General features: G+C 52.7%; 48 protein-coding genes, 4 tRNA genes, 2 pseudogenes and 1 other annotated feature (2 of these 55 cut by a window edge). Of the genes and pseudogenes, 24 read left to right on the top strand and 30 right to left on the bottom strand.

Features of this window, described 5'->3' with window-relative positions; all coding sequences use genetic code 11:
- The 3 genes from I6L58_RS21320 to I6L58_RS21310 all read left to right on the top strand — a co-directional run.
- Window positions 1–1,272, top strand: the 3' portion of a protein-coding gene (locus I6L58_RS21320; protein WP_058610140.1) for a serine hydrolase domain-containing protein. 27 nt of this gene lie to the left of the window's left edge; the window shows 1,272 of its 1,299 coding nt (coding positions 28–1,299); its start codon lies beyond the left edge, outside the window; its stop codon occupies window positions 1,270–1,272.
- Window positions 1,273–1,557: 285 nt separating this feature from the next.
- Window positions 1,558–2,871: an MFS transporter gene (gene tcuC, locus I6L58_RS21315; protein WP_088208174.1), complete on the top strand. Its 1,314-nt coding sequence runs from the start codon at window positions 1,558–1,560 to the stop codon at window positions 2,869–2,871.
- Window positions 2,868–3,656, top strand: a complete 789-nt coding sequence (locus I6L58_RS21310) for a substrate-binding domain-containing protein (RefSeq protein ID WP_088208173.1) — start codon at window positions 2,868–2,870, stop codon at window positions 3,654–3,656. The genes tcuC and I6L58_RS21310 overlap by 4 nt, the downstream gene beginning before the upstream one ends.
- Here I6L58_RS21310 and I6L58_RS21305 read toward each other — a convergent pair.
- Window positions 3,631–4,530, bottom strand: coding sequence for a LysR family transcriptional regulator (locus I6L58_RS21305; protein ID WP_058610137.1), 900 nt, complete (start codon window positions 4,528–4,530; stop codon window positions 3,631–3,633). The two genes, I6L58_RS21310 and I6L58_RS21305, sit on opposite strands and share 26 nt — an antisense overlap.
- A gap of 309 nt (window positions 4,531–4,839) precedes the next feature.
- Between I6L58_RS21305 and mtfA the strand changes: the two genes are divergently transcribed.
- On the top strand, window positions 4,840–5,637 hold the full coding sequence (gene mtfA / locus I6L58_RS21300; RefSeq protein ID WP_006176245.1) for a DgsA anti-repressor MtfA: 798 nt from the start codon (window positions 4,840–4,842) through the stop codon (window positions 5,635–5,637).
- A gap of 100 nt (window positions 5,638–5,737) precedes the next feature.
- A tRNA-Asn gene (locus I6L58_RS21295) sits at window positions 5,738–5,813 on the top strand.
- A gap of 53 nt (window positions 5,814–5,866) precedes the next feature.
- On the opposite strand, the pseudogene cbl reads toward I6L58_RS21295, so the two are convergent.
- Window positions 5,867–6,817, bottom strand: a pseudogene (gene cbl / locus I6L58_RS21290) (HTH-type transcriptional regulator Cbl).
- Window positions 6,818–6,913: 96 nt separating this feature from the next.
- Window positions 6,914–7,831, bottom strand: a complete 918-nt coding sequence (nac, locus tag I6L58_RS21285; protein ID WP_058610132.1) for a nitrogen assimilation transcriptional regulator NAC — start codon at window positions 7,829–7,831, stop codon at window positions 6,914–6,916.
- 321 nt (window positions 7,832–8,152) lie between these two features.
- Between nac and I6L58_RS21280 the strand changes: the two genes are divergently transcribed.
- Window positions 8,153–8,228 (top strand) — tRNA-Asn (locus I6L58_RS21280).
- Between the two features lie 111 nt (window positions 8,229–8,339).
- On the opposite strand, the gene ldtA is transcribed toward I6L58_RS21280, so the two are convergent.
- Both ldtA and I6L58_RS21270 read right to left on the bottom strand, forming a co-directional pair.
- Entirely contained in the window at window positions 8,340–9,254 is a 915-nt protein-coding gene (ldtA, locus tag I6L58_RS21275) for a L,D-transpeptidase (protein ID WP_088208171.1), read from the bottom strand.
- A 103-nt stretch (window positions 9,255–9,357) separates the two neighbouring features.
- A complete protein-coding gene (locus tag I6L58_RS21270) occupies window positions 9,358–12,045 on the bottom strand; it encodes a cation-transporting P-type ATPase (protein ID WP_088208170.1) in 2,688 nt (895 codons plus the stop codon).
- Window positions 12,046–12,607: 562 nt separating this feature from the next.
- Here I6L58_RS21270 and I6L58_RS21265 point away from each other — a divergent pair.
- Genes I6L58_RS21265 through I6L58_RS21255 form a run of 3 tightly spaced genes read left to right on the top strand, consistent with a single transcriptional unit; the run spans window position 12,608 to window position 17,717 of the window.
- Complete coding sequence (locus I6L58_RS21265) at window positions 12,608–13,693, top strand: efflux RND transporter periplasmic adaptor subunit (protein WP_176399419.1); 1,086 nt, start codon at window positions 12,608–12,610, stop codon at window positions 13,691–13,693.
- On the top strand, window positions 13,693–16,752 hold the full coding sequence (locus I6L58_RS21260) for an efflux RND transporter permease subunit (RefSeq protein WP_088208169.1): 3,060 nt from the start codon (window positions 13,693–13,695) through the stop codon (window positions 16,750–16,752). The genes I6L58_RS21265 and I6L58_RS21260 overlap by 1 nt, the downstream gene beginning before the upstream one ends.
- Window positions 16,753–16,793: 41 nt before the next feature.
- Entirely contained in the window at window positions 16,794–17,717 is a 924-nt protein-coding gene (locus tag I6L58_RS21255) for an acyltransferase (protein WP_172980135.1), read from the top strand.
- On the opposite strand, the gene pagP is transcribed toward I6L58_RS21255, so the two are convergent.
- Complete coding sequence (gene pagP, locus I6L58_RS21250) at window positions 17,714–18,289, bottom strand: lipid IV(A) palmitoyltransferase PagP (protein ID WP_088208168.1); 576 nt, start codon at window positions 18,287–18,289, stop codon at window positions 17,714–17,716. The two genes, I6L58_RS21255 and pagP, sit on opposite strands and share 4 nt — an antisense overlap.
- A 253-nt stretch (window positions 18,290–18,542) precedes the next feature.
- Here pagP and shiA point away from each other — a divergent pair, with 253 nt between their 5' ends.
- The 3 genes from shiA to I6L58_RS21235 all read left to right on the top strand — a co-directional run bounded on the left by shiA (window position 18,543) and on the right by I6L58_RS21235 (window position 23,205).
- Window positions 18,543–19,859 (top strand): shikimate transporter, encoded by a 1,317-nt coding sequence (shiA, locus tag I6L58_RS21245; RefSeq protein WP_088208167.1) that lies wholly within the window; start codon window positions 18,543–18,545, stop codon window positions 19,857–19,859.
- Window positions 19,860–19,959: 100 nt separating this feature from the next.
- On the top strand, window positions 19,960–21,414 hold the full coding sequence (locus I6L58_RS21240; protein WP_088208166.1) for an AMP nucleosidase: 1,455 nt from the start codon (window positions 19,960–19,962) through the stop codon (window positions 21,412–21,414).
- An 18-nt stretch (window positions 21,415–21,432) separates the two neighbouring features.
- Window positions 21,433–23,205 carry an aminopeptidase P family protein gene (locus I6L58_RS21235; RefSeq protein ID WP_088208165.1) on the top strand — a complete coding sequence of 591 codons (1,773 nt, stop codon included), beginning with the start codon at window positions 21,433–21,435 and terminating at the stop codon, window positions 23,203–23,205.
- Between the two features lie 94 nt (window positions 23,206–23,299).
- Here I6L58_RS21235 and I6L58_RS21230 read toward each other — a convergent pair.
- Window positions 23,300–23,375, bottom strand: a tRNA-Asn gene (locus I6L58_RS21230).
- 80 nt (window positions 23,376–23,455) lie between these two features.
- A pseudogene (gene emmdR, locus I6L58_RS21225) lies at window positions 23,456–24,963 on the bottom strand (multidrug efflux MATE transporter EmmdR).
- 162 nt (window positions 24,964–25,125) lie between these two features.
- Between emmdR and I6L58_RS21220 the strand changes: the two are divergent.
- A tRNA-Asn gene (locus I6L58_RS21220) sits at window positions 25,126–25,201 on the top strand.
- A gap of 155 nt (window positions 25,202–25,356) precedes the next feature.
- On the opposite strand, the gene I6L58_RS21215 is transcribed toward I6L58_RS21220, so the two are convergent.
- The 4 genes from I6L58_RS21215 to dacD all read right to left on the bottom strand — a co-directional run bounded on the left by I6L58_RS21215 (window position 25,357) and on the right by dacD (window position 28,771).
- Window positions 25,357–25,692, bottom strand: coding sequence for a DUF496 family protein (locus tag I6L58_RS21215; protein WP_006176265.1), 336 nt, complete (start codon window positions 25,690–25,692; stop codon window positions 25,357–25,359).
- 157 nt (window positions 25,693–25,849) lie between these two features.
- Window positions 25,850–26,908 (bottom strand): FUSC family protein, encoded by a 1,059-nt coding sequence (locus I6L58_RS21210; RefSeq protein ID WP_042320169.1) that lies wholly within the window; start codon window positions 26,906–26,908, stop codon window positions 25,850–25,852.
- 92 nt (window positions 26,909–27,000) lie between these two features.
- On the bottom strand, window positions 27,001–27,474 hold the full coding sequence (gene sbmC / locus I6L58_RS21205) for a DNA gyrase inhibitor SbmC (RefSeq protein ID WP_006176267.1): 474 nt from the start codon (window positions 27,472–27,474) through the stop codon (window positions 27,001–27,003).
- Between the two features lie 130 nt (window positions 27,475–27,604).
- Window positions 27,605–28,771 carry a serine-type D-Ala-D-Ala carboxypeptidase DacD gene (dacD, locus tag I6L58_RS21200; RefSeq protein ID WP_088208163.1) on the bottom strand — a complete coding sequence of 389 codons (1,167 nt, stop codon included), beginning with the start codon at window positions 28,769–28,771 and terminating at the stop codon, window positions 27,605–27,607.
- 197 nt (window positions 28,772–28,968) lie between these two features.
- Here dacD and sbcB point away from each other — a divergent pair, with 197 nt between their 5' ends.
- Window positions 28,969–30,405: an exodeoxyribonuclease I gene (gene sbcB / locus I6L58_RS21195; protein ID WP_390881698.1), complete on the top strand. Its 1,437-nt coding sequence runs from the start codon at window positions 28,969–28,971 to the stop codon at window positions 30,403–30,405.
- Window positions 30,406–30,467: 62 nt separating this feature from the next.
- On the opposite strand, the gene plaP is transcribed toward sbcB, so the two are convergent.
- From plaP to I6L58_RS21175, 4 genes are all read right to left on the bottom strand, one after another.
- Window positions 30,468–31,826 (bottom strand): putrescine/proton symporter PlaP, encoded by a 1,359-nt coding sequence (plaP, locus tag I6L58_RS21190; protein WP_042320177.1) that lies wholly within the window; start codon window positions 31,824–31,826, stop codon window positions 30,468–30,470.
- Window positions 31,816–31,878, bottom strand: a complete 63-nt coding sequence (gene yoeI, locus I6L58_RS23065; RefSeq protein WP_127463541.1) for a membrane protein YoeI — start codon at window positions 31,876–31,878, stop codon at window positions 31,816–31,818. The genes plaP and yoeI overlap by 11 nt, the downstream gene beginning before the upstream one ends.
- A 238-nt stretch (window positions 31,879–32,116) precedes the next feature.
- On the bottom strand, window positions 32,117–33,028 hold the full coding sequence (locus I6L58_RS21180) for a LysR family transcriptional regulator (RefSeq protein ID WP_088208161.1): 912 nt from the start codon (window positions 33,026–33,028) through the stop codon (window positions 32,117–32,119).
- A gap of 41 nt (window positions 33,029–33,069) precedes the next feature.
- Complete coding sequence (locus tag I6L58_RS21175) at window positions 33,070–33,894, bottom strand: SDR family oxidoreductase (RefSeq protein ID WP_058610117.1); 825 nt, start codon at window positions 33,892–33,894, stop codon at window positions 33,070–33,072.
- A 175-nt stretch (window positions 33,895–34,069) separates the two neighbouring features.
- Between I6L58_RS21175 and hisL the strand changes: the two genes are divergently transcribed.
- The 9 genes from hisL to hisIE all read left to right on the top strand — a co-directional run bounded on the left by hisL (window position 34,070) and on the right by hisIE (window position 41,276).
- Window positions 34,070–34,120, top strand: coding sequence for a his operon leader peptide (hisL, locus tag I6L58_RS21170; protein WP_001364200.1), 51 nt, complete (start codon window positions 34,070–34,072; stop codon window positions 34,118–34,120).
- Window positions 34,096–34,219 (top strand) — a sequence feature (His leader region). Its footprint overlaps the gene before it by 25 nt.
- Before the next feature lie 35 nt (window positions 34,220–34,254).
- Complete coding sequence (gene hisG / locus I6L58_RS21165) at window positions 34,255–35,154, top strand: ATP phosphoribosyltransferase (RefSeq protein WP_006176273.1); 900 nt, start codon at window positions 34,255–34,257, stop codon at window positions 35,152–35,154.
- A 5-nt stretch (window positions 35,155–35,159) separates the two neighbouring features.
- Window positions 35,160–36,464: a histidinol dehydrogenase gene (gene hisD / locus I6L58_RS21160; protein WP_088208160.1), complete on the top strand. Its 1,305-nt coding sequence runs from the start codon at window positions 35,160–35,162 to the stop codon at window positions 36,462–36,464.
- The gene (gene hisC, locus I6L58_RS21155; RefSeq protein ID WP_088208159.1) at window positions 36,461–37,522 is read left to right on the top strand and encodes a histidinol-phosphate transaminase; all 1,062 of its coding nucleotides are present in this window, start codon (window positions 36,461–36,463) and stop codon (window positions 37,520–37,522) included. Before hisD ends, hisC begins: the two co-directional genes overlap by 4 nt.
- Complete coding sequence (gene hisB, locus I6L58_RS21150; protein ID WP_088208158.1) at window positions 37,519–38,586, top strand: bifunctional histidinol-phosphatase/imidazoleglycerol-phosphate dehydratase HisB; 1,068 nt, start codon at window positions 37,519–37,521, stop codon at window positions 38,584–38,586. Before hisC ends, hisB begins: the two co-directional genes overlap by 4 nt.
- A complete protein-coding gene (hisH, locus tag I6L58_RS21145; protein WP_088208157.1) occupies window positions 38,586–39,176 on the top strand; it encodes an imidazole glycerol phosphate synthase subunit HisH in 591 nt (196 codons plus the stop codon). The genes hisB and hisH overlap by 1 nt, the downstream gene beginning before the upstream one ends.
- Window positions 39,176–39,913, top strand: coding sequence for a 1-(5-phosphoribosyl)-5-[(5-phosphoribosylamino)methylideneamino]imidazole-4-carboxamide isomerase (hisA, locus tag I6L58_RS21140; RefSeq protein WP_088208156.1), 738 nt, complete (start codon window positions 39,176–39,178; stop codon window positions 39,911–39,913). The genes hisH and hisA overlap by 1 nt, the downstream gene beginning before the upstream one ends.
- Window positions 39,895–40,671, top strand: coding sequence for an imidazole glycerol phosphate synthase subunit HisF (gene hisF, locus I6L58_RS21135; protein ID WP_088208155.1), 777 nt, complete (start codon window positions 39,895–39,897; stop codon window positions 40,669–40,671). The genes hisA and hisF overlap by 19 nt, the downstream gene beginning before the upstream one ends.
- The gene (hisIE, locus tag I6L58_RS21130) at window positions 40,665–41,276 is read left to right on the top strand and encodes a bifunctional phosphoribosyl-AMP cyclohydrolase/phosphoribosyl-ATP diphosphatase HisIE (protein WP_088208154.1); all 612 of its coding nucleotides are present in this window, start codon (window positions 40,665–40,667) and stop codon (window positions 41,274–41,276) included. The genes hisF and hisIE overlap by 7 nt, the downstream gene beginning before the upstream one ends.
- Before the next feature lie 38 nt (window positions 41,277–41,314).
- Here the strand turns inward: hisIE and wzzB are convergent, their stop codons facing one another.
- Window positions 41,315–42,295, bottom strand: a complete 981-nt coding sequence (wzzB, locus tag I6L58_RS21125) for an LPS O-antigen chain length determinant protein WzzB (RefSeq protein ID WP_088208153.1) — start codon at window positions 42,293–42,295, stop codon at window positions 41,315–41,317.
- A gap of 190 nt (window positions 42,296–42,485) precedes the next feature.
- Between wzzB and I6L58_RS21120 the strand changes: the two genes are divergently transcribed.
- The gene (locus tag I6L58_RS21120; protein ID WP_088208152.1) at window positions 42,486–43,490 is read left to right on the top strand and encodes an NAD-dependent epimerase; all 1,005 of its coding nucleotides are present in this window, start codon (window positions 42,486–42,488) and stop codon (window positions 43,488–43,490) included.
- A gap of 53 nt (window positions 43,491–43,543) precedes the next feature.
- Here I6L58_RS21120 and ugd read toward each other — a convergent pair whose 3' ends face one another.
- The 13 genes from ugd to I6L58_RS21055 all read right to left on the bottom strand — a co-directional run.
- Window positions 43,544–44,710, bottom strand: a complete 1,167-nt coding sequence (ugd, locus tag I6L58_RS21115; protein WP_088208151.1) for a UDP-glucose 6-dehydrogenase — start codon at window positions 44,708–44,710, stop codon at window positions 43,544–43,546.
- A gap of 253 nt (window positions 44,711–44,963) precedes the next feature.
- Window positions 44,964–46,370, bottom strand: coding sequence for an NADP-dependent phosphogluconate dehydrogenase (gene gndA, locus I6L58_RS21110; RefSeq protein ID WP_088208150.1), 1,407 nt, complete (start codon window positions 46,368–46,370; stop codon window positions 44,964–44,966).
- A gap of 130 nt (window positions 46,371–46,500) precedes the next feature.
- Window positions 46,501–47,049, bottom strand: a complete 549-nt coding sequence (gene rfbC / locus I6L58_RS21105; protein ID WP_088208149.1) for a dTDP-4-dehydrorhamnose 3,5-epimerase — start codon at window positions 47,047–47,049, stop codon at window positions 46,501–46,503.
- Between the two features lie 10 nt (window positions 47,050–47,059).
- The gene (gene rfbD / locus I6L58_RS21100; RefSeq protein WP_088208400.1) at window positions 47,060–47,950 is read right to left on the bottom strand and encodes a dTDP-4-dehydrorhamnose reductase; all 891 of its coding nucleotides are present in this window, start codon (window positions 47,948–47,950) and stop codon (window positions 47,060–47,062) included.
- Window positions 47,951–47,962: 12 nt separating this feature from the next.
- Window positions 47,963–48,829, bottom strand: coding sequence for a glucose-1-phosphate thymidylyltransferase RfbA (gene rfbA / locus I6L58_RS21095; RefSeq protein ID WP_088208148.1), 867 nt, complete (start codon window positions 48,827–48,829; stop codon window positions 47,963–47,965).
- Between the two features lie 15 nt (window positions 48,830–48,844).
- Entirely contained in the window at window positions 48,845–49,909 is a 1,065-nt protein-coding gene (gene rfbB, locus I6L58_RS21090; protein ID WP_088208147.1) for a dTDP-glucose 4,6-dehydratase, read from the bottom strand.
- 79 nt (window positions 49,910–49,988) lie between these two features.
- Complete coding sequence (locus tag I6L58_RS21085) at window positions 49,989–51,020, bottom strand: glycosyltransferase (RefSeq protein ID WP_088208146.1); 1,032 nt, start codon at window positions 51,018–51,020, stop codon at window positions 49,989–49,991.
- 38 nt (window positions 51,021–51,058) lie between these two features.
- A complete protein-coding gene (gene wbaP, locus I6L58_RS21080; protein WP_088208145.1) occupies window positions 51,059–52,495 on the bottom strand; it encodes an undecaprenyl-phosphate galactose phosphotransferase WbaP in 1,437 nt (478 codons plus the stop codon).
- 43 nt (window positions 52,496–52,538) lie between these two features.
- A complete protein-coding gene (locus I6L58_RS21075; RefSeq protein ID WP_176399418.1) occupies window positions 52,539–53,720 on the bottom strand; it encodes a glycosyltransferase family 4 protein in 1,182 nt (393 codons plus the stop codon).
- Complete coding sequence (locus I6L58_RS21070) at window positions 53,698–54,897, bottom strand: glycosyltransferase (RefSeq protein WP_088208143.1); 1,200 nt, start codon at window positions 54,895–54,897, stop codon at window positions 53,698–53,700. The genes I6L58_RS21075 and I6L58_RS21070 overlap by 23 nt, the downstream gene beginning before the upstream one ends.
- A gap of 10 nt (window positions 54,898–54,907) precedes the next feature.
- Window positions 54,908–56,401, bottom strand: a complete 1,494-nt coding sequence (gene murJ, locus I6L58_RS21065; RefSeq protein ID WP_088208142.1) for a murein biosynthesis integral membrane protein MurJ — start codon at window positions 56,399–56,401, stop codon at window positions 54,908–54,910.
- Complete coding sequence (locus tag I6L58_RS21060) at window positions 56,398–57,564, bottom strand: glycosyltransferase family 4 protein (protein WP_088208141.1); 1,167 nt, start codon at window positions 57,562–57,564, stop codon at window positions 56,398–56,400. Before I6L58_RS21060 ends, murJ begins: the two co-directional genes overlap by 4 nt.
- Window positions 57,557–57,671, bottom strand: the 3' portion of a protein-coding gene (locus I6L58_RS21055) for a glycosyltransferase (protein ID WP_088208140.1). It continues 1,022 nt past the right edge of the window; only the last 115 of its 1,137 coding nucleotides appear in the window; its start codon lies off the right edge, out of view; the stop codon is at window positions 57,557–57,559. The genes I6L58_RS21060 and I6L58_RS21055 overlap by 8 nt, the downstream gene beginning before the upstream one ends.

Below are 57,671 nucleotides of genomic sequence, written 5' to 3'. Positions count from 1 at the left end.
CTGCTCGCGGGCCTTGTCTTCACCAGCCTGCTCTCTCCTGTCGCCATGGCGGCCTGTGAAGGCACCGACCTGGAGACCTGTCCGGCTCCGTTTGATGCAAAACTGCCCGACACGCACAGCATGCTCACCTGGAGCCAAAGCGATCGCGTTGTCGGCTTTCGCAATGACTACCGCAACTACGCGGGCGACGTGTTCCGTCATGGTAATGCCACCCCGTTGCTGGCCGCAGAAAAACCGCTGAAAGACGCCAGCTACCAGGTTAATGGCAAAACCTACAATCTTCAGGATTACCTTAAGCGCCAGAACGTCAGCGGTATGCTGGTGCTGAAAGACGGCAAAGTCGCGTGGAAGTATCTGGGTGAAGGCAATACCGACTCCACGCTCTGGACGTCTCGTTCTGTAGGGAAATCGGTCGTTTCGGCGCTGGTAGGCGTGGCGATTAAAGAAGGCAAGATCCACTCGCTCGACGATCTTGTTACGCAGTACGAACCGGATTTAAAAGGCACCGCCTGGGACGGCGTGACGTTAAAACAGCTGATCACCCATACCTCCGGCGTGGCGTGGAACGAGGATTACACCAACCCGAAATCGGATTTCGCCCAGCTCACCGAGTGCGAAGCCAAACCTGGCACCTATGACTGCGTGCGCAAACTGGTCTCCGGTTTACATCGTGAACACCCTGCCGGGGAAAACTGGTCTTACTCATCCGGCGGCGCATGGCTGCTGGGGGATGTCCTTGAGCGCGCCACCGGCATGACGCTGGCGGCGTACCTCGAGAAAAGCATCTGGCAGCCATACGGCATGGCGAGCGACGGCGTGTGGCACGCCTACAGTAAGGGCCAGCACGACGTCGGCGCGCATGGCTTTAACGCCACGCTGGAAGACTGGGGTCGCTTCGGGGAGTTTATCCTGCACAACGGCACCCTGCCAGACGGCAAACAGATCCTGCCAGACAACTGGGTTCAGCACTCGTCCGACTGGACGCACGCGAAAGGCTCGGTATCTGACGCCCATCCAGACGGCCTTTACGGCTACCAATGGTGGAACAATGAGGTTCCCGCCAATGCCCAACACGTCAGCCCTGCGGTTCAGGATTCACTGAAAGGCTCTCTGTGGGCGCTGGGGATCTTCGGTCAGATGATCATGGTGAACCCAACGGAGAATCTGGTGATCGTTCAATGGTCAACCTGGCCGCAGGCGGAACCGTCGTTCAGCGCGCAGCCGCTTGAGGCATCCCTGATGTTCAGTGCGATTGCCAACGCATTGCGATAAGTTATGGTAAAAAGCCAGGCATCGCCTGGCTTTTGTCTTCTTTGCTACCCATGTCGCCTCTGCGCGATGTCACAAAACAGCATTATCAGGGGCGCGCCCAAATTGGTGAATAAAAAATCAATTAATTGTTAAGTTGTTGTTACAGCAATCCCTCCCGATCGGCTCTTCACCATTGATGCGTTAAATGCATCAGTCCTTGTATTAATTGCGCTTATAAATTTGGGGTAGTTGATCCAGTTTTCAGAAACAGACGAGCAAAACGTCAACAATAAACTGGAGATAACCATGTTTTCCTCAACCTCACCTGCAACCCTTCGCACGAAAGCAGGCGCGATATTTCGCGTTACGTCCGGCAACTTTCTCGAGCAATTCGACTTCTTTCTCTTCGGCTTTTATGCGACCTACATCGCGCATACCTTTTTCCCGGCGAGCAGTGAATTTGCTTCCCTGATGATGACGTTCGCCGTCTTCGGCGCAGGTTTTTTAATGCGTCCCATCGGGGCAATCGTACTGGGTGCCTATATCGACAAGGTTGGACGCAGAAAAGGATTGATCGTGACTCTGTCGATTATGGCGGCGGGAACCTTCCTGATTGTGCTTATTCCGTCTTATCACAGCATAGGTCTGTGGGCACCGTTACTGGTGCTGTCAGGCCGACTATTGCAGGGGTTTTCTGCCGGAGCGGAGCTGGGTGGCGTGTCGGTCTATCTGGCTGAAATTGCCACACCCGGCCGCAAAGGTTTCTACACCAGCTGGCAGTCCGGCAGCCAGCAGGTCGCGATTATGGTTGCGGCAGCCATGGGGTTTGCCCTGAACGCGCTAATGGCAGAGAGCGCCATTCGTGAATGGGGCTGGCGTATTCCGTTCCTGGTCGGCTGTTTAATCGTCCCCTTTATCTTTTTCCTGCGCCGCAAGCTGGAGGAGACAGAGGAGTTCAGCGCGCGCCGCCATCATCTGGAGATGCATCAGGTCTTTAGAACCCTGCTCGGTAACTGGCAGGTGGTCATTGCCGGCATGCTGATGGTGGCGATGACCACTACGGCCTTTTATCTGATCACCGTTTACGCGCCGACTTTCGGGAAAAAAGTACTGATGCTCAGCGCCTCGGACAGCCTGCTGGTCACGCTTCTGGTCGCAATTTCTAACTTTATCTGGCTGCCGGTGGGCGGTGCGCTGTCGGACCGCTTTGGGCGTAAACCGGTGCTTATCGCCATGACGCTGCTGGCACTGGCGACAAGCTACCCGGCGCTGACGCTGCTGGCGCAAGCACCGAGCTTCTCAATGATGCTAAGCGTCCTGCTGTGGCTCTCTTTCCTCTATGGCCTTTACAATGGTGCGATGATCCCGGCACTCACGGAGATCATGCCTTCTGAAGTTCGGGTGGCGGGGTTCTCTCTGGCCTACAGTCTGGCAACGGCGGTATTTGGGGGATTCACCCCGGTGATGTCTACCGCGCTGATTGAATATACCGGGGATAAAGCCTCTCCCGGATACTGGATGGGTTTCGCCGCAGTGTGTGCCCTGCTGGCCACACTCTACCTGTATCGTCGTCGTGCAGTGACGCTGCAAAATACCGTGAAATCAGAGGGGGCGGCATGAGACTGATCCCTCGGCTGACCACCAGCGCGTTGATAATGACCGCCCTGAGCTTCTGCGCCTCCGCAAAAGAGGTGACGGTCATGATCTCAGGCGGTTTTAAAGCCGCCCTTGAAAAGCTGGCACCGGAATATGAACGCCAGACCGGCGATAACATTGTGCTCGTTCCCGGCCCGTCTATGGGGACGACTCCGCAGGCAATTCCTAACCGACTTGCGCGCGGGGAAAAAGCCGACGTGGTAATCATGGTGGGCGATGCGCTGGCAACGCTCGAAAAGGACAACCTGACTCAGCCTGGCTCACGCACGGAACTTGCTGACTCCCCTGTCGGTATGGTGGTAAAAAAAGGCGATGACGTCCCGGATATCGGTAATGAGGCGAAACTTCGCCACACGCTGCTTCAGGCCGGATCTATCGCCTACTCCGACAGCGCCAGCGGCAGATACGTCAGCCAGAAGCTGTTCAAAACGCTGGGGATTGAAAAAGAGGTGATGGGTAAAGCAACGAAGGTTGAGCGCATCCCCGTCGCCGAAGAAGTGGCGAAAGGGAAATACGCGGTGGGTTTCCAGCAGGTCAGCGAACTGTTGCCGATTCCGGGGGTGACGTTTATCGGCAAACTCCCGGACAACCTGCAATACATCACCCGCTTTGCTGGCGCCGTGACCCGCCACGCCGACCATCCTGGCGAAGGGAAAGCGCTGCTGAGTTACCTTTCATCGACACAGTCCAGTGCCGTGATCCGCGACACGGGATTAAGCCCCGTCACGTCCCGCGGTACTGCTCAGTAATGTGTTTTTCCAGTTCAGCCGCAATGTAAGACTGGATGCGCCCCCGGCGTCGGATAAGCCCCACAGTGCGTTTCACTTCCGGCGCCAGGAGCGGGACAGATGTCAACAGTGAGTGCTCTGACGTTGGCATCGACATGGCGGGAACGGCAGCAATGCCGATCCCCGCCTCTACCATACCGAGCATCGTGGTCACATGGCGCGTTTCGCAGACGCTGGGACGCGCAGGAACCCTGTCCCCCAACAACCGGTCGAGCAGGTTACGGTTACCTGACGTTTTGTCGAGGATGATATAGTCCTGCTCATAAAACGCCTGCCATGTCAGGTGATTTTTTTTTGCCAGAGGGTGATCGCGCCTGCATGCGGCGACATAGCTATCTTCCACAAGCGGGAAAAACTCTATTTCAGAGGGCAAACTCCCGGCGAAACAGATCCCGAAATCCGCCTGGCTACGGGCAACAGCGTCAAGGACATTCCCTGCGCTGCTGTCGATGAGCTTAATCCGGACACGCGGGTAGCGGGACTGAAAACGACGTATAACATCCGGCATAAAGTAACAGGCTGCAGACGGTACCGTAGCGACGGTAACCAGCCCGGTGCGCTCTTCGCTCACTTTATCGATATCCGCCAGCATGGACTCAACGTTATCAAGCAACTGCGCTGAACGTTCAGCAAAGTTCTGCCCGTACAACGTCAGAGCCACGTGGCGGGTGGTCCGGTCAAACAGCTTTGTTCCCAGCGCCGCCTCCAGTTTTTCAATCCTGCGGCTCAGTGCTGACGGGGACAAACAGATAGATTCAGCAGCAACCCGAAAGTTGCCATATTCCACTAACGCTCTGAAAGCATAAAGATCGTTAAGGTCAAAATTTACGGGCATAGTATCGACATTTCTCCGTTTTGATGACGGTCATCATGACGGGTAGACGCACATTTTAACAGTCCCTTAACGTTTCAACCTGAGGCTCAGGGCAGCGTGTTATCTCAGGCCCGGTCTTCAGCGGGGTTTTATCAATGGGAGTTTTGTCACTGAAAGGAAACGGGATAAGTGGTTGAATAATGGCAGAGAGGCTGGCCTTTTCTGCCATTCCGACATCTCAACGTTTTGTAGTTGCTTTCATGCCGGGTTCTTTGGCATGTTAGCCTGACCTTTCAATTTTGTTCATGTGACGAGTTTGCGAGCAAAGCGATGATTAAGTGGCCCTGGAAATCGAATGACGCTGGTCGAAATATGGCACAGCCATGGGAAGAGGCGCTGGCGATCCCGGTTCTGGCTAACCTCGAGCCGGATGAACAGCGAGTGCTGATTCAACTGGCGGACCGTTTTCTGCAGCAAAAACGTCTGGTTCCGTTACAGGGTTTCGAACTCGATCCCCTCAAAAACACGCGTATTGCCCTGCTGTTCTGCCTGCCCGTTTTGGCGCTCGGCATTGAATGGCTGGACGGCTTTCACGAAGTGCTTATCTACCCTGCCCCGTTCGTGGTGGATGACGAATGGGAAGATGACATCGGTCTGGTGCACAGCCAGCGCGTTGTGCAGTCCGGGCAGAGCTGGCAACAGGGGCCTATTGTGCTCAACTGGCTGGATATTCAGGATTCGTTTGATGCCTCCGGCTTCAACCTGATTATCCATGAAGTGGCGCACAAGCTTGATACCCGCAACGGCGATCGCGCCAGCGGCGTGCCGCTCATCCCGCTGCGCGAAGTGGCCGGATGGGAGCACGATCTGCATGCGGCCATGGACAACATTCAGGATGAAATCGATCTTGTCGGTGAAAGCGCCGCGAGCATCGACGCCTATGCTGCCACCGATCCAGCCGAATGTTTTGCGGTTCTGTCGGAATATTTCTTTAGCGCGCCGGAGCTGTTCGCTCCCCGCTTCCCGGCGTTGTGGCAGCGTTTTTGCCAGTTCTACCAGCAGGACCCGCTTCAGCGTTTACGTAAGAATGGCGACAGCGGCGAGTATGCCACCGCGCACGTTCACTAAAACAGCAGTTTGCAGCTTAATTAATCAATTGAATCAGCACCTTAAATTTAGTGTTGACACATTTTAGCGAGGCCATTAACATGCGCCTCGTTCACACGATTCCTCTGTAGTTCAGTCGGTAGAACGGCGGACTGTTAATCCGTATGTCACTGGTTCGAGTCCAGTCAGAGGAGCCAAATTTAAAAAGCCTGCTTTTAAAGCAGGCTTTTTGCTTTTCTGCATTCGCGGTTCAAATCTGATAATCAATCGCCACGTCTTCTGGCTCCATCACATGGCGCTTAATCTCATCCACCGACAGCCCGGCATTACACAGCTCGATAAACCGCCATACGTAATTGCGCTGCAGCTGCCCACGCTTGAGGCCCAGCCATACGGTATTGGCATCGAACAGGTGGCGGGTATCAAGCCGCACAAGATTGCCCTCCTCGTGCTCACCGCCCGACTGTTCCGCCACCAGACCAATGCCCAGCCCAAGCTCAACGTAGGTTTTAATCACGTCGGAATCCTGCGCGCTGAGGACCACATCCGGCGTCAGTCCCTTGCGGCTAAAGGCTTCATCGATACGTGAACGCCCGGTAATGCCCTGGCGGTAGGTGATCAGCGGCCACTTAACGATATCGTCAAGCGTAAGCGGTGACACCTGGTTGAGGGGGTGATCGTCCGGCAGCAGCAGGCTGTGGTGCCAGCGGAACCACGGGAAAGCCACCAGCAGCGGGTCGGTACTGAGGCGTTCACTGGCGATACCGATATCCGCCCCGCCGTTTTGCAACAGCACGTCGATCTCCTGCGGCGTTCCCTGGATCAGCTCCAGCCGCACATCCGGGAAGAGTTCACGAAAGGCTTTAATGACCGGCGGCAGGCTTTAACGCGCCTGGGTGTGGGTCGTCGCGATGGTGAGCACGCCGGAAGCATCGTTGGTAAAGAGGTCCGCAAGACGGCGAACGTTGCTGGCTTCGTTGAGGATCCGCTCCGCAATGGCCAGCAGCGCTTTTCCCGGCTCGGTCATCCCGAGCAGACGCTTGCCGCGACGTATGAAAATCTCAATACCCAGCTCTTCTTCCAGCTCGCGAATATGGCGACTGACGCCCGACTGGGAGGTATACAGCATGTTGGCGACCTCGGTCAGGTTGTAGTCCCGCCTGGCCGCCTCACGGATAATTTTAAGTTGCTGGAAATTCACGTTTCGCTCCGGCCTGTCTGACATAACGCTATTGTTAGAGTCAGCGGGGCTACAGAACAAATAATAAAAACCAGCAACTTATGCTTTTATGGAATATCAGCTGACCAGCTGCAGCTCGCGGTTCTCCAGCGATGGTTTGCTTACCAGCGACATCAGGATCTCTTTCACCGCCTGCGCCTGCGGCGTGAGCGAGCCGCGTGCAGACATATTGAGCGACAGCGGTAAGCTCATGGACGGCGTGGTAATCCGCGCCATCCAGCCGTTTGCCGCGCTGCACAGTGAGCGTGCCGCAGACTCCGGCAGCACGGTGACCCCCATCCCGCTGGCAATCGCGGCGGTCAGCGTGGAGATAGAGTCGATCTCGCCGATGATTTTGGCCGTCAGGCGACGCAGGGAAAACGCTTCGTCCACCCGCACGCGCACGGCGCTGTAATCACGCGGCAGGAACAGGTTCATCTCGGCGACGGCCGTCAGGTCAACGCTTTGACCCGGACAGTCGCGCGTACCGACCAGATAAAGATCTTCTTTCAGCAGCGGCTGGCTGGTGATCCCGGCGATGGGCGAGCGGTCGTACAGCACCGCCATGTCCAACTGCCCGTTGAGCAGTTTGTCATTCAGCACGGAGCCGCTGTTCTCATGCAGGTAAACCAGCACGTCGGGCAGCTCGGCACGCACCGCCTGCAGCAGCGGCATGGTAATGGAAGATGCGGCGGTCCCCGGTGCAAGGCCGATAGAGACCGTGCCGCTCAGCGTCTGGCCGACGTTATTGACCGCCAGCTGCGCCTGTTCACACTGGCGCAAAATGGTGCGGGCATGGGTATAAAGAATTTTCCCGGCTTCGGTTGGCGTCACGCCGCGCTTGGTGCGGATCAGCAGCTGTTGATCCAGCTCCCCTTCAAGCGTGGCAACCTGCTGGCTCAGCGCGGGCTGCGCAATATGCAACACTTCCGCTGCCTGAGTCAGGCTGCCGATATCGACGATTTTTACGAAGTATTTGAGTCGTCTGAAATTCATATTGCCCCCTGTAACAAATAACTGTGCCTTTAACGGCTTCGAGTGTTGAACAGGTATTGCAATATGAATGCCACTTTTTGAGCCGGGAGTAGATCCATGCCTAATGCCCTGAAAATAAGGAAATCTAATCATCGCTGGCGACTTTATGAGTGAAACAGCGGTTTATGATCTGCCCCATAAGGGGTATATCTGCACAATGACGGTGCAAAGCGTTGCCAAAAGCACCACTTTGCTGAATTTGTCAGCAAACGAACAAAATCGTCTGATACACCCTTTGACAACCACAGCCGACGTCGATAATATGCGCCCCGTTCACACGATTCCTCTGTAGTTCAGTCGGTAGAACGGCGGACTGTTAATCCGTATGTCACTGGTTCGAGTCCAGTCAGAGGAGCCAAATTTAAAAAGCCTGCTTTTAAAGCAGGCTTTTTGCTTTTCTGCGCTCGGTTACATTGTCGGGTGGCGGCGTCGCCTTACCCGACCGACCAATTTCATTGGACCGCAGCCGTCACCCGGCGACAATGCCTCCGTTGCCGACCTTAACCGGCATCCCTGACCGACGTTCCAGTTCAGCGCCCGCCCCCTCGTTTATCAGCTGCGTCCGCTGCGTGGCGGAAATGGGCAGTGGCACTTTCTTTGTCGATTCAAACTCGGCACGGTTACGCGACAGCGGCTCGTGGACTTCCACCCAGCGGCTGCCGTCCGGCTCCGTGGTCATTTTAACCGGGCGATCGATAAGTTCGACGCGCGTGCCGACCGGGACGTTATCGAAAAGATATTTGATATCCGCGTTTCGCAGACGAATACAGCCCTGGCTTACGCGCAGCCCGATACCAAAATTCGAGTTAGTGCCGTGAATGGCGTACAGCCTGCCAATATAGATGGCGTAGAGGCCCATAGGGTTATCCGGCCCGGCAGGCACAAACGCCGGCAGGGTTTTCCCCTCTTTTGCGTATTCGCGGCGCGTGTTTGGCGTAGGCGTCCAGGTTGGCCCATCCTGCTTGCGCTCCACAGCAGTAACCCAGTTACGCGGGGTTTCACGTCCGGCCTGACCGATCCCGATCGGCAGTACCTCCACGGTATTGCTACCCGGCGGGTAATAGTAGAGGCGCATTTCCGCCACGTTCACCACAATGCCCTCCCGCACGGTGGAGGGCAGGATCAGCTGTTGCGGCACCACGAGTTGCGTTCCTGCTTTAGGCAAAAAGGGATCAACACCCGGGTTGGCTTCAAGCATGTTGCTCAACCCTTGCCCATACTGCGCGGCAAAGGCTTCCAGCGGCAGGGTGTTCCCTTCCGGCACGGTGATGGTTATTGGCGCGCCAACCAGGCGGCTGCCCTCAGGCGGAAGCGGATAAGTTACAGCCCATGCACTTTGGGTCACGGCGGCCAGCGCTAACGCCAGCAAGCGGGTTCGGATCATAATGTCCCTATAATTAACGATGTTGAGCACAGAGTAACTATAACCCCTGCCAGCCATTTCGTGAGAAAAGCCTGCTGTTATACAGGCTTTTCTCAATGTCGCCTTACTTTTTGCGCCATCTGCGGGTCAGCGGTTTTTCCACTTCAACGATCAGGAACATCGCGAAACCAATCAGGAAAGTGATGACCCAGTAGCGGAACGGCAGCGCCTCGGTGCCAAACAGCATTTGCATAAACGGCGCATAGATGATCAGCAGCTGGAGGATCAGCAGCACAGCGCTCACAATCCAGATCCCCTTGTTCGCCAGCAGCCCTTTGCTCAGCGAGAAGCCATCCGTTACGCGGCAGTTCAGCATGTAGAACCACTGCGCGGTCACCAGCATTTGCAGCAGCACGGTGCGGATAAACTCCGGCGAGTAGCCGCGCGGCTGCAGCCAGGCTTCCAGCACGAAGGCGCTGATGGCAATCATCAGCCCGACAAACACCACGCGCCAGATGGCGAAACCGTCCATAACGTGCAGGTTAGACTTGCGCGGTGGCCGGTTCATGATGTCCCGCTCACCCGCTTCAAACGCCAGGCCAAACGACAGAGTGGCCGACGTCGCCATGTTCATCCACAGGATCAGCACCGGCGTTAACGGGATCAGGTTGCCCGCCAGCAGCGCAATGATGATCAGTAACGCCTGGGCAATGTTGCTCGGGATGATGAACAAAATGGTCTTTTTCAGGTTGTCATAAACTCGCCGCCCCTCGTGCACCGCTCTGGCGATGGTGGCAAAGTTATCATCCGTTAACACCATGTCGGCCGCCTCCTTGGTCACCTCGGTGCCTTTGATCCCCATGGCGATACCGACATCAGCGCGCTTCAGCGCCGGAGCATCGTTCACGCCGTCTCCGGTCATCCCCACCACTTCCTGTCGGCTTTGCAGCGCCTGCACCAGGCGGAACTTATCTTCCGGGCTGGTTCGCGCGAAGATATCGTATTTTTGCGCGGCTTCGCTCAACTGCGGATCGTTCATCGCCTCTAGCTCGCGTCCTGTAATAGCGCTGGCGGCATTGCCGATCCCCAGCATCTGGCCAATGCTCATCGCCGTTTGCGGGTGATCGCCGGTGATCATCTTCACCCGAATTCCGGCCTGCAGGCAGTCGGCAATGGCGGTAATCGCTTCCGGCCGCGGGGGATCCATCATGCCGGCAATCCCGAGCAGGATAACCCCGTCCTGTAAATCTGCATGATCCAGCTCGCGCTGGCCGTCGGCGGCGGGCTTCCAGGCGGCAGCCACCATGCGCAGCCCCTCACGGGCGTATTCTTCAATCTTCCCTTCCCAGTAGGGTTGATCGAACGGCTGCAGCCCGGTCTCCGTCTGCTGATACTGGCAGAGGCGGAACAGCACGTCTGGCGCACCGGTGATGAGGATCACCTCTTCATCGCCCAGGCGGTACAGCGTGGACATGTATTTGTATTGCGAATCGAACGGGATTTTACTGCGCATTTCCGTATCCAGCGCCGGGAGCGGTATTTTCGCCGCCAGCACCTTCAGCGCGCCTTCGGTCGGCCCGCCGGTGATTTTCCATAGGCCCTGCTCGTCCTTCATCAGCTGGCTGTCGTTACACAGATCGATGGTGCGCAGATAGCGCTCCAGCAGCGAGCCAGGGGTGACGGTGACGGGCGTTGGGTCGTCAATCGGATGAATATTGCCTACCGGCTCGTAGCTGTCTCCCTCCACGCGGTAGGTTGTCCCGGCGGTGATCACCGCTTTGACCGTCATTTCGTTCATGGTCAGGGTGCCGGTTTTATCCGAGCAGATCACCGTCATTGCGCCCAGCGTTTCGACGGTAGGCAGCTTACGAATAATCGCCTTCCGGCGGGCCATCGCCTGTACGCCAAGCGAAAGGATAATAGAGATAATGGCCGGCAGCCCTTCGGGCACCGCCGCCACCGCAAGGCTTATCAACGACAGCACCAGCTCAGAAACCGGCATATCGCGGAACAGGAGGCTAAAGACAAACAGCACCACCATCATCACCAGGATGGTGATAAAGATGGTTTTACCGAGCTTGTCCATCTGCACCATCAGCGGCGTGCGGTGTTTTTCGATGTCCGACATCATCTGGTTGATGTGACCGAGCTCGGTCTCGCCCCCGGTCGCGACCACCAGCCCTTTTCCGCCGCCGGCGCTCACGGTGGTGCCGGAGTAAAGCAAGTTATAGCGGTCGCCGAGCGGCAGCTCGCCGCTCAACGCGTCGGTGTTCTTTTCAACAACGGTGGATTCCCCGGTGAGAATCGCCTCTTCGACGCGCAGATTATGGGCCTCAATCACGCGCAGATCGGCAGGAATGCGATCCCCGGCGCGGATCACCACGATATCACCGGGCACCAGCGCCGTGGTGGGGATGGTTTCATGGTTGCCCTGCCGTATTACCACGGCTTCACTGGAGAGCATATTGCGAATGCTTTGCAGCGATTTTTCGGCATTACTTTCCTGGATATGACCAATCAGGGCGTTAATGATGGCGACCCCGAGGATCACGAACATATCGACCCAGTGGCCCATGATCAGCTTAAGCAGCGCGGCCACCAGCAGAACATAAATCAGGACGTCGTTGAAATGGGCCAGAAAGCGCAGCCAGGCAGGCTTACCCGGTTTTTGCGGTAAGGCGTTCTCACCGTATTGCTGTAGTCGGGCGGCTGCCTCGGTACTGCTCAGTCCATCCACCGTGGAATGGTTTGCAGCCAGCGCCTCTTCAACGCTTTGCTGGTAAAACGGACGGCCAGGTTTCTCTGTTTTCATTGTTCCTTCCTCAGGTTCTTTCAGAAATCACCTTGGTACTCATGCAATTAACAAATAAATAAAAGAAACAGACGCACGGGAAACTCGGGACAGGGTTATACATAGCAAGCTTCCGTGTTTGTTTTATTACCCCAAACGCCAGCATATGAATCAGGAGGGAATGTATAAAACGTAGCACAGGAATATCAGAATTAACCTTTGATTGTTAATTTTATGAATTATCATGATGTTGCTTTGCGCATTCACCCCCTCAGCCCTGCGGGGCTCAACACGCGCCCGGCCCACCGAAGTCGGTTATTTAACATTTGTTTTATCTGCGTCTATGCTCAGTGAGTGCATCCATTGCGTTGGTTTCATTGACGCTATCGCCTTTTCCCGGCCCATGGAGAAGAGAATGTTCGGTTATAGCCTGATTCGTCTTGGTTTTTATATTGCGCTCGCCATTATTGCCAGCACCGCGATCGGTTTATTCACCTATATTGTGGTGTCGACTTTCGCAGAATAGCGTTGCCCCGGTTATGGCGAGGGAATAAATAAAACAATTATTTATTAGGGGAATACCGTGAACCGCTACCTCTTTTTATTGCCGTGGGTGATTTTCGCGCTCGCGGCCTGCGACCGCAAGGCGGAGGAAAATACGCCGCTGCCCCGCATGGTGAAAGTTAACGAGGTGAAAGCAGCAGGCACTGCCCGCCAGCGCGTTTTCCCGGCACGGATTGAATCCGGTGACGCAACCGACCTCGCCTTCAAACGCCCGGGACAAATAGAAGCCCTGGACATTCGCCAGGGCGCGACCATCAAGCAGGGCCAGCAGCTTGCCAGGCTTAATGCCCGCGATGCCCGGCAGCGCCTGAACGACAGGCAGGCGGCAGCTACACTGGCGCAACGCCAGTTTGACCGCTTTCAGACGCTGGCAGGCCGTCAGGCGATTTCAAAAGCCGAGATGGACGTTCAGCGCGCAAACCGCGATTCGGCAAATGCCGCGCTCCAGATTGCCCGGGAAGAGCTGAACCAGATGACGCTTGTCGCCCCGTTCAGCGGCACGGTAGCGAGCGTCCACGTGCGTAACCATCAGGTCGTTTCAGCGGGCCAGCCCATTGCAACGTTAACCCGCAGCGATCTGCTGGATGTCGTCTTTAGCATCCCGGAAAACCTGTTTAAGGCGCTGGATATGCGCAACGCCCGGTATCAGCCCATCGTTAAAATTAACGCCTTCCCTGACCGGGAATTTACCGCCGTTTATAAAGAACATTCGGGAAGCAGCGACAGCAATACGCTCACATGGCAGGTGATACTCACCATGCCGCGCCCGGCCGACTTTCCTGCCGTCGGCGGCGTGAGCGGAACGGTAACCGTCAACCTGGCGAATTTGCCCGCCGGGGCGGGTGACAGCATGCTGGTGGTGCCGGTTGAAGCAGTCTTTAACCCGGACAACAGCCCGCGCAACGAGCCGCACGTCTGGGTGGTGGCGGGTAAAGGCGATGACCTGCATCTGGAGGACCGAAAGGTCAGCGTCGGGCAGGTCGGTACCGAAGGCGTTGCAATCGTCAGCGGTCTCACTGCGGGTGAGCGTGTGGTCACGGCAGGCGTAAATGAACTTCACGCCGGGCAGCCGGTACGCATCTGGACGCGTGAACGGGGGCTGTAATGGATATCTCACGCCAGTTTATCAATAACCCTATTCGCGTCTGGCTGACGATACTCCTGCTGGGCGTGGGGGGGATTTTCGCCCTGCTGAACATTGGTCGGCTGGAAGACCCCGCATTCACCATTAAAACCGCGGTGGTGATTACCCATTATCCCGGCGCTTCGGCCCAGCAAGTCGAAGAAGAGGTGACGCTGCCGCTGGAAAATGCGCTTCAGCAACTCCCCTATCTCGATAACGTCAGCTCAATCTCATCGAACGGACTGTCCCAAATTACCGTCAATATTGCGTCGCGCTACCACTCGAGCGAGCTTCCGCAAATCTGGGATGAGCTGCGCCGCCGCGTGGGTGACGCCGCGCGGCAGTTTCCGCCGGGCGTGGTGACTCCGTTCGTCAACGATGATTTCGGCGATGTCTTCGGCTTCTTCTTTGCCATTTCCGGAGATGCGTTCAGCAACCCGGAACTGGTGCAGTATGCCGAGCAGCTTCGCCGCGAGCTGGTGCTGGTGCCCGGTGTCGGCAAGGTCGCCATCGGCGGGGTGATTAGCCCGCAGATCAACATTGATATCTCGTTGACCAAAATGGCGGCGCGCGGCATTACGCTGAACCAGCTTTCTGCCCTGCTCAGCCGGCTTAACGTGGTTTCCAGCGCCGGTGAAATCACCGCAGGCACCGAGTCCATCCGCCTGCATCCTACTGGTGAGTTTGAGAATATCGACGAGCTGGCCGACCTGATCGTCACCCCTTCCGGCACGGGAGCCGCGACGCGTCTGCGCGACATCGCCACGCTGTCGCGCGGGCTGAATGAATCCCCGGCCAGCATTTACCATGCTAATGGCCGAAAAGCCGTCACCATGGGCGTCTCCTTTATCCCGGGTGTAAACGTCATTGACGTCGGTCACGCGCTGGAAGCGAAGCTGGAGCGGATGTCGGCAGAAAAACCCGCGGGTATCCATCTCGATCTCTTTTACGATCAGGCGGCGGAAGTCGGCCATTCGGTTAACGGGTTTATTGTGAACTTCCTGATGGCGCTGGCGATTGTCATCGGGGTGTTGCTGATTTTTATGGGCGTGCGCAGCGGGATTATCATCGCCTTCTCCCTGGCGCTCAACGTGCTGGGCTCCCTGCTTATCATGTATCTGTGGGGCATAGAGCTGCAGCGTATCTCGCTCGGGGCGCTGATTATCGCCCTCAGCATGCTGGTGGATAACGCCATCGTGATTGTTGAAGGGGTCCTGATCGCCCGGCAGCAGGGCTCCCCGCTGTTAACGGCGATTAACTACATTATCCGCCGCTCGGCCCTCCCCCTGCTGGGAGCGACGGTGATCGCCATTTTGGCCTTTGCACCGATTGGCCTGTCGCAGGACTCTACCGGTGAATACTGCAAATCGCTGTTCCAGGTGCTGCTCATTTCGCTGATGCTGAGCTGGTTTTCCGCACTCACCATCACGCCGGTACTGATCACGTGGTGGTTGTTCAAACACGACAGCGCGCCGGAAAAAACGCAGGCGGCCGATCCCTACGACAAAGCGTTTTACCGGCTTTACCAGCGTCTGCTCAACGCCCTGTTACGGCGCAAAGCGCCCACGCTTATCGTGATGGCGGCGCTGCTGGCGGCGGCTATCTGGGGGTTTGGCTCGGTGCGCCAGAACTTCTTTCCGTCGTCCAATACCCCGATTTTCTTTGTCGACCTCTGGTTACCCTACGGTACCGATATTAACTGGACCGAAAAAATGACCAGCGATATCGAAAAAACCCTTAACGACCAGCCGGGCGTGGAAACCACCGTCTCCACCATTGGTCAGGGGAGTATGCGTTTCATCCTGACCTACAGCGGGCAGCGCCAGTACAGCAACTACGCGCAAATCATGGTCAGGATGGACGATCGGCGCAGAATCACGCCGCTGACGCGTCACGTTGAGGAGTACATCGCGCGAAATTATCCCCAGGTCAATGCCAGCACGAAACGCGTGGCGTTTGGTCCCTCCGGCGACAGTGCAATTGAGGTGCGTATCAAAGGGCCAGACCCGGACAGGCTCCGTCTGATTGCCAGCCAGGTTGACGATATCCTCAGCCGCGACCCAGCCACCGACAGCGTCAGAAACGACTGGCAGAACCGCAGCAAAGTGATCCGTCCCCAGTATGTGCCTGCCCTTGGCCGTGAACTGGGCGTGGATAAACAGGATGTCGATAACGCGCTGGAGATGAACTTCTCCGGCAGCCGCGCGGGACTGTACCGGGAAGGCAGCGACCTGCTGCCGGTGATCGTCCGGCCGCCGGAGAGTGAACGTCAGGACGCGAATCATCTTAATAATGTGCTGGTGTGGAGCCAGACCCGGCAGCAGTACATCCCCCTGAGCAACGTGGTAAGCGGATTTGCGCTGGAGTGGGAAGATCCGCTGATCCTGCGCCGCGACCGCATGCGCGTGCTCACCGTGCAGACCGACCCGGCCCCGCAGAGCCAACAAACGTCCGGCGACATCCTTGCCCGCGTGCAGCCGAAAATCGACGCCCTCCCCCTTCCCGCAGGCTACAGCATTGAGTGGGGTGGAGACGCGGAGAACGCCAGCGAAGCACAGCAAGGGGTGTTTACCACCCTGCCGCTGGGATACCTGGTGATGTTTGTGATAACCGTGCTGATGTTCAGCTCGGTGAAAAATGCCGTGGCTATCTGGCTGACCGTGCCGCTGGCCCTGATTGGCGTCACCCCCGGTTTTTTAATCACCGGGATCCCGTTTGGCTTTATGGCGCTGATTGGCCTGCTGAGCCTGAGCGGGATGTTGATCCGCAACGGCATTGTGCTGGTCGAAGAGATTGAGCAGCAAAAGGGGCTGAAAAATCAGCATGAGGCCATTATGTATGCGGCTACCTCGCGTCTGCGCCCGATTCTGTTGACCGCCTTCACCACAGTGCTCGGGCTGGCTCCGCTGCTGCTGGATGTTTTCTTCCAGAGCATGGCTGTTGTCATTATGTTTGGACTGGGATTTGCTACAATCCTGACGCTGCTGGTTCTCCCGGTAATTTATGCGTGTTTCCATCGTAAGGACAAAGCTGAACAATAATGAATGCCACAGGACTGAATATCATTAAAACGCTGGGGTGTATGACGGCGGTGACGTTCTTCACTATCTACAATACCTGGGATCGCTACGACTATGACTATCACTGGATCCTCGGGTTTTTGACCTTTATTTCGACCATTGCCACGCCGCTTTTCTTTGTGGTTGCGGGCTATCTTGACGGGCAATCCCGGCACGGCACCCGCTGGCAGCTGGATAAAATCAAAAGTCTGGTCACGGTGTTTCTGTTCTGGGTAACCCTTTATTACCTGTGGGAACCCTATCAGCGCGGCTATTTAATTCAGCCGTGGTTCGTCTTTGCGTTCATTGTCATCTATACCTTCCACCCGGTGATAGAGTGGTTAAGCCAGCGTCGGACGCTTTTTTGCACCCTTATCGCAGGCCTGCTGCTCTTTTCCTACGGGTACGATTTACTGTCAGTGCTGTACCCACAAATCCATGTCTTCTCGCTCTCTCCCCAGTATCGCCTGTGGACGTGGCTGCTCTTTTATCTGACGGGGCAACTGTTTTGCGATCCGCAGATCGCCGCGTGGATCGCCCGAAGAAACGTGGTCAGAGCAGCGCTTGTGGCGATCCCGTTTATTTACCTGTTCACCTGGTTTTATGAGCGGCATTTCTTTTTTGCGCTGTTCAAAGCGGACAGAAACGCCTTTATTCTGACCGGCTCGCAGATCTATATCCTGATTGTCGCGCTGGTGATTGCGGCTAACGGCGTGCGTTTTCGTCGCAACGTCGAATTTAAAGAGGCTATTCTTGCCGCGATCAGCAAAACGATGACCGGGGTGTATATTCTGCACTATTCCGTTTTTCATCTGCTCACGGCGCTGATACCGGTGACGTCGCTCAGCACAAAACTGATGCTGATAGTGCTGACCTTTATCACCTCCGTGCTCTTTTCCCTGCTGGTTCTGGCGAACCCGGTGGCGAAAAAGGTCATTACGCTTTAGAAGCCCAGGCGCAGCCAGGCGAACAGCACATTACCGTTGTTGTAGGTGCCGGGAATGTAGGTGAACTGGACGGTGGCGCGCTTATAGCCCGCCGAGAACAGCGGGAAGATAAACGGCAGCGGCACGTAGTTGGCAAAATCGTCTCGCGCGGTGATCCCTGCTGCCGCCCCCAGACCCAGGCGAAAATCTTTGGCGTTATCGAGATACCAGCCCTTCTCCCAGCCATAGCCCATCGCGGGTTGCCACTCGTTATGGGAATCTTTAAACATCATGGCGAAGAGCGCGCTCCAGTTTCCCTCCTCGTTATAGCGGGAAATACCCAGCCCACCGCCCCACGGCATTTCGTTATACTTGTCGGTTTTTTCCTTGTCGTACATAAAGCGGGCGTGCCAGCTCAGAAACGGCAGATAGAGATCGTAGCGTTCTGGCTGTTCCCACGTTTGGGAAATATCGTCCGTCACGGCATCCCACCAGCGGCTGATGCGTTGTTCACCGTAGACGGTGGGATCAGCTCGAAGGGGAAATGCGATGATAAACAGGGCCATCCAGAGTGCCGGAAAAAGGCGTTGCATAGTAAATTCCTCAGCATCATTCACGCAGGGTTAGTAATACTGTAATCCATCCATTCCTAACCGCAGCCAAACGCGCGGATTTATGTTGCACCCGGTGAGATGAAATTTGCTTATTCAGAGCCTTCAGGAAAGATAAAAACGTTTTCTCCGCTTTCATGTCGCGGTAGTCTCATACGTTCCGTCACAGGACGGACGCAATGTGAGTGACCTTTTCTTATACCAATAATTAAAAATCAGTACAGACAGGACAACTATGGACTCCACCCTCATCTCCGATCGTCCCGACGAGGAGACCCCTTCGCTTAACCGCGCCCGCCGCGCCGCTCTGGGCAGCTTTGCCGGGGCCGTCGTCGACTGGTATGACTTTCTGCTTTATGGCATCACCGCCGCGCTGGTGTTTAACCGCGAGTTCTTCCCCCAGATAAGCCCGGCGATGGGCACGCTCGCCGCCTTTGCAACCTTTGGTGTCGGCTTCCTGTTTCGCCCCCTCGGCGGCGTGATCTTCGGCCACTTTGGCGACCGTCTGGGGCGCAAACGCATGCTGATGCTGACCGTGTGGATGATGGGCATTGCCACGGCGCTGATTGGTATTTTGCCGTCGTTTGCCACCATCGGCTGGTGGGCGCCCGTCCTGCTGGTGACGCTTCGCGCGGTGCAGGGCTTTGCCGTCGGCGGCGAATGGGGCGGCGCGGCGCTGCTCTCCGTTGAAAGCGCGCCGAAAAACCGCAAAGCCTTCTACAGCAGCGGCGTACAGGTGGGGTATGGCGTCGGCCTGCTGCTCTCCACCGGGCTGGTGTCGCTGATTAGCCAACTCACCACCGACGAACAGTTCCTGAGCTGGGGCTGGCGTATTCCGTTTATCTTCAGCATTGTGCTGGTGATTGCCGCCCTGTGGGTTCGAAACGGCATGGAGGAATCCGCCGAGTTTGAACAGCAGCGGCGCGAAAAGCCGGAGGCAAAAAAACGGCTGCCGGTGATGGAGGCGCTAATCCAGCATCCGGGGGCGTTTTTGAAGATCATCGCCCTGCGGCTGTGCGAACTTCTGACGATGTATATCGTGACCGCCTTCGCCCTGAACTATTCGACGCAAAACCTCGGCCTGCCGCGCGAGCTGTTTCTGAATATCGGCCTGCTGGTCGGCGGCATAAGCTGTCTGACTATCCCCTGCTTTGCCTGGCTGGCAGACAGGTTTGGGCGCCGACGGGTCTACATCACCGGTGCGCTGGTTGGCACCCTTAGCGCCTGGCCGTTCTTTATGGCCCTGGAGGCGCAATCCGTCTTCTGGATTGTCTTCTTCGCCATCATGCTGGCAAACATTGCTCACGACATGGTGGTGTGCGTCCAGCAACCGATGTTTACCGAACTGTTCGGCGCGAGCTATCGCTACAGCGGCGCTGGCGTGGGGTATCAGGTGGCGAGCGTGGTGGGCGGCGGATTCACGCCGTTTATAGCCGCCACGCTGGTGACCTTCTCCGGCGGCAACTGGCACAGCGTGGCGATCTATCTGCTGGCAGGCTGCTTGCTCTCGGCCCTCACCGCGCTGCTGATGAAAGAGCCGAAGCCGCATTAGTCGGCAGCGTTTGTCCTAAACTGCATGGCTGTCTTTTGTTTCACAATCGTGTGACATACTATCGGTGAATGCCGCACACCTGTGGAACAAGGAGACAGACATGCATAATAAGGGCTCCAGCCTGACCCCGGCTCAGGCGCTGGACACACTCGACGCGCTGTACGAGCAATCCGTTAACGCGCTGCGCAGCGCCATCAGCGACTATATTGAAAGCGGCAAACTGCCCGACGAAAAGGCCAGAAGTGAGGGCCTTTTTGTTTATCCATCGATCTCCGTGACCTGGGACGGTAGCGCCAGCTCCACCCCGAAAACTCGCGCTTACGCCCGCTTTACCCACGCCGGTTGTTACAGCACGACCGTCACCCGACCGGGGCTGTTTCGCCCCTACCTGGAAGAACAGCTTACGCTGCTGTATCAGGATTACGGCGCGCACATTTCGGTGGAACCGTCGCGACATGAGATCCCCTATCCTTACGTGATCGACGGCTCCGAGCTGACGCTTGACCGATCCATGAGCGCGGGGCTGACGCGCCACTTCCCGACGACTGAGCTATCTCAGATTGGCGACGAGACGGCTGACGGGATCTATCACCCCGCCGAGTTTTCCCCGCTGTCGCATTTCGATGCCCGCCGCGTCGATTTCTCGCTGGCGCGCCTGCGTCACTACACCGGCACGTCCGCAGAGCATTTCCAGCCTTTCGTGCTGTTCACCAACTACACCCGCTACGTTGACGAGTTTGTCCGCTGGGGCTGTAGCCAGATCCTCGACCCCGACAGCCCGTACATCGCCCTCTCCTGCGCGGGCGGTATCTGGATCACCGCCGAAACCGAAGCGCCGGAGCAGGCCATTTCAGACCTGGCGTGGAAAAAGCACCAGATGCCCGCCTGGCACCTGATCACGGCTGACGGCCAGGGCATTACGCTGATTAACATTGGCGTGGGGCCTTCCAACGCGAAAACGATCTGCGATCACCTGGCAGTGCTTCGCCCGGACGTCTGGCTGATGATCGGCCACTGCGGCGGCCTGCGTGAAAGCCAGCTGATTGGGGACTACGTGCTCGCCCATGCGTATCTGCGTGACGACCACGTGCTTGACGCAGTGCTGCCGCCGGATATCCCGATCCCGAGCATTGCCGAGGTTCAGCGCGCGCTATACGACGCGACCAAAGAGGTGAGCGGCATGCCAGGCGAAGAGGTGAAGCAGCGCCTGCGCACCGGGACGGTGGTCACCACCGACGATCGCAACTGGGAGCTGCGCTACTCCGCCTCTGCGCTGCGTTTTAACCTGAGCCGTGCGGTCGCCATCGATATGGAGAGCGCCACCATTGCCGCGCAGGGATACCGCTTCCGCGTGCCTTACGGCACGCTGCTGTGCGTCTCGGATAAACCCCTGCACGGTGAAATCAAGCTCCCGGGCCAGGCCAACCGTTTCTACGAAGGGGCGATTTCGGAGCATTTGCAAATCGGCATCCGTGCCATCGATTTGCTGCGTGCTGAAGGTGATAAGCTGCACTCCCGTAAGCTGCGCACTTTCAACGAACCGCCGTTCCGCTAAGAACGTTAAGGAAAAACCATGCACACACCCTCTCCGCTCTCTGCCCTGCGACAGTGGCTACAGCAAAACCATCTCGACGGGATGATCGTCCCGCGCGCCGATGCCTGGCAAAGCGAATACTGCGCGCCCTACGATGAAAAGCTGGCCTGGCTGACGGGCTTCGACGGCTCCGCCGGGCTGGCGCTGGTGTTGAAAGACAGAGCGCTGCTGTTCGTTGATGGCCGTTATCAGGTGCAGGCGCGGGTTCAGGTCAATATGGACGAGGTGGAGATCCACCACCTGCACAACGAACCGCTGGCCGGGTGGCTGGCGGAAAACGTGGCTGCGGGCACGCGCATCGGATTTGAGGCGATGCTGATGACCCACGCAGACGTTACACAACTGTCGGCCACCGTGTGTGAGCTGGTGCCGCTGAGCGGCTCGCCATTCGATACGCTCTGGACCGACCGCCCTGCCGCCCCCGCAGGGCCAATCCGCGAGATGCCGCTGGCGGTCAGCGGCGAAAGCAGCGCCGACAAGCGCCAGCGCGTCGCGGCTGTTCTTGCCGACAACGAGGCCGATTATCTGGCGGTAACCTTGCCGGATAACATCGCCTGGCTGCTGAACGTCCGCGGGTCCGACATTCCGACCAGCCCGGTTCCGCTGTCATTTGCCCTGCTGAGCCGTGACGGCTCGGTTGAGTGGTTTGTCGATGACATTAAGCTCAGCGGATTACCGGCCCCGGTGCGTGACGCGTTTAGCGTTTCACCGCAGGATACCTTTATCGATCGCTGCCAGCAGCTCGCCCAGGGCAAGCGGGTGATCGTCGACCCTGACACCGCTCCGGTCGCCCTGCGTTACGCCATCGAGCCGCAGGGAGAGATCGTCTGGCTGACCGATCCTGTCACCCTGATGAAAGCCCATAAAAACCCGGTTGAGCTGGCGGGATATCGGGAGTGTCATCATCAGGACGGTGCGGCGTGGGTGAACTTCCTGGCCTGGCTGAGCCGCGAAGTGCCTGAGCGCGCCGCGTCCGGCCAACCGCTGACTGAACGGGAGGTTCAGGCAAAGCAACTCGCTTTTCGCAAGCAGCAGCCGGGGTTTGTTGAGCCGAGCTTTGCGACGATCTCAGCCTCCGCCAGCAACGCGGCGATGTGCCATTACCACGCGAGCGAAGCCAGCAACAAGCCGATTGGCCATAACCATTTTTATCTGAATGATTCCGGCGGTCAGTACCACAACGGCACTACAGACGCCACGCGCACCCTGGCATGGGGCAAAGTGGAGCCGCAGCAGCGCCTGCACTATACCGCCGTATTCAGAGGCTTTTTATCGCTGATGACGCTGCAATTCCCGTCCGGCAGCCACGGGCACCAGCTGGATGCATTTGCGCGCCGTCCGCTGTGGGAAATGGGGCTGGATTACGATCACGGGACCGGGCACGGCGTGGGGCACCAGTTGTTGATCCATGAAAACCCGCACCGTATCGCGAAAAAGGTCAACCCGTGGCCGCTGGTGGCGGGCAACATTATGACCATTGAGCCAGGGTACTATCTGGCTGAAAGCCATGGGATACGCATTGAGAATCAGGTGGAAATCACAGAAAGCCGTCCGGGTTTCTGTCAATTTGCCTCGCTGACGCTGATCCCGATTGACCTGAACCAGGTTGAACTGCAGTTGTTAACCGAGCAGGAGAAAGAGTGGCTGGATGAGTATCACCAGCAGGTTCGGGAGGCGCTCTCCCCGCTCGTGGAGAGTGATGCACGACCGTGGCTGTTTGAAGCAACAGCACCGATTCGGGTGAACCGCTAGCGCGGTTTGTTGCCCGGTGGCGCGACGCTTACCCGACGATATCACCGAGCGCAGAAAAGCAAAAAGCCTGCTTTAAAAGCAGGCTTTTTAAATTTGGCTCCTCTGACTGGACTCGAACCAGTGACATACGGATTAACAGTCCGCCGTTCTACCGACTGAACTACAGAGGAATCGTGTGAACGGGGCGCATATTATCGATGCTCCCCGATGATGTCAAAGGCAGAATGCAGATTTCCGATCGTTTGCCGATTTATTCTCCACTTCGTGCATTTGTCAGACGTTCTTCAGGTTCTGAGAGAGCACGCTCTGCTTTTTTGCGCGGGTATTTCCACAACCAGCGCCCGCTTACCATCCGCCAGTAGAACAGCGCGCCGCGCACAGCCCAGTCGAGGAACATCCCCAGCCAGACGCCGACCACGCCCATGCCGAGTACAATCCCGAGCGTGTAACCCGCCACCACGCGACACCCCCACATCCCGAGCATCGAGACCCACATCGCAAAGCGGGCATCGCGTGCGCCTTTCAGCCCGGCGGGCAGCACCCAGGATGCCGCCCAGATCGGCATAAACGCGGCGTTGAGCCAAATCAGGATCTTCACGACCTCTTTGACATCATTTTCATGGGTGTAAAACGAGGCCATTAATCCGGCGAAAGGCGCGGTTCCCCAGGCTATCGCCGTCAGGCCGATGGTAGAGAGCCAAAAAACGTGTCGCAGCTGCCGTTCCGCCTGCGCAATCTGCCCTTTTCCGAGCCGTTTCCCGGTAATGATGGTCGACGCGGAGCCCAGGGCGTTACCCGGCAGGTTAATGAGCGAGGCGATGGAGAACGCGATAAAGTTACCGGCAATCACATCGGTGCCCATGCCCGCAACAAACATCTGGGTCAGCAACTTGCCGCCGTTGAACAGCACCGACTCGATGCTGGCCGGGATCCCAATCCCCATCACTTCCCAGATAATGGCGAAATTGAGCGGACGAAAATAGCTTTTGAGTGTCAGGCGCAGCGACGGCGTAATGCCGGTCATCAGCACACCGACAATCGCCGCCGCGCCGATATAGCGTGAAATCGTCAGCCCCAGTCCGGCACCGACGAAGCCCAGCCCGTCCCAGGAGAAAATCCCGTAGATAAGTACGCTACTGATGATGATATTCAGGATGTTCATCCCGCCATTGATCAGCAGCGGAATTTTGGTGTTGCCCGCCCCGCGCAGCGCACCGCTGCCGATTAAGGCGATAGCGGCAGCCGGGTAGCTTAAGACCGTCATTTCCAGGTAGGTGAGCGCGAGCTCCTTAACCTCGTTTGTCGCCTCGCCTGCGACGATATCGATAATTTCCTTGCCGTAATAGTGGATCACCGCCGCCAGAATTATCGAAAACAGGGTCATGATCATCAGCGACTGCCGGGCCGCCTCGCGGGCGCGCTTCGGATCGAGCTTGCCGAGGCTGAAGGCCACGACAACCGTGGTACCCAGGTCGATAGCGGCAAAAAAGGACATCACCACCATATTGAAGCTGTCTGCCAGGCCGACCCCTGCCATCGCCTCTTTGCCTAACCAGCTCACCAGGAAGGTGCTCAGCACGCCCATCAGCAGAACGCAGGTGTTCTCCAGGAAAATGGGAACGGCAAGGGGGGTGATTTCTCGCCAGAACAGAACACGATAACTTTTACGTTTTGCATACCATGGCGTACGCATGATCGCCTGGCGTAGGGGGGCGGTGACGTTCAAAATGGACCTTAGCGAGAAAGTTGAAACTCCATTTCAAATGATGAGGCAGAAAAGGCTATCCTGCAAAGTATTTTCCATAAAAAATTTGTTTGAATTTACAACTAACTGACGACAGAATCAGCAATCAACCGCGGTTTGCAAAGAACAGGTTTGACAAAAGTTTTTTCGCCGTTAATATGTGCCTCCACAACGATTCCTCTGTAGTTCAGTCGGTAGAACGGCGGACTGTTAATCCGTATGTCACTGGTTCGAGTCCAGTCAGAGGAGCCACATTCTGAAAAGCCTGCTTTTAAAGCAGGCTTTTTGCTTTTCTGCGTTCGGTAACATTGTCGGGTAAGCATCGCGCCACCGGGCATCACCCCATGCACAGGGGAAATAAAAAAGGCCCTCTGTCACCAGAGAGCCTTTTTAACACCTGTCAGGGATTACTCGCTTTTAACTTCAGGGTTTTTCATTTCACCCATCGCTTTCAGCTTTTTAGAAATCTCACGACGTTCTTTTGAGATCTCAGCGTTTTTGATGATGTAGTCATCAACGCGGTCTTCGTAATCGCTTTTCATGCTGGCGATGATGCCCTGAATGGCTTCCACGCTCATGCCTGGCTTGATGTAGTCGCTCAGGTTGTCCAGCAGCAGTACGCGTTTTTGGTTGTCACGGATCTTCTTCTCAACGTCCTGGATTTCACGCTGCAGTTTGTTTTTGCGGCGGAACAGGCGGACGAATTCCAGAACATCCTGGAACGAAGGCTTGGTAGTTTCCATTTTTACACCCCTGATAATGTGAGAGTCGGATTCGTTAATGCCACCGTTGTAACAGACAGCGACGGCGAATGACAATGAGTATATCGTTTAAGACTATCATAACCCCAATTGATGCTGAATCGAAGCAGCAGGCATCACATATGGCGATGGCTGCTTTTTATTTGCGCAGTGCCCGGCAGATAAGATGCGAGAGCAACTCCAGCTGCCGCGCCAGTTCCATGCTGAGCCAGACATAGCCATGAATCGGCGTTTCTGCCACGTTGTCCCCCTGCCGCTCGTTCATCAGCACCTTCAGCTCGGCCACGATCTCATTCAGGCGCTCGCTGTTCGCCAGAATCGGCTGCGGATTCCCTTCGTAAAGCGCATGAGCGATGGTGAGCAGCGTTTGCTGGGTCATCTGCTGCGTCTCTCTCAGTGTGTGTGCGTTGAGCATCAGCAGATGGCTGGGACGCGACGCCCAGTGGGCATTGATTTGCAGTTCGAGCATGCACACCAGGTTGCGGCTCACCGTCTGGATAGCTTCGAAAATGGCTTTCTGAATATGGGTTTCTTTGCTGGCAGGCGTAATCAGGCCGCGCATCTTAACCACGTCATTCAGGATTTTTTGCAGATGTTTTTCCAGACGCGGACGCTCGACCAGGTTGGGGGAAAACCCCGCCTGATACACGCGGTTGAACGCGGTAACGTAGTTGGCCATCTGGATACGCCAGTGGAGAAAGGCGCGCTGCGGCCAGATACCGGTAAACAGCATAGCCAGAAGTGACCCGAGGATGACATCTCCGCTTCGCCACAGTGCGGTCGTCATGTCACCTGCGGGCGCACCGACAACCACCGAAAGGGTTATACCGATTAGCAGTGCCTGATACGGTTTTTTCCCCAACGCCAGCCAGCCGCAAAGAAACATCGCCGCGGCACACCACAGCAGCATAACGGGGAAGGAGATCAGCTCCAGTTTGAGCGCGATAAGTCCCAGCGCAGAACCAAGAACCGTGCCGCCAATACGTTCAAACGCGCGTGGTACCACGTTCCCCCAGAAGGAGATAGGCCCCATGATAACCACCAGCGTAATCAGCGGCCATGTCCCTTCCGGAACATTCAACAAACGCACCAGCACAAAGGTCAGAATAAACGCCAGCGCGATACGAAGGCCATGCACCACGCGGTAATGTTTGTACAAGCGAATTTCAAAAGGCGTTAAAGATTTGTCGGGACGCACACCCGCTCTCCAGCTAAACGGCAAACCGCGATTGTACTGTGTTTTCAGCCGGGCGAAACGCCCCCGGCTGAAAAAACCCTGCGTTTACTGGGTCAACCCGCCTTGTGCTCTACCGGGACATACATTTCGATGTCCCAGTAGCCATCCGCGTTGCCATCGTTCAGATAACGTTCAAAACAGGGTTTGGGTGCAATTTGATAGTGATTATCCTGCAAAAGAGAATTGAAGAACTGGTACCAGGGCGTCGCGAAATCATGCTCCTCAACGCGGGCGCTTGCCACCGCGTAGTCCCCGGCGGCGATTTCGGTCAGCATCACCCCTTCACTGTTGTCAGGAATGACGAACGCCTCCGGCACCGTAATGGCCGTGTCGCAGCGCAGTTTTTCCGCCGGGACTTCGTCCGGATTGTCATAGTAGACGGCTACCCATTCGAGCGGCTGGATTTGACGCCCCTCCACCCACATGCCTAACTGCTCAAAGCCCTGCTTAACGGTTTTCTCCCACGGTCCCACCAGGTGAAAGCCCGCGATTTTACGTTTCTGCTGCTGCGTGATGCTGTAGTCCATGCCGCCTCCGGTTTCACTGTATATTCATACACTGTAAAGCAAATGGCCTGTTTTCGACAAACGCGGAGTGTTTATTATGCGAGCAGACTCGCAACCCTGCCAGTCTGCCCGAGGGACGTGTGGTGTGGGGTTAAAGCGTGTGGTGCAGGTAATCCCCTAAACGGGAGAAGAATCCGCCTTTATTCACCGGTTCCAGCGTCACTAATGGCCAGTGGGCCACCACTTTGTCACGATCGTACAGCTGGATCTCCCCTACCCGCTGATGGGCCGCGAGCGGAGCCTCCAGCTCTTTTTTGTCCAGGACGTATTTGGCCTTGATGCTAGGCACTTCCGTCTTCGGCAAGGCCAGCCAGAAATCCTGATCCGTTCCCAGCTCAACCTGCTCTTTATCTCCGTACCAGATGCGCTCGGTCCCGACTTTTTTTCCGTTATGCAGGATCTGCACCGTATCGAAATTTTGCTGGCCCCAGTGCAGCAATTTACGCGCCTGATCTTCACGCCCTTTTGGGCTGTCGGCCCCCATAACGACCGCAATAAGACGGCGCTGACCGTCCACCGCCGAGGCGATCAGGTTAAAGCCTGCTCCGGACGTATGCCCTGTTTTCAGGCCGTCGACGTTCATGGTTTTATCCCACAGCAGGCCGTTACGATTCTGCTGGGTAATGCCATTCCAGGTCAGGCTCTTTTCGCTGTACATATGGTAGAACTCAGGCTCGCCGTGAATGATGGCCCGGGAAAGCACGGCAAGGTCGTACGCTGAGCTGTGCTGGCCGGGGGCATCCAGCCCATGCACCGTTTCGAAGTGGGTATCGCGCAGGTTTAGCTTTTGCACGTAGTCGTTCATCATGTTCACGAACTGCGGCTGACCGCCCGCGACGTGATCCGCCAGCGCGACGCAGGCGTCGTTACCGGAATCCACGATCAGCCCGCGGCTTAAGTCACGCACCGTGACGCGATCACCGGGTTTCAGGAACATCAGCGAGGAGCCGTCAAACACCGGGTTACCCTTCGCCCACGCGTCACGGCCCACGGTAACGATGTCATCAGGCGTAATACGATGGCTATCAATGGCGCGATCGACGACATACCCCGTCATCAGCTTGGTCAGGCTCGCCGGGTTGCGCTGCTGGTGTTCATTGCCTGCCGTTAAAATCTGACCCGTGGTGTAATCCATCAATACCCAGGACCCGGCCTGAATGGCGGGAGGCTGCGGCGAAAAATCCAGCGGATCGGCAGCCAGCGCAGATGAAATGCTCGAAGCGAGTAAAGAAACAGCAATAAACAGACGGCGTTTCAACGGTATATCCTCAGGTCATTAAAAATCGTTGACCTTTTTACGGGAGTTCTGATGTCGTTACTTGCCTTAATTGCAAAAAAATGTGACAGAGAGCATATTTTTCCTCAGGCCCGCTCGCAAATTTCATCCCTGACGGCGCTTTTTATTCGGCCTCTCCCCTGCGATCGTTTACCATAGAGACGTCAATTTTTAACAGGATGGTATCACTGGTGTCTGACTCTGACGCGCGCCCTACTTTTTTATTCCACGATTACGAAACCTTCGGCACGCACCCGGCGCTTGACCGCCCGGCGCAGTTCGCCGCCATCCGCACCGATGAGAATTTCAACATCATCGGCGAGCCGGAGGTTTTTTATTGCAAGCCCGCCGATGACTACCTGCCACAGCCTGGCGCGGTGATGGTGACCGGCATTACGCCACAGGAAGCGCGGGACAAAGGGGTTAACGAGGCCGAATTTGCTCGCCGTATCCACGCCCTTTTCACCGTTCCGAATACCTGCGTGGTGGGCTATAACAACATCCGTTTCGATGACGAAGTGACGCGCAATATCTTCTATCGCAACTTCTACGATGCCTACGCCTGGAGCTGGCAGAATCGCAACTCGCGCTGGGATTTACTGGATATCATGCGTGCCTGCCATGCGCTACGCCCCGAGGGGATCACCTGGCCAGAAAATGAAGAAGGGTTAACCAGCTTCAGGCTGGAACACCTGACGCGCGCAAACGGCATTGAACACAGCAATGCCCACGACGCCATGGCCGATGTCTATGCCACGATTGCCATGGCGAAGCTGGTAAAAACGGCGCAGCCGCGTCTGTTTGACTATCTGCTGAGCCATCGCAGCAAGCAGAAACTTATCACCCTGATTGATGTGCCGCAGATGAAACCGCTGGTCCACATTTCCGGCATGTTTGGCGCATGGCGGGGGAATACCAGCTGGGTCGCTCCGCTGGCATGGCATCCCGATAACCGAAATGCGGTCATTATGGTCGATCTGGCGGGCGATATTTCTCCGCTGCTGGAACTCGACAGCGATGCATTGCGCGAACGGCTGTATACTCCGAAAGACGCGTTGGGTGACGTGCCCGCCGTTCCGGTGAAACTGGTGCATATTAATAAATGCCCGGTGCTGGCACAGGCCAATACGCTGCGCCCGGAAGACGCCGACAGGCTGGGCATTAATCGCCAGCACTGCCTGGATAATTTGAAAGTGCTGCGCGATAACCCGCAGGTGCGCGAGAAAGTCGTCGCCATCTTTGCCGAGGCAGAGCCGTTCGTGCCGTCTGAAAACGTGGATGCGCAGCTCTATAACGGCTTCTTCAGCGATGCTGACCGTGCAGCAATGAACATTGTTTTGCAAACCGAGCCGCGTAATCTGCCGGCGCTGGATATTACCTTCGCTGACAAGCGCATCGAGAAACTGATGTTTAACTATCGGGCGCGTAATTACCCTGGCACGCTGGATGAGGCAGAGCAGGAACGCTGGTTGCAGCATCGTCGTAATATCTTCACGCCGGAATTCCTGCAACGCTACGCAGAAGAGCTGGAGATGCTGTACAGCCACTATAACGGGGATGCTGAAAAACAGGCGCAGTTGAAAGCGCTGTATCAGTATGTCCAGGAAATTGTCTGAGGAAATGCAGGCATAAAAAAACCGGAGGCAATGGTCTCCGGTTTTTTTTTATGGGTTACGTATCAGGCAACGTCTTCGTACTGAGGTACGGGATTTCGGAAGCTTTTGGTTACGCAGGCCAGGTAGATTAAACCAATAGCCGCCCAAATCAGACCCAGAACCATTGAGCTCTCTTCCAGGTTTACCCACAGCGCACCCACGGTCAGCGCGCCGCACATTGGCAGGAACAGGTACTGGAAGTGGTCTTTCAGCGTCTTGTTACGCTTCTCGCGGATCCAGAACTGCGAAATCACGGAGAGGTTTACGAAGGTAAACGCCACCAGTGCCCCGAAGTTGATCAGCGCCGTCGCCATCACGAGGTCAAAGTTAATCGCTAACAGCGCGATAGCCCCAACCAGAATGATGTTCATTGCTGGCGTGCGCCATGTCGGGTGGACATAGCCAAAGAAGCTTTTCGGGAACACGCCGTCACGACCCATTACGTACATCAGACGCGCAACGCCCGCATGTGCAGCCATGCCCGACGCCAGAACGGTGATGGTAGAGAAGATCAGCGCCCCGACCTGGAACACTTTACCCGCCACGTAGAGCATGATTTCCGGCTGAGACGCATCCGGATCCTTAAAGCGCGAGATATCCGGGAAGTACAGCTGCAGGAAATAGGTGGCGAAGATAAAGATCAGTCCACCGATCAGCGCGGTCAGGAAGATAGCGCGCGGAATAACACGCTCTGCGTCTTTCGTCTCTTCCGACAGGTTGCTGATGCCGTCAAATCCGGTAAAGGAGAAGCACAGGATCGTCGCCCCGGTAATCATCGGAATGACATGCGCATCACCAGACCAGAAAGGTTTGCTGCTCGCCAGGGTTCCCGCACCTTCACCGTGGAAGACGCCATAGATCACCATACCGAGAATAACGGCAATCAGCACTACCTGAAGCACCACGATAACAGAGTTAAAGTTGGCAACAGACTTGATGCTACGCAGGTTGAAAGCGGTCATAAAGGCCACCAGCGCAATCACGAATACCCACGAAGGTATCGATGGCACCAGGGCTTCAAAATAAATTTTTGCCAGTAAGATGTTGATCATCGGTGCGAACAGATAGTCGAGCAGCGAAGACCAACCCACCATAAAGCCAACGGTCGGGCTAATGGATTTCTGGGCATAGGTGTAGGCGGAACCGGCAGACGGATAGCGACGCACCAGCTTACCGTAGCTCAGCGCGGTAAACAGGATCGCGATCAGCGCGAAGGCGTAAGCCGTCGGAACGTGACCGTCTGTGAGGCCTGAAACGATACCAAATGTATCGAACAGCGTCATTGGTTGCATATAGGCAAGGCCCATCATAACAACCGGAAATAGCGTAAGCGTCTTACGTAATTCCACGCGAGAGGTGTTTGGAGTTGCATTATGCGACATTGGATGTCTCCTTAACGGTGATACCCGCCGCGTAAGCGAATGATTGCCCCATTTTCTGTATTCCTCAGCGACAACAACTGTCGGATTTTAGTAAATATCTATCCGGTACGAAGCCCGGCCTCTTGGTTTTTAGTTTCGTTTCGTACATGCAAAAAAAAATAACCGACGCCTTTTATATCGTCGATTATTCATTTGTTTGCAGCGGCGGCATTTTGCCCTATTCAAGAGGCAAAAGGCAATAGATTGAGAAACCCATCAATAAAATAATTTAACTAATTGCTTGAATTACCTTACTCAAGCTGAGTGTAAACGGCAGCAATAGCACTATTTGCTAAAATTTCATCCCGCCACCAGGCGCTCGCCAGCCCGGCGGTTTGTTCATTCCAGCCAACCCACACCGACTCATTACTGTTTTGGGCGATAACCTGTTTCTCGACCAGCGCCCCGCTTTCGATAAACCGCTGCGCGAGATAGCGCGGGAGGTATCCGCAACCCAGGCCGCTAATTTGCAGCTCGAGCTTGGTTTTAAAATCAAACACGGTGATTGCCTCCTGCTCGTCCAGCAGCTGCGACGATATAGCGCACTCCGCACGGGAGCTGTCCCCAACCACGATAGCGCGGAATCCTTTAATCACCCGCCGGTTGATGGGGTCAGGTTCGTTCGCCAGCGGGTGATGCGGTGCGACGACAAACACCTGGTCGAGCACGCCCAGACGGGCAAAACCGTAATCGCTGAGCTGGGGAGGTTCATGCAGCGCCCCGACGATGATATCCGCCCTTCCCTGGGTTAACGCATCCCAGGAGCCGCCCAGCACGCCGTTGATAAATACCAGCCGCGTCACGCTATGGCGCTGATAGAACGCTTCGATAAGCGGGGTCAGAAGAGAAAACGGAAAGGTATCATCAACGCCAATGACCAGCTCATTTTCCCAGCCCTGGTGCAGTTTAATCGCCTGCTTTTCAAGCTCGCGAACGGTATGGAGCACGTCGCGCCCCTTCTCCAGCAGCATTTGCCCCGTACGGGTAAAACGCGCGCGGTGACCGGAGCGGTCGAGAATCTGGATATTGAGATCGCTCTCCAGCTTGTGAACGGTGTAGCTCAGCGCAGAAGGCGTTTTAAAGAGCTTCGCTGACGCCGCAGCGAAGCTCCCCTCTTTTTCCAGCGCGTCCAGAATAATGAGAACATCCAGCAGCGGTTTCATGTTCGCCCCCTTGCGGTGTGCGAGTAACCCCGCTGATGGCATTACTCCATGGGCATAACCATCGGGTCGGGGTACTGATACTCAAACCCCAGCTCATGGCATATACGGTTGCCATCAATGATTTTGCCTTTCCCTTCTCCCCCTTCACTGCTGAAGACCGGGGGCGCCAGGCCAAGCTGGCGAGCCATGAGCGGATAAAATGTCTGACGCGCCGGGTGAGAAGGCGCACATATATTATAGATGTGACCGCCTTTTGGAGCCTGTAACAACAGTTCGATTGCGCCAATAACGTCATCAAGATGCACAAGATTGACGCCCTGCTGCCCGTCCGGGGCTGATTTTCCGGCAAAGAAACGGCCCGGGTGACGTCCCGGCCCCACCAGCCCGGCAAGGCGCAAAATATCGACCTGGGTGCCCGGCAGGTTATGCAGCCAGTCTTCCAGCTCCTTCAGCACCTGACCACTGGCAGTGACAGGATGACGTTCTGTGGTCTCCTTCGCCGTCCCGTCGATGTTCCCGTAAACGGAGGTCGAGCTGGTAAACAGAATGCGCGGAATATGATGCGCGAGCGCGCTATCGACAATCTCCTGTACCGCCTGGCGGTAAAAGGTCTCTCCAGGCCCACTGCGGCGCGCCGGTAAGGTGATCACCAGCGCGTCGACGTTCATCAGGGCGTCCAGGTCATCGGTATCACAGATCAACTCCGGTTCAAGGCGCAGCTCGACGCCCTCTATCCCGCACATTCTGGCAGCTTCCACCCCGTCCAGCGTGGTTTTACTGCCAGTCACCTGCCAGCCTTTCGCGGCTAATGACATCGCCAGCGGCATTCCCAACCACCCTAAACCGACAATTGCGACCTTTTTCATGTCCATTCTCCAGGCTTACTCACGTTTCTATTAAGGCTACGCCAGCACCGCTGATCACACAATTCATAGCATCAATATGAAATGAATTAATGATTAAAAAAAGCCCTTGCAAAGCAGCGTATAAGTGGTTTAGGTTAAAAGACATCACATGAATAAGCATTCATAGAGAAATTACATGACACGCGTTCAATTTAAACACCACCATCATCACCATCATCCTGACTAGTCTTTCAGGCGATGTGTGCTGGAAGACGTTTGGATCTTCCAGTGGTGCATGAACGCAACAAAAAGCCCCCGGAAGATCCTCTTCCGGGGGCTTTTTTTTGGACCAAATTCGGACAGGTTAACGAGGAATAAAGAATGTTAGATAACTCACGTTTACGCATAGCTATTCAAAAATCAGGCCGTTTGAGCGACGATTCACGCGAACTGCTGGCTCGCTGCGGAATTAAAATCAATTTACACACCCAGCGTCTGATTGCTCTGGCTGAAAATATGCCTATCGATATTCTGCGCGTACGTGATGACGATATTCCCGGGCTGGTAATGGATGGCGTGGTTGACCTCGGTATCATTGGTGAAAACGTGCTGGAGGAAGAACTGCTGACCCGCCGCGCGCAGGGCGAAGATCCACGCTATTTCACGCTCCGCCGCCTCGATTTCGGTGGTTGCCGCCTGTCGCTGGCTACACCGGCGGACGAAGCCTGGGACGGCCCGGCCGCGCTCAATGGCAAACGTATCGCCACCTCTTACCCGCACCTGCTCAAGCGTTACCTCGACCAGAAAGGCGTGCAGTTTAAATCCTGCCTGCTGAATGGCTCCGTTGAAGTCGCCCCGCGTGCGGGCCTGGCAGACGCCATCTGTGACCTCGTCTCTACCGGCGCAACCCTTGAAGCAAACGGCCTGCGTGAAGTGGAAGTGATTTACCGCTCCAAAGCCTGCTTGATCCAGCGTGACGGCGAGATGGACGATGCCAAGCAGCAGCTCATCGACCGCCTGTTAACCCGTATTCAGGGAGTGATTCAGGCCCGAGAATCAAAATACATCATGATGCATGCACCAACCGAACGCCTGGATGAAGTCATTGCTCTGCTGCCGGGCGCTGAACGCCCAACCATTCTGCCGCTGGCGGGGGATCAGCAACGCGTCGCCATGCACATGGTCAGCAGCGAAACCCTGTTCTGGGAAACCATGGAAAAACTCAAGGCGCTGGGGGCAAGCTCCATTCTGGTGCTGCCCATTGAGAAGATGATGGAGTAACGGCCATGAGCTTTAATACCATTATCGACTGGAATAGCTGCACTGAAGAGCAGCAAAGTGAATTACTGATGCGCCCGGCTATTTCTGCCTCTGAGGGTATCACCCGCACCGTCGCGGAGATCCTCAACAACGTCAAAGCCCGTGGTGACGACGCGCTGCGCGAATACAGCGCAAAGTTCGACAAAACCGAGGTTGGCGCGTTAAAGGTGACCGAACAGGAAATCGCCGAGGCGGAAAAGCGCCTCGGCGACGAGATTAAACAGGCGATGGCGGTGGCGGTAAAAAACATCGACACCTTCCACACCGCGCAAAAAATGCAGACGGTGGACGTAGAAACGCTGCCAGGCGTTCGTTGCCAGCAGGTTACGCGTCCGGTTGCCTCGGTTGGCCTCTATATTCCCGGCGGCTCCGCCCCGCTGTTTTCCACCGTATTAATGCTGGCTACCCCGGCGCGTATCGCCGGTTGTCAGAAAGTGGTGCTCTGCTCCCCGCCTCCGATTGCCGATGAAATTCTGTATGCCGCTAAGCTCTGCGGCGTGCAGGAAGTGTTTAAAGTGGGCGGTGCGCAGGCCATCTCAGCTCTGGCGTTTGGTACGCAATCCGTACCCCGGGTCGATAAAATTTTCGGGCCAGGAAATGCGTACGTCACCGAAGCCAAGCGTCAGGTGAGCCAGCGTTTCGACGGCGCGGCCATTGATATGCCTGCGGGTCCATCAGAAGTGCTGGTGATTGCCGACAGCGGAGCCACGCCGGATTTTGTTGCCTCTGACTTGTTGTCTCAGGCGGAACACGGCCCGGATTCGCAGGTGATTTTGCTGACGCCGGATGCCGATATGGCAAAACGCGTGGGTGAAGCCGTTGAGCGCCAGCTTGCCGATCTGCCCCGCGCCGAAACGGCCCGCCAGGCGTTATCCGCCAGCCGCCTGATTGTGGCCCGCGATGTTGAACAGTGTATTGCCATTTCTAACCAGTACGGCCCTGAGCACCTGATCGTTCAGACCCGCAACGCGCGCGAGCTGGTCGACAGCATTACCAGCGCCGGCTCGGTCTTCCTCGGCGACTGGTCCCCGGAATCCGCGGGTGATTATGCATCAGGAACCAACCACGTGCTGCCGACGTACGGCTATACCGCAACCTGCTCCAGCCTCGGCCTGGCAGATTTTCAGAAACGTATGACCGTGCAGGAGCTTTCCCGCGAGGGCTTTGCCTCGCTGGCCTCGACCATTGAGACGCTGGCTGCCGCCGAGCGCCTGACCGCCCACAAAAACGCCGTTACGCTACGCGTGGCCGCCCTGAAGGAGCAAGCATGAACATTGAAGATTTAGCCCGTGAAAATGTCCGTCGACTGACGCCCTATCAGTCCGCGCGCCGTCTGGGCGGCAAAGGTGACGTCTGGCTAAACGCCAACGAATTTCCGACGGCGGTCGCCTTCGAGCTGTCTCAGCAGACGCTGAACCGCTACCCGGAGTGTCAGCCCAAAGCGGTGATTGAGAACTACGCTCAGTACGCAGGCGTCAAGCCCGAGCAGGTGCTGGTCAGCCGCGGGGCCGATGAAGGGATTGAACTGCTGATCCGCGCCTTCTGCGAGCCGGGCAACGATGCGGTGATGTTTTGTCAGCCTACCTACGGCATGTACAGCGTAAGCGCGGAAACCTTTGGCGTGGCGTGGCGCAACGTGCAGGCGCTGGACGACTGGCAGTTGGATCTGCAGGGCATCGCCGATAATCTTGACGGCGTGAAGGTGGTCTTTGTTTGTAGCCCCAATAACCCAACCGGGCAAATTATCAACCCTCAGGATATCCGCACCCTGCTTGAGTTGACCCGCGGCAAAGCGCTGGTGGTGGCCGATGAAGCTTACATTGAGTTTTGCCCACAGGCGACGCTGGCCGGCTGGCTTGCAGAGTATCCACACCTGGTGGTGCTGCGTACGCTGTCGAAAGCCTTCGCCCTGGCGGGCCTGCGCTGTGGCTTTACGCTAGCCAACAAAGAGGTGATCGACCTGCTGCTGAAAGTCATCGCCCCCTATCCGCTTTCTACGCTGGTGGCTGATATCGCCGCTCAGGCGCTGACCCCGCAGGGCATCAACGCTATGCGCGAGCGCGTGGCGCAGATCCTTGAAGAACGTCAGTACCTGATGACGGCCCTGAAGGCTATTCCATGCGTAGAGCAGGTGTTCGACTCCGAAACCAATTACATCCTGGCCCGCTTTACCGCCTCAAGTGCCGTGTTTAAATCTTTATGGGATCAGGGCATTATCTTACGTGACCAAAACAAACAACCCTCTTTAAGCGGCTGCCTGCGTATTACCGTGGGGACCCGTGAAGAGAGCCAGCGCGTTATAGACGCCCTGAAAGCGGAGACAGTATGAGCCAGAAGTATCTCTTTATCGATCGAGACGGGACCCTTATCTCGGAACCCCCTGCCGATTTTCAGGTCGATCGTTTCGACAAGCTGGCTTTTGAACCCGACGTCATCCCGGTTCTGCTCCGGCTGCAAAAAGCGGGCTTTAAGCTGGTGATGATCACGAACCAGGACGGTCTGGGTACCGCCAGCTTCCCGCAGGCAGACTTTGATGGCCCGCATAACCTGATGATGCAGATCCTGACCTCGCAGGGCGTGGCGTTTGATGAAGTACTCATCTGTCCGCACCTGCCTGCCGACGAATGCGACTGCCGTAAGCCTAAAGTGAAGCTGGTTGAACGTTATCTTGCCGAAGAGGCGCTGGATAAGGCCAACAGCTATGTGATCGGCGACCGCATCACCGACATTACACTGGCCGAAAACATGGGTATTACGGGGCTGCGCTACGACCGCGCCAGCCTCAACTGGGCAACGATTGGCGAGCAGTTAACCCAACGTGACCGCTACTCGCACGTGGAACGCAACACCAAAGAAACCCAGATTGACGTAAAGGTCTGGCTCGATCGCGAAGGCGGCAGCAAGATCCACACCGGCGTGGGTTTCTTCGATCATATGCTGGATCAGATTGCGACCCATGGCGGCTTTCGCATGGAAATCACCGTCAAAGGTGACCTGTACATCGACGATCACCACACCGTGGAAGATACCGGCCTGGCGCTGGGCGAAGCGCTGAAGCTGGCGCTGGGTGACAAGCGCGGCATTAATCGCTTTGGTTTTGTCCTGCCGATGGACGAATGTCTGGCGCGTTGTGCGATGGATATCTCCGGTCGTCCGCATCTGGAATATAAAGCAGACTTTACCTATCAGCGCGTCGGCGATCTGAGCACTGAGATGGTTGAGCACTTCTTCCGCTCGCTTACCTACACCATGGGTCTGACGCTGCACCTTAAAACCAAAGGCAAGAACGACCATCATCGCGTGGAAAGCCTGTTCAAAGCCTTTGGCCGCACGCTGCGCCAGGCCATTCGTGTTGACGGCGATGCACTGCCCTCGTCGAAAGGAGTGTTGTAATGAACGTGGTGATTCTGGATACCGGATGCGCCAACCTGAACTCGGTGAAATCGGCAATTATGCGCCACGACTACGAGCCGCAGGTCAGCCGCGATCCTGAAGTGGTGTTACGCGCAGACAAACTTTTCCTGCCGGGCGTGGGGACCGCGCAGGCGGCGATGGACCAAATCCACGAACGTGAACTCGCGGACCTGATCAAAGCCTGTACTCAGCCGGTACTGGGGATTTGCCTGGGTATGCAGCTTCTCGGGCGTCGCAGCGATGAGTCGAACGGTGTCGACCTGCTGGGCATTATTGAAGAGGATGTGCCTAAGATGACCGACCACGGTCTGCCCTTGCCGCACATGGGCTGGAACCGCGTCTATCCAAAAGCGGGCGATCGGCTGTTTCGCGGTATCGACGACGGCGCGTACTTTTACTTCGTGCACAGCTATGCCATGCCGGTAAATACGTACACCATCGCCCAGTGTAGCTACGGCGAGGCCTTCACCGCCGCGGTGCAAAAAGATAACTTCTTTGGCGTGCAGTTTCATCCGGAGCGCTCCGGCGCTGCAGGCGCGCAGCTGCTGAAAAACTTCCTGGAGATGTGATGATTATTCCCGCTTTAGATTTGATTGACGGCACGGTTGTGCGTCTCCACCAGGGCGATTACGGCCAGCAGCGCGACTACGGTAACGACCCGCTGCCGCGCCTGCAGGATTATGCGACCCAGGGGGCTGAAGTTTTACACCTCGTCGATCTGACCGGCGCAAAAGATCCGGACAAGCGTCAGATACCCTTGCTCAAGAAACTGGTCGCCGGTGTGGCTATCCCGGTGCAGGTTGGCGGCGGCGTGCGTACGGAAGAGGACGTTGCGGCCTTGCTGGACGCAGGCGTGGCGCGCGTGGTGGTGGGTTCAACCGCAGTGAAAGATCCTGAAACCGTCAAAGGCTGGTTCCGCCGCTTTGGCGCGGATGCGCTGGTGCTGGCGCTGGACGTGCGTATCGATGCAGAAGGCAATAAACAGGTTGCCGTCAGCGGCTGGCAGGAAAACTCCGGCGTAACGCTGGAGGCGCTGGTCGAGACATATCTCCCTGTTGGCCTGAAGCACGTGTTGTGTACGGATATTTCCCGCGACGGGACGCTGACAGGCTCCAACGTCGAGTTATATGAAGAGGTCTGCGCCCGTTATCCGCAGGTCGCGTTCCAGTCTTCTGGCGGTATCGGTGATATCGGTGACGTTGCCGCCCTGCGCGGCACCGGCGTGCAGGGCGTGATTGTAGGACGCGCTTTACTGGAAGGTAAGTTTACGGTGACGGAGGCAATTCAATGCTGGCAAAACGGATAATCCCCTGCCTGGACGTACGTAACGGCCAGGTGGTAAAAGGCGTGCAGTTCCGCAATCACGAGATCATCGGCGACATCGTGCCGCTGGCAAAACGCTACGCCGAAGAAGGCGCAGACGAACTGGTCTTTTACGATATCACCGCCTCCAGCGATGGACGCGTTGTCGACAAAAGCTGGGTGGCGCGCGTGGCGGAAGTGATTGATATTCCCTTCTGCGTGGCAGGCGGGATTAAATCCGCAGACGATGCGGCCAAAATTCTCTCTTTCGGCGCTGACAAGATTTCAATCAACTCCCCCGCTCTGGCTGACCCGGACCTCATTACCCGCCTGGCTGACCGCTTTGGCGTACAGTGTATTGTGGTAGGGATCGACACCTGGTACGACGATGCAACGGGCAAATATCACGTCAACCAGTACACAGGTGACGAAAGCCGGACCCGCATCACCCAATGGGAAACGCTGGACTGGGTGGAAGAAGTGCAGAGACGTGGCGCGGGCGAGATCGTGCTCAACATGATGAACCAGGACGGCGTGCGTAACGGCTACGATCTGGAGCAGCTCAAAAAGGTGCGTGCGGTATGCAACGTCCCGCTGATTGCCTCCGGCGGCGCGGGAACTCAGGAGCACTTCCTGGACGCCTTCCGCGTGGCGAACGTCGACGGCGCGCTGGCTGCCTCCGTGTTCCACAAACAGATTATCAATATTGGTGAGTTAAAAGCGTACCTGGCAGCTCAGGGCGTGGAGATCAGGTTATGTTAACAGAACAACAACAGAAACAGCTGGACTGGGAAAAAACGGATGGCTTACTGCCCGTAGTTGTGCAGCATGCCGTATCAGGCGAAGTGTTGATGCTGGGCTATATGAACAAGGACGCGCTGGCGAAAACCATCGACAGCGGCAAAGTGACCTTTTTCTCACGGACAAAACAGCGCCTGTGGACCAAAGGGGAAACCTCCGGTCATTTCCTCAATGTTGTCAGCATCACGCCGGACTGCGATAACGACACGCTGCTGGTGCTGGTAAACCCGATTGGCCCGACCTGCCATAAAGGCACCAGCAGCTGCTTCGGCGAAACGAGCCACCAGTGGCTGTTCTTATACCAGCTGGAACAATTGCTCGCCGAGCGTAAAACGGCCGATCCTGAAAGTTCCTACACGGCGAAGCTTTACGCCAGCGGAACCAAGCGTATTGCGCAAAAAGTTGGTGAAGAAGGCGTTGAGACCGCGCTGGCCGCGACGGTGCATGACCGGGATGAGCTGACCAACGAGGCGTCTGATTTGATGTATCACCTGCTGGTCCTACTACAGGATCAAGAGCTGGATTTAACGGCGGTGATAGAGAATCTCCGCAAGAGACATAAATAAAAAGACCGGGGAGACCCGGTCTTTTTTTTGCCTGTGAATCAGGCTTTTGGTTTGTAGTTTCGCAGCGCGTTGCGGCCCAGTACGACTGCTGAACCGATAATCCCGCCAAGCAGTACGGCGAGGATCAGGGTGATGGCTTTTTTCGGGCTATCGCGACGGACGGGCAGGTTAGGCTTCATAACGTAGCGATAAACGTGAATGCTGTCTGGATTCACATTGAGGTTCTGAATATCCAGCAAGTTCTGTTTAGTCTGGTAGTAAGCACCAGAGAAGACCAGCGGACGCGAGGCTTCGTTATCAATCATAGATTTCAGCGCTTCGCTGCCCAGCAGGAACATCGTTTCCTGAGTGACATCCTGAGTTTGCTGAATTTGCGGGGTGGTAATTTTCGCCGCTTCAGCGTTTTTAAGCGCCTCAGAGATCTGTTTGATGCGCAGATCTTTCTGCTCCTGAGAAACCTTCTCCTGGTTTTCCAGAGAGTCTTTCAGGGTGGTGATCTGCTGCTTGATGTTGTCTTTAAGGTCGACGGTCAGCTCTTTTGCGGTCTGCTCGTCAACCTGCTGAATATACTGGGCAAGCTGCTTTTGTGCGGCTTCCGCAGATTCAGCCTCATAGCTTACCGTCAAAGGCAGCGTTTGTCCTTTTACCGTAGGCTCGATGGTCAATTTTTCAGGTTGGTCCTGATTTTCAAGCGCCTGAGATAACGCGGAGAAGGAGGAGTTGAAACGACCGATCGCGCGAGTCTGAATATCGAGCATTGACGGCGCTGCGCCGCCGTAAAGAATATTCAACGCATTAGTGTACGTGGCGATTTGTGCCGCATCAGGCTGGGCAATGATGGCGGATGAGGTCCATTTCTCTTTTGCGACCGTGATATATACGCCAGCTAAAACGATAAAAACAGCGATGAATGCCCCGATTACCCACTTTCCGCGCCAAAGTTGCAGCACTAAATCAAGTAAATCAATTTGCTCCGGGTCCGTACTGCGCGTGACCAGGCTATTGTTGTTTTGCGTCATACAATCCCTAACAGATAAAAGGGCAAAAAAATTATGTTTACGTAGTTTATCTGTTACTGCGGATTTTTCTATAGGAATTCGATGAGTTATATCGTAAAGATGCGTTATGTAACTTATGCGTTACGCGCTATCATAGACAAATTCTGATGCCTCAGGCATCAACAAGAACGAAGCGTTAACGAGGAAAGATATGAAATTTTTGGTAACGGGCGTAGCAGGCTTTATCGGTTCACATGTCAGCAAGCGACTACTAGACGCAGGCCATCAGGTCATCGGCATTGATAATCTGAATGACTATTATGATCCGAACCTAAAGCTGGCACGTCTGAATCTGCTCAACGCCGATAATTTCACCTTCCACAAGCTGGATTTAGCCGACCGTGAAGGCATGGCCGCGCTTTTCGCCAACGAGAAATTTGACCGTGTGATCCACCTGGCCGCTCAAGCTGGCGTACGCTACTCGCTGGAAAACCCGCACGCCTATGCAGATGCTAACCTGGTTGGTCATCTCAACGTGCTGGAAGGCTGCCGCCACAATAAGGTTCAACACCTGCTTTACGCCTCTTCCAGCTCCGTTTATGGGCTCAACCGTAAGATGCCTTTCTCTACGGACGATTCAGTGGATCACCCTGTTTCACTGTATGCGGCAACCAAAAAGGCCAATGAGCTGATGTCGCATACCTATTCTCATTTGTACAACCTGCCAACGACCGGCCTGCGCTTCTTTACTGTGTACGGCCCGTGGGGGCGTCCGGACATGGCGCTGTTCAAGTTCACCAAAGCGATGATCGAAGGTAAGCCGATTGATGTTTACAACTACGGCAAGATGAAACGTGACTTCACCTACATCGATGATATCGCTGAAGCGATCATCCGCCTGCAGGATGTGATCCCTCAGGCCGATGCGAACTGGACCGTCGAGACCGGTTCGCCAGCGACCAGCTCCGCACCATATCGCGTCTATAACATCGGCAACAGCTCGCCTGTCGAGCTGATGGATTACATTACCGCGCTGGAAGACGCGTTAGGTAAAGTGGCAGAGAAAAACATGATGCCCATCCAGCCCGGTGACGTGCTGGAAACCAGCGCCGATACAAAGGCGTTATATGACGTGATTGGTTTTAAACCGCAGACCTCGGTTAAAGACGGAGTGAAAAACTTTGTCGACTGGTACCGTAATTTCTATAAGGTTTAATACAAAAAAACCCGGCGCATGAGCCGGGTTTTTTACATGCGGTAGACGGGAGATTAGTCGCTACCAAACAGATCGCGGGTATAAACTTTAACCGCCACGTCTGCTAGCTCTTCCGCCATACGGTTCGAGATAATCACATCCGCTTCTTTCTTGAAAGCGTCCAGATCGCGCACCACGCGGGAGTGGAAGAACTCGTCTTCCTGCATCGCGGGTTCATAGATGATGACCTGCACGCCTTTCGCCTTAATACGCTTCATGATCCCCTGAATGGAAGACGCGCGGAAGTTATCGGAGCCGCTCTTCATAATCAGGCGATACACGCCCACCGTCTTCGGCTGACGCGCAAGGATCGAATCGGAGATGAAGTCTTTACGCGTGCGGTTGGCATCAACGATGGCAGAGATCAGGTTGTTCGGCACCGCCTGATAGTTAGCCAGCAGCTGCTTGGTATCTTTTGGCAGGCAGTAACCGCCGTAGCCAAACGACGGGTTGTTGTAGTGGTTGCCAATGCGCGGGTCGAGGCACACGCCTTCGATGATTTGGCGGGTGTTCAGGCCCAGACTCTCTGCATAGCTGTCCAGCTCGTTGAAGTATGCTACGCGCATAGCCAGATAAGTATTCGCGAACAGCTTGATCGCCTCGGCTTCGGTGGAGTCAGTGAACAGTACCGGAATATCTTTCTTAATTGCGCCTTCCTGCAGCAGTGCGGCGAAGCGCTCCGCACGCTCAGAGCGTTCACCGATCACAATACGGGACGGGTGCAGGTTATCGTATAACGCCCTGCCCTCGCGCAGAAACTCTGGCGAGAAGAAGACATTATCAATACCCAACTCTTCTTTAATCGATTTTGTGAAGCCTACCGGAATGGTCGATTTGATGATCATCACCGCTTTTGGGTTGATTGCGATAACATCTTTGATCACCGCCTCCACGGTTGATGTGTTGAAGTAGTTAGTTTTAGGGTCGTAATCCGTTGGTGTGGCGATGATGACGAAATCTGCGTTGCTATAGGCGTCTTCTTTGTCCGTCGTTGCACGGAAATTCAGCGGTTTGTTGGCAAGGTATTCCTGGATTTCTTTATCGACAATTGGGGATTGCTTTTGATTAAGCATATCCACTTTGGACTGAACGATATCCAACGCCACCACTTCATGGTTTTGTGCGATCAGAATGCCGTTTGATAGGCCTACATAGCCTGTTCCGGAGATAGTTATTTTCATTCGTTCAACTTCTTCAAGTTTAAGTTTCAGGAGGCGTAAGCACACCACCGCAATAAACAACTGTTGAGGTTTTTACCTCTTATGTTGAGCGGCTGTCAAGGCGAATGCCTGGCTGCGAAGTCGAGATAATGCAGTGGTTTATGCGGCGTTGAAGCGCACTTACTGGCCAGGGCAAGATTAGATGGGCCTGAGCGCAATAAAAAAGGCCCGATGAGTTTCACCGGGCCTTGTCATCAGACTGGGTTAAATCAGATTAATCCAGCCATTCGGTGTGGAACACACCTTCTTTATCCGTGCGCTTATAGGTGTGCGCGCCGAAATAATCGCGCTGCGCCTGAATCAGGTTCGCAGGCAGTACGGCTGCACGATAGCTATCGTAATAGGCTACAGCGGCAGAGAAGGTGGGAACCGGAATGCCGTTCTGCACGGCATAAGCAACCACGTCACGCAGCGCCTGCTGGTATTCGTCGGCAATTTTCTTGAAGTACGGCGCCAACAGCAGGTTCGCGATCCCCGCATTTTCAGAATAGGCATCGGTGATTTTCTGCAGGAACTGGGCGCGAATGATGCAGCCAGCGCGGAAGATCTTCGCGATTTCGCCGTAGTTCAGATCCCAATTGTTTTCGTCAGAAGCGGCGCGCAGCTGCGAGAAGCCCTGTGCATAAGAGACGATTTTACCGAGATACAACGCACGACGGACTTTCTCAACGAACTCGGCTTTATCACCAGCGGGTTTCGCCTGCGGGCCAGACAGCACTTTAGATGCTGCAATGCGCTGCTCTTTCAAAGAAGAGATATAACGCGCGAAGACGGACTCGGTGATCAGGGACAGCGGCTCGCCCAGATCCAGCGAGCTCTGGCTGGTCCACTTACCGGTACCTTTGTTAGCAGCTTCATCCAGAATCACATCAACCAGGTATTTACCTTCTTCATCTTTCTTAGTGAAGATATCTTTGGTGATGTCGATCAGGTAGCTGTTCAGTTCGCCTTTATTCCACTCGGTAAAGGTTTCAGCCAGCTCTTCATTAGAGAGATTCAGGCCGCCTTTCAGCAGAGAGTACGCTTCAGCGATCAGCTGCATGTCACCGTATTCGATGCCGTTGTGAACCATCTTCACATAGTGACCCGCACCATCCGCACCGATATAGGTCACGCATGGCTCACCATCTTCAGCAACAGCAGCAATTTTAGTCAGGATTGGTGCGACTAGCTCATACGCTTCTTTCTGACCGCCAGGCATGATAGATGGGCCTTTCAGGGCACCCTCTTCACCGCCTGATACACCGGTACCGATGAAGTTGAAGCCTTCAGATGACAATTCACGGTTACGACGAATGGTGTCCTGGAAGAAGGTGTTGCCGCCATCAATGATGATGTCGCCTTTATCCAGATACGGTTTCAGAGAGTCGATTGCAGCATCGGTACCCGCGCCCGCTTTCACCATTAACAGGATACGACGAGGCGTTTCCAGGGACTCAACGAACTCTTTAACCGTATAGAAAGGAACCAGTTTTTTACCAGGGTTCTCAGCGATGACTTCTTCGGTCTTTTCACGGGAGCGGTTGAAAACGGAGACGGTATAACCACGGCTTTCGATGTTGAGCGCCAGGTTGCGCCCCATCACTGCCATACCGACAACGCCGATCTGTTGCTTGGACATTACATACTCCTGTCTTGGGGATAACCACTGCAATGCAGTTTGAAAGTATTTATGATGTTAACTCAAGCGCACGAGTTAGGTATAGCCTTTGATGCGCTAACACGTTACAGATAAGAAAACAGGCTAACCATTAGTCAAAATATGCGGAATTGATAAAGGTCTTCCCTTCCCTGTCCTTAGCTGACAGTAACGGAGTTAAGCCATCCACAAGAGGCCACTTGATACCGACAGATTTATCATTCCACAACAATGAATGCTCGGACTGCGGGTTGTAATAGTCAGTACATTTATAAACAAATTCAGCGCTTTCAGATAAGACATAAAATCCATGAGCAAATCCTTCAGGGATCCAAAGTTGACGCTTGTTATCTGCTGAAAGCATAACTCCCGTCCAATGTCCAAACGTTGCTGATGACCTTCTCATATCTACTGCAACGTCAAAGACTTCGCCTGATACTACGCGAACGAGTTTCCCTTGAGGATTCTGAGTCTGATAGTGTAAACCTCTAAGGATATTTTTCGAGGATTTAGAGTGGTTATCCTGCACGAAGTTGCGTTGGCCTACCAGTTCACAAAATTTCTTTTGCTGCCAGGTTTCCATAAAGAAACCACGGTCATCACCAAAAATGACAGGCTCAATAATTTTGACATCAGGAATTTCTGTATCGATGACTTTCATTATTCACTCTTTATTTGCCTAAAACTTCTACCACAACACGTTCAACACCTTCTTTCCATTGAGGTATATTGACGCCAAACACCCTTTGAAACTTCTGATTGGAAAGGCGAGAATTCAATGGCCGTACAGCTGGGGTCTTATATTCGCTAGTTAGGATCCCTTGAACATTTTTTAAAGCGAGGGGGACGCCTTGAGCTTTAGCGACATCAAAAACGAAATTAGCGTAATCGAACCAGGTTGTTTCACCGCTCGCTACAAGGTGGTATGTTCCTGCTACCGCCTTATTACGTTGCTCTTCGCGAAGTGCAATTGCAGTACAATCAGCCAATAATTCAGCACTTGTAGGAGCACCATGCTGGTCATTGATAATCGACAATGTCTCTTTTTCACCGGCCAGCTTAAGCATTGTTTTAGCAAAATTATTACCACGGGTGGCATAAACCCAGCTTGTACGGAAGATCAAGTGTCGAGGGTTTAGACGTGCTATAGCTAATTCACCAGCCAGTTTGGTTTCGCCATAGACGTTCAATGGGGCGGGGATTTCATCTTCTAACCGAAAGTGTGTACCTTCACCATCAAATACATAATCTGTAGAATAGTGGACAAGAAGAGCGCCTAATTTTGCAGATTCCTCTGCTAATACAGCAGCTCCTTTGTGGTTTAATATCTCAGATAGCTCGCGTTCCTCCTCCGCTCGATCAACAGCAGTATGTGCAGCTGCGTTAACAATAATGTCAGGTTTCACAGACTGAACTGTTTGCGCTATGCCAATCAGATTCGTAAGGTCACCACATAAATGGGTATCAAAATAATCAACAGCGGTGACTTCACCTAAGATTGAAAGAGAGCGTTGTAGCTCCCAGCCTACCTGCCCATTTTTTCCTACAAGTAAGATTTTCATTGGCATTCGTATTTAGTTTCCAATCAACATTTTCAGATATTGACCATAGGATGTTTTTTGCAGCAGAACAACCTGGCTTTCTATTTCTTCAGCAGTCAACCATTTATTACGAAATGCAATTTCTTCCAGGCAAGCGACTTTCATACCCTGCCGTTTTTCAATGGTATGTATAAACTGTGATGCCTCAATCAAGCTATCGTGTGTTCCAGTATCGAGCCAGGCGAAACCACGGCCAAGCAGTTCTACCTCAAGTTCACCACGATCCAGATACATCTGGTTCAATGTGGTGATCTCAAGTTCACCGCGGGCTGAAGGCTTAATTTCTTTTGCCATATCGACAACATTACTGTCGTAGAAATATAGCCCGGTAACTGCCCAATTAGATTTAGGCTTCAGTGGTTTTTCTTCAATAGACAATGCTTTGAAATTCTCGTCAAATTCGACAACACCAAAACGCTCAGGATCCTGTACCTGATAGCCAAAGACTGTTGCTCCCGAGGTTCTGGCAGCCGCATAATTTAATTTCGCACCGAAACTTTGGCCGAAGAATATGTTATCGCCCAAAACCAGCGCACACGAATCATTATCAATAAATTTTTCACCTATTGTAAAAGCCTGAGCGAGTCCATCAGGTGAAGGTTGAACAGCATAAGTGAAACTCACACCAAATTGAGAACCGTCTTTCAGCAACCGCTGAAAAGCAGGCATATCTTCAGGGGTCGTAATGATAAGAATATCTTGAATACCAGCCAGCATAAGAACTGATACCGGATAGAAGATCATTGGCTTGTCGTATATAGGTAGCAGTTGCTTAGACACGCCCTGAGTGATCGGGTAAAGTCGTGTGCCTGATCCTCCAGCTAAAACAATTCCTTTCATAATGTTATACCTCGATTATTCATTTAACCCAAGACGTTCACCTGCGTAAGAACCATCCAGAACACGCTGCCACCAATTTGCGTTCTGCAAGTACCAGTTAATGGTTTTTTTAATCCCACTTTCGAAGGTTTCAAGCGGTTCCCATCCGAGTTCATTTTTCATTTTACTCGCATCAATGGCATAGCGAAGATCGTGTCCGGGGCGGTCTGCAACAAATGTGATTAGATCTGCGAAGCTTGAAATGCCGTTTGGCTTTGACTCGATCATACTGTCTAAAATTGAGCAAATACACTTTACGACATCGATATTTGTACGCTCGTTGTGACCGCCGATACAATAGGTTTCGCCAATCATACCTTCCCTCGCAACTTTATATAAAGCGCGGGCATGGTCTTCGACATATAACCAATCACGAATTTGTTGTCCATTTCCATATACCGGGAGAGATTTGCCTGCCAGTGCATTAAGAATAATCAACGGAATCAATTTTTCCGGGAAATGATACGGTCCATAGTTATTTGAGCAATTGGTGATGACGGCCGGCAATCCATAGGTACGATTCCATGCACGAACTAAATGATCGCTCCCTGCCTTAGAGGCGGAGTAAGGACTGCTTGGTGCATAAGGTGTTTCTTCTGTAAACAATCCATGAGCATCATGAAGGTCACCAAAAACTTCATCAGTAGAGATATGATGAAAGCGGAATACTTTCTTTCTTGATTCATCAAGCGATGCATAATATTGTCTTGAAGCCTCGAGTAAAGTGAAGGTTCCAATTATGTTAGTATGAATAAATGTTGCTGGCCCGTCTATAGAGCGGTCGACATGACTTTCAGCAGCCAGATGCATCACGATGTCTGGTTGAAAGGTATTGAAAACATCATTGATAGCTTTCGCATCAGTGATATCGGTAAGAGAAAAAGAATATCTTGAACTTTCCTTTACCTCAACCAGAGACTCCAGATTACCGGCATAGGTTAAACAATCAACAACACAGACCGAGTCTTGTGTATTATTTATTATGTATCGGACAACGGCTGAACCGATAAAGCCTGCTCCGCCAGTAACAAGAATTTTCATAGTTTTCACTTTATGTTAGTTTATCTTAAAATTATAGCACTCATTGGATTTATCAAAAACCACAATAAACCATGGGGAATTAAGCTTTCTCAAAGAGAGTATCTATATGCATTGCAAGTATATTTTCTGTTAACGTAAAGTCACACTTCTCTTTAAATAAAGCCAGAGCATTTGCGGACATTTCAGCAACCAATGTTGGGTTACTGTCTAACAATTCAAGCGCTCGAGTCCATTCGCCAATAGAATTATCCTTTATGAATATGCCAACATTTTCTTTTTCTATATCGATATACCAATAAGGATTAAATGTTGCAATAACAGGAAGACCCAATGCTATCGCTTCAATCAACGATGATAAACCTACGCAATAATTTATTTTGTCAGATTTAATAGGGATAATCATACATTTTGATGCACTTACCTTTTTTAGTAAATCCTTATATTCCCATCGACCTTTATTTACAAAGACATGACCATTAGCGTTCAAGTAAGTATCCGGTAACGATAAATCACTTGTATAAATATCAACCGCAACGTTGCTGTTTTTTAGCGATTCCATTACGGATGGCAAATCTCTGTTTTCACGCCCTGTAGAGATTATGTTGTTAAAATGATGCATTGCAAGGAAGGGAGCATAAAAATCTGATTCACCTCCCCATGGAATGAAGTGGCACCTATCTGTAGCAATTTTTTTTGACGTACTAATTTCATCCCGCGTTCTTTTCGAAAGAAAAAAGATAGCATCAATTTGTCTTACATATGTCTGTAAAAACGGTAACAGAAGACCATGCATTATTTTTTTCACCTTAGACGCAGGAGGCGAAAAAATATCCAAGTGCATCCAACCTGCAAATTTTGTATTAAGGAAAAAAATTTTAGACAGCATGAAAAAAAGCATCGTTTTCCTTTTCACGAATGGCATGAAAAATAAATCCGGCTTGAATTTCAAAAAAGTGATTAAGTCCTTGACTAAATTACCTTGACCAACACTGATTTCGAAGCCCATCTTCTCTAACTTTGAAACTCCATAGGCAAATTGTGCAGGTATTTCATTATTTTTAAAGCGCTTATAGGCCGCACCATTATCATTAACAAAAACAAATGCTCTCATTCAATCTCCAAATTACAAATGATATTTATACAAATTATTTAGTAAGCCCCTTTTCTAAATAGAACAACACTTACTGTTTTGAATAAAATTACAATATCATTCCATAAAGACCAATTTTTAACATACCAGGAATCAAAATAAACGCGCGTTGTGTAATCAACGTCATTGCGTCCGCTTACTTGCCACAGGCCGGTCATTCCCGGTTTTACCATCAAGTAATAATCAACATCGTCCGCATATCTCTCTAATTCTTCATGAATAACTGGACGTGGGCCAACGAGACTCATTTCTCCCTTAAGTACGTTGAATAGCTGAGGTAACTCATCAAGACTAGTCTTGCGGATAAAGCGACCGATAGGAGTAATGCGAGGATCGTTCTTCAGCTTAAAATCTTTGTTCCATTCTGCTCTGGCTGCAGGATCAGAAGCAAGCAATTTCTCTAGAATCTCTTTGGAATTTATATCCATAGAACGAAACTTATAGCACTTAAACGTCTCCCCCCGACGGCCAATCCTTGTATGGGCATAAATTGCAGGGCCGCCATCACGCGATACTTTATACCACAGGTAAACCAATAGTGGTGACGAGACGACAATAATACCTAGTGTACATAGGATATCGAATGTGCGCTTAATAAAGCGTGAGGTCGCCTTAGACAAATTATTATGTACTTGTAAGAGCAACACTTCATGACTAAAGATGAAGGACATACTGGTGCCGTATAATGGGAACCCTCGCAAAGAAGGAATTATAATAACGTTACGGCACTTATTGTTTGCTAAAAAGCGTAACCAATTCTCGAATTTATCTTTTTCATCAAAGTCACAAGCCACAACAAACTGCGTTGAAAATGGATTAAAATGCGTGAGCAACTCCTTTTTATCTTTGATTATGGGGCATTCTTCCATCATATCTTCATTTGCTTCAAAGTCGCAAAATGCATCTATTTTGAAACCGGAGACTTCATGGCTTTGCAGTGCAAAAAAAGCTTCGCGTGCATTGCGGCCAGAACCTAAAATTACTGTGCGCTTTTTCCAGTAACCCAATTTATTAAGAAGCGTTTTTGTTAACTCTCGTGACAACGGAACCATAATAATGGCATAAAGCCAACAAAATGCCCAAATATAACGAGAAAAATGCCATTTTGAAAATGCGACCAACGCAAGGTCGAAAATTGAAAAAATTATAATTGTGCGTAACGTTTCTTTCAACTCAGACCAGAAAGGCTTTTTTTGAGTATAATGGCGCAAGCGAACCCCGAACCAAAATACACATAAAGCGGTAAGAATGAGATGTGACAGAACCCGTACATCAATCTGGCGTATTGGCATGAATGTATTTAAATCGCCAATAAAGAACATAACGGTTAAAAAAGACATTCCCAAAGAAACATTAAGCCAGATAAAATCCGAAGCGATTAATGCGCCGCGGCAAAAGAACTCTTTCTTTTGATCTTTAAATACACTGATTTTCATTATCCATTCCCTGACATGAATCGTATAACTCATGCCTTGGTCATCATTTTTGTGGGTGTGTAAAACTATTCTGCACTTTGGCAACCTGGGTATTAATCAGTGATTCACAATATTTCTCCCAGGCGCTATTGACATACTGACTGATTTCTTCACGGAAGCGCTGTTCAGAGAACGTTAACGCATGTTCGCGGCAATCTTCAGATTTAATCTGATCACAATTTTTTTCGAAGATATTTACGGCTTCACATATAGATTCCGCCGTCTGTTCGAAGAAGAATAGCCCTGTAGGTTTTTCTGAACCGAGTGGTCTCACCGTTTCGAGACAGCCGCCTTTACCGTAAGTAATTACGGGGGTACCGCTTGCTTGTGCTTCAACAGGAGAGATGCCGAAATCTTCTTCTGCAGCGAAAACATATGCTTTTGCTCGCTTCATATAATCAACCATCGCAGCATCGTCCTGGTAACCCAACAGCGTCACGTTCTCCGTAGCCAATTGTTTAATCTTCTCCATCTCGGAGCCATCGCCAATAACAATCAGTTTTTTATCTGGCATTTTTGCGAAAGCACTTACGATGAGATCAACACGTTTATAAGGGACCATACGACATGCGGCCAGATAAAAATCATCTTTACTGTCGCTGAATTCAAACTTATCCGTGTTAACCGGAGGATAGATTACCTCTGCTTGTCTGCCATATACTTTATTGATTCGGCGCGCGATAAACTGCGAGTTACCAACAAAATGATTCACTCCAGCGGCAGTACGATAGTCCCACATGCGAATTTTATGAAGCAGATATTTAGCAAGCCACCCTTTTAGCCCTTTGTCTAACCCGGATTCTCGTAGATACTGATGTTGAAAATCCCACGCATAACGGATAGGGGAGTGCACATACGAAATATGTATCTGGTCAGGCCCTGTGATTACCCCTTTTGAGACTGCATGGCTACTTGAAATAACTACATCATAAGCTGACATATCAAGTTGCTCGATAGCTAGCGGCATTAAAGGTAAATAAGACTGGAATTTTTTTGCCGCAAAAGGCAAACGTTGCACAAAAGTAGTGGTGACTTTCTTATTATTAAGGAAGTGACGATCTTTTGGCTTTAAAAAATCGCATACTGCGAAAACATCTGCATCAGGATAGCAACGTAGTATTTGCTCGACTACTTTCTCAGAACCCGCATAGGAGCTGAACCACTCATGAACGATCGCTACTTTCATCACGTTTCTCATCAATTAACTTAAACATTTTGTCAGTTCGAGACTGGTACGTGTATTGCTGTGCCAGTTCCAGACATTTTTCTAATGAAATTCTATTGCCTGACATAATCTCCTCTAGTGCTGTAATAAACTCAACTGGAGTGTGGGCGATACGCACAAAGTCTTTAAAGTCAGCAAGTGACGCCAAATCAACACTTACAACAGGTTTACCCGCTGCCAGATATTCGAAAAACTTCATCGGGAACATCGATGCGGTATATTCATTTAAATTGTTGGGAAGCAATGCAGCGGAAAATCCTTTTAGGTACGCCGGTAATTCCTGGTAAGAACGTGCACCGAGAAGATGAATGTTTGTATAATGACTTAACTGTGTCGCATCAGTGTTAGGATCACCCTCGCCAACATCACCGATCAGAACAATTGACCATTCCGGATGGGCTTTTGCAATTTCTTCCAGAAGTATGAAATTGACCTTATAGCCACTGATTGCGCCGATAAATCCAATTCGTGGTTCAGGGATTTTTTCAAGATCAGATGGAATAGATAAATGCTCGTCCAGCGCAGTAGAGAAGTGATTATAGTCCGCGACATTTGAAAAGTAATAAACCTCATTACTCCATTTAGTTCTTGACTTTAAAAGGGTAAGGGACGTTACGAATGTAATATCAGCCTGGCGAACCAGTTCCTCTTCTGCATTCAGGAGAATATCAACCGGCATACCTGGCTGAGCTTTGATTTCATCGACACAGTGATAAACGACATAGCCAAAATCATGAAGCGCCAAAAAGCGAGTGGTGAGCGGATTATAAGTCCATAGTGTTTCGTCCTTAAATTTTAAACGCCAGCACCACAACTTCAAAGCACTACTCAGAATAAGTTTATTGAGTTTACGGACAAAAGCATAGTTATTGAAGGGAATGGAAATCGGCGACCATACCCAGATATTATCCCGTACTTTTCGCGGGGCTTTAAGTGCTTTTAATATCCGACGTAATATCCGCGAGAGATCTTTCTTGTTTACACTCGGTCTCCGGAGTCCAAGAGACTCAATGTAAAGAACGCGGTGTCCACGGTTTGCTAACTCCAAGGTAACATGCTGTTTATTAGTCCAGAATGGATTATCCCAATCAGCTGTTGATAAGACGACGATGTCTTTAATAGTGTGATTTTTTTTCATGATTTTTATGCTATCTCGTTCCCTTTTTGATGAGAATTCCTTTTAAACCTTTTCGGTATACTGGAAAAAGCATTGCCCATAACATACTAAATATTACAAATATCGAACCGTTTATTATTATCCTTAAAATAACATTATTTGGCTCTAAAATATAAGTTCCTAGTACATTCATAAATCCAACATACAGAATCAGCCCTATGGAAATTCTCATTATTACTGGAAGAAGATCCTTCCAGATTTTTAAATAGTATGCACTCAAGACGAACATCATCAAGCTATATATTGAATTGCCCAGTCCTAACCCAAAAGCGCCCCACGCTTTGTAAGTAACAAGATTTACAATGGCATTACTGAGCAAGGCAATCAACATGACCATCAGAACTTGCTTGTTATTAAGATGTGCACTGAGCGCTTTAATAAAAATATAACCTATTACTTGTGCCCACAGTCCGATGCACATACCTTGTATAATATCAGTGGTTACCGTCACTGAATGCGCGTTAAAAGCACCACGCATAAAGAGAAGAATAACTATATCTTTAGCATAGTAAAAGATAAAAAAAGACATATTTATGACCAGTAATGCCAGCCATTTATAAATGATTTTTATTTTATCCCTGACAACTTCTGGAGTCTGCGAAGACCATTCTGATAATCCTGCAAACGCTATAGGCACTGAAAGAATGAAAACAACTGTATCGGTAATAAAACGCGCATAGTCCAGACCAGAAACAACGTCAATACTAATAAATGATGCTAATGCCCTCTCGAGCGTTATATTTCCCTGCAAAATAAGCGGTAGAATTAAAAGAGGGCGAAGCGTAACCCAAAAACTTTTCATTACTAATTTGACTTCGACCAAGTCAATATGGGCGGGTAAAGTGAGGATAGCACCTTTCCTTGCGCGAATAATAGCCCACAAGCTAAAAATTATATAACTTCCTGTGAATCCCCACGCTAAGAGCAAATAATCATTGTAATAGTATGCTGAAATTACCCCGAGCAACATGCCTACATTTTGAATCGATGCTCGCATTGATATGGGTTTATAATCCCCATGCGCCATCGACAAATAGTTCATCAATGCTGAAAAAAGATAAAAAGGGCAACAGATTGCCATTATTTTCAGTAAGTCAGTTGACATTTCACGAGCGGTTCCGTTAATGCCTGGAGCCATTATACCGACCCAGTAATCTGACAAAAAATACAGAACTAAGAATATTAATATAGATACTAAAGCAAAAAACATAAACATGCATAACTTAAAAGTAGATGCGCGTAATTCGTTTTCGGTTAGATATTTTTTATATAGCGGTATGAAGGCAGAATTGAGACTATCACTTGTCATAAAATTAATTGGTACTAGAGTGCCTGTTTGGGCAATTCTGTATGCCGCATTGATATCACCTGTACCAAAAAATTTTGCCATCAAAACTTCCCTGATCAACCCCAGAACTTTCGAAAGCATATTTCCGCCAAACAGTTGGCTAATTGCCCTTTTCATTTAGACATTCTTTCAAATAGAGTAATATATTCACTCACTGAGTGACTCAAGGTATTTTGAACTGAGATATAAGATTTTCTTTTTTTACAAACTATTGTATTGATATAACCCAGAAGATCGCTTATCGAATATTCATTTGGATTGATCTTGAGTATCTTTTCTCCTGCTGTAAAAGTAAGATGCCTAGATATAATAAGCGGCAACCCTGCACTCATTGCTTCAAGGACATTTAATGGTAAACCCTCTACTCTTTTGGTAAGGAATAAAAATATATCCGCACATTGCATAAGTTTTGCCAGATCGTTACGGCTCTTTGCTCCAAGGAAAAGGACGTCCTGATTTAAGGAAAGGTCAGCAACCTTTTTACGCAGATGTTGTTCATAGGGGCCATCTCCACAAATAAGGAGTTTGGCAGAAGGTTTAGATTTTTTTATCTGAGAAAATAATTCAATATTATTATCAATGCCTTTCTGTTCATGTAAACGTGATGCCGAAAGAAATACCATTGAGTCAGAATCTATGTTTAACTCCTCTCGCAATGCGGTTCTTTGTGAAGTTGCGTCAGAGAACAAATTTTCATCAATGCCATTCTCGATCTTAACAACTTTTTCCTTCTCACATATCAGCGATGTTGGAAAAGTCGTTAAGTCATGCCTAACAGCATCACCAACAGCGACAATCCAGTCAAAATGTGAGTAATGTTTAGCATCTGAGCAAAAACCATGAATATTTCTTAAGCTCGACAGAATTTTTTTGAATTGCCGAGTTTTCAGCTTGGAAACCATTTCTCCAATGGACGTTCCATGCGCTTGCATAATAAACTTGGCGTTTGGGAATAATTTTTTATACTGTAAGACACTGAATGCACCTGCACTGATGCTTATCACTGCCTTCACATTGCCTTTATCTTGCCAGCACTTTGCTAATTTTGTTGTCTCGTACCACCATCCCTTAGAATATACTGCCTTTGGTACATTTTTAATTTTTATTATTTCGGGATTAGTTATTGAGAAGGGAACTTCTGCATCAAAATCTGTTGTTACAACCTTTACATCATATCCTTTTGACCGCAGTTGAACGGCTAAGTCCCATGCTACTACCTCCATTCCCCCCAGATGATGAAACGGAAGAGAACGCGAAAAAATAATTACTTCTTCAGCCATGAATCACGTCCTGGTAAATTTTTTCTAACTTAATAGTTTGTTCAATAAGATTAAATTTTTTACTGACAAAACTGCGTGCAGCAATCCCCATCTCAGAGCTTTTTAGT

Origin of the sequence: Enterobacter cancerogenus (genome assembly GCF_019047785.1) — a bacterium.
Lineage (GTDB): Bacteria > Pseudomonadota > Gammaproteobacteria > Enterobacterales > Enterobacteriaceae > Enterobacter > Enterobacter cancerogenus.
This window is presented reverse-complemented; position numbering and strand designations above follow the sequence as displayed.

What these genes read in the sequence shown, in the direction of transcription:
- tcuC (WP_088208174.1), top strand. Translation starts at nt 1,558, where the DNA reads ATGTTTTCCTCAACCTCACCTGCAACCCTTCGCACGAAAGCAGGCGCG.
- I6L58_RS21310 (WP_088208173.1), top strand. Translation starts at nt 2,868, where the DNA reads ATGAGACTGATCCCTCGGCTGACCACCAGCGCGTTGATAATGACCGCC.
- I6L58_RS21305 (WP_058610137.1), bottom strand. Translation starts at nt 4,530, where the DNA reads ATGCCCGTAAATTTTGACCTTAACGATCTTTATGCTTTCAGAGCGTTA.
- mtfA (WP_006176245.1), top strand. Translation starts at nt 4,840, where the DNA reads ATGATTAAGTGGCCCTGGAAATCGAATGACGCTGGTCGAAATATGGCA.
- nac (WP_058610132.1), bottom strand. Translation starts at nt 7,831, where the DNA reads ATGAATTTCAGACGACTCAAATACTTCGTAAAAATCGTCGATATCGGC.
- ldtA (WP_088208171.1), bottom strand. Translation starts at nt 9,254, where the DNA reads ATGATCCGAACCCGCTTGCTGGCGTTAGCGCTGGCCGCCGTGACCCAA.
- I6L58_RS21270 (WP_088208170.1), bottom strand. Translation starts at nt 12,045, where the DNA reads ATGAAAACAGAGAAACCTGGCCGTCCGTTTTACCAGCAAAGCGTTGAA.
- I6L58_RS21260 (WP_088208169.1), top strand. Translation starts at nt 13,693, where the DNA reads ATGGATATCTCACGCCAGTTTATCAATAACCCTATTCGCGTCTGGCTG.
- I6L58_RS21255 (WP_172980135.1), top strand. Translation starts at nt 16,794, where the DNA reads ATGACGGCGGTGACGTTCTTCACTATCTACAATACCTGGGATCGCTAC.
- pagP (WP_088208168.1), bottom strand. Translation starts at nt 18,289, where the DNA reads ATGCAACGCCTTTTTCCGGCACTCTGGATGGCCCTGTTTATCATCGCA.
- shiA (WP_088208167.1), top strand. Translation starts at nt 18,543, where the DNA reads ATGGACTCCACCCTCATCTCCGATCGTCCCGACGAGGAGACCCCTTCG.
- I6L58_RS21240 (WP_088208166.1), top strand. Translation starts at nt 19,960, where the DNA reads ATGCATAATAAGGGCTCCAGCCTGACCCCGGCTCAGGCGCTGGACACA.
- I6L58_RS21235 (WP_088208165.1), top strand. Translation starts at nt 21,433, where the DNA reads ATGCACACACCCTCTCCGCTCTCTGCCCTGCGACAGTGGCTACAGCAA.
- I6L58_RS21215 (WP_006176265.1), bottom strand. Translation starts at nt 25,692, where the DNA reads ATGGAAACTACCAAGCCTTCGTTCCAGGATGTTCTGGAATTCGTCCGC.
- sbmC (WP_006176267.1), bottom strand. Translation starts at nt 27,474, where the DNA reads ATGGACTACAGCATCACGCAGCAGCAGAAACGTAAAATCGCGGGCTTT.
- sbcB (WP_390881698.1), top strand. Translation starts at nt 28,969, where the DNA reads ATGGTATCACTGGTGTCTGACTCTGACGCGCGCCCTACTTTTTTATTC.
- plaP (WP_042320177.1), bottom strand. Translation starts at nt 31,826, where the DNA reads ATGTCGCATAATGCAACTCCAAACACCTCTCGCGTGGAATTACGTAAG.
- I6L58_RS21180 (WP_088208161.1), bottom strand. Translation starts at nt 33,028, where the DNA reads ATGAAACCGCTGCTGGATGTTCTCATTATTCTGGACGCGCTGGAAAAA.
- I6L58_RS21175 (WP_058610117.1), bottom strand. Translation starts at nt 33,894, where the DNA reads ATGAAAAAGGTCGCAATTGTCGGTTTAGGGTGGTTGGGAATGCCGCTG.
- hisG (WP_006176273.1), top strand. Translation starts at nt 34,255, where the DNA reads ATGTTAGATAACTCACGTTTACGCATAGCTATTCAAAAATCAGGCCGT.
- hisD (WP_088208160.1), top strand. Translation starts at nt 35,160, where the DNA reads ATGAGCTTTAATACCATTATCGACTGGAATAGCTGCACTGAAGAGCAG.
- hisC (WP_088208159.1), top strand. Translation starts at nt 36,461, where the DNA reads ATGAACATTGAAGATTTAGCCCGTGAAAATGTCCGTCGACTGACGCCC.
- hisB (WP_088208158.1), top strand. Translation starts at nt 37,519, where the DNA reads ATGAGCCAGAAGTATCTCTTTATCGATCGAGACGGGACCCTTATCTCG.
- hisH (WP_088208157.1), top strand. Translation starts at nt 38,586, where the DNA reads ATGAACGTGGTGATTCTGGATACCGGATGCGCCAACCTGAACTCGGTG.
- hisA (WP_088208156.1), top strand. Translation starts at nt 39,176, where the DNA reads ATGATTATTCCCGCTTTAGATTTGATTGACGGCACGGTTGTGCGTCTC.
- hisF (WP_088208155.1), top strand. Translation starts at nt 39,895, where the DNA reads ATGCTGGCAAAACGGATAATCCCCTGCCTGGACGTACGTAACGGCCAG.
- hisIE (WP_088208154.1), top strand. Translation starts at nt 40,665, where the DNA reads ATGTTAACAGAACAACAACAGAAACAGCTGGACTGGGAAAAAACGGAT.
- wzzB (WP_088208153.1), bottom strand. Translation starts at nt 42,295, where the DNA reads ATGACGCAAAACAACAATAGCCTGGTCACGCGCAGTACGGACCCGGAG.
- I6L58_RS21120 (WP_088208152.1), top strand. Translation starts at nt 42,486, where the DNA reads ATGAAATTTTTGGTAACGGGCGTAGCAGGCTTTATCGGTTCACATGTC.
- ugd (WP_088208151.1), bottom strand. Translation starts at nt 44,710, where the DNA reads ATGAAAATAACTATCTCCGGAACAGGCTATGTAGGCCTATCAAACGGC.
- gndA (WP_088208150.1), bottom strand. Translation starts at nt 46,370, where the DNA reads ATGTCCAAGCAACAGATCGGCGTTGTCGGTATGGCAGTGATGGGGCGC.
- rfbC (WP_088208149.1), bottom strand. Translation starts at nt 47,049, where the DNA reads ATGAAAGTCATCGATACAGAAATTCCTGATGTCAAAATTATTGAGCCT.
- rfbD (WP_088208400.1), bottom strand. Translation starts at nt 47,950, where the DNA reads ATGAAAATCTTACTTGTAGGAAAAAATGGGCAGGTAGGCTGGGAGCTA.
- rfbA (WP_088208148.1), bottom strand. Translation starts at nt 48,829, where the DNA reads ATGAAAGGAATTGTTTTAGCTGGAGGATCAGGCACACGACTTTACCCG.
- rfbB (WP_088208147.1), bottom strand. Translation starts at nt 49,909, where the DNA reads ATGAAAATTCTTGTTACTGGCGGAGCAGGCTTTATCGGTTCAGCCGTT.
- I6L58_RS21085 (WP_088208146.1), bottom strand. Translation starts at nt 51,020, where the DNA reads ATGAGAGCATTTGTTTTTGTTAATGATAATGGTGCGGCCTATAAGCGC.
- wbaP (WP_088208145.1), bottom strand. Translation starts at nt 52,495, where the DNA reads ATGAAAATCAGTGTATTTAAAGATCAAAAGAAAGAGTTCTTTTGCCGC.
- I6L58_RS21075 (WP_176399418.1), bottom strand. Translation starts at nt 53,720, where the DNA reads ATGAAAGTAGCGATCGTTCATGAGTGGTTCAGCTCCTATGCGGGTTCT.
- I6L58_RS21070 (WP_088208143.1), bottom strand. Translation starts at nt 54,897, where the DNA reads ATGAAAAAAAATCACACTATTAAAGACATCGTCGTCTTATCAACAGCT.
- murJ (WP_088208142.1), bottom strand. Translation starts at nt 56,401, where the DNA reads ATGAAAAGGGCAATTAGCCAACTGTTTGGCGGAAATATGCTTTCGAAA.
- I6L58_RS21060 (WP_088208141.1), bottom strand. Translation starts at nt 57,564, where the DNA reads ATGGCTGAAGAAGTAATTATTTTTTCGCGTTCTCTTCCGTTTCATCAT.